Source organism: Oceanisphaera avium (assembly GCF_002157875.1).
Taxonomy (GTDB): domain Bacteria; phylum Pseudomonadota; class Gammaproteobacteria; order Enterobacterales; family Aeromonadaceae; genus Oceanimonas; species Oceanimonas avium.
Window position 1 is genome coordinate 2,697,844 of the sequence record NZ_CP021376.1, and the last position, 57,671, is coordinate 2,755,514.

At 45.5% G+C, this 57,671-nt stretch carries 47 protein-coding genes and 4 tRNA genes (2 of these 51 only partly in view); 27 read left to right on the plus strand and 24 right to left on the minus strand.

Annotated elements, in window-relative coordinates; translation table 11 throughout:
* Positions 1-449, plus strand: the 3' portion of a protein-coding gene (dapA, locus tag CBP12_RS12465) for a 4-hydroxy-tetrahydrodipicolinate synthase (RefSeq protein ID WP_086964888.1). 424 nt of this gene lie to the left of the window's left edge; the window shows 449 of its 873 coding nt (coding positions 425-873); the start codon falls outside the window, past its left edge; its stop codon occupies positions 447-449.
* A 95-nt stretch (positions 450-544) separates the two neighbouring features.
* Here dapA and hfq read toward each other — a convergent pair whose 3' ends face one another.
* A complete protein-coding gene (gene hfq / locus CBP12_RS12470) occupies positions 545-913 on the minus strand; it encodes an RNA chaperone Hfq (RefSeq protein WP_232455079.1) in 369 nt (122 codons plus the stop codon).
* Between the two features lie 114 nt (positions 914-1,027).
* On the opposite strand from hfq, the gene CBP12_RS12475 reads away from it, so the two are divergent.
* Entirely contained in the window at positions 1,028-2,200 is a 1,173-nt protein-coding gene (locus CBP12_RS12475) for a multidrug effflux MFS transporter (RefSeq protein ID WP_086964890.1), read from the plus strand.
* A 159-nt stretch (positions 2,201-2,359) separates the two neighbouring features.
* Here the strand turns inward: CBP12_RS12475 and CBP12_RS12480 are convergent, their stop codons facing one another.
* Positions 2,360-2,569, minus strand: a complete 210-nt coding sequence (locus CBP12_RS12480) for a cold-shock protein (protein ID WP_086964892.1) — start codon at positions 2,567-2,569, stop codon at positions 2,360-2,362.
* 301 nt (positions 2,570-2,870) lie between these two features.
* On the opposite strand from CBP12_RS12480, the gene CBP12_RS12485 reads away from it, so the two are divergent.
* On the plus strand, positions 2,871-3,179 hold the full coding sequence (locus CBP12_RS12485) for a putative quinol monooxygenase (protein ID WP_086964894.1): 309 nt from the start codon (positions 2,871-2,873) through the stop codon (positions 3,177-3,179).
* 31 nt (positions 3,180-3,210) lie between these two features.
* Here CBP12_RS12485 and CBP12_RS12490 read toward each other — a convergent pair whose 3' ends face one another.
* The 10 genes from CBP12_RS12490 to mutY all read right to left on the minus strand — a co-directional run bounded on the left by CBP12_RS12490 (position 3,211) and on the right by mutY (position 10,539).
* Positions 3,211-4,191 carry a hypothetical protein gene (locus CBP12_RS12490; RefSeq protein ID WP_086964896.1) on the minus strand — a complete coding sequence of 327 codons (981 nt, stop codon included), beginning with the start codon at positions 4,189-4,191 and terminating at the stop codon, positions 3,211-3,213.
* A gap of 205 nt (positions 4,192-4,396) precedes the next feature.
* Entirely contained in the window at positions 4,397-5,602 is a 1,206-nt protein-coding gene (locus tag CBP12_RS12495; protein ID WP_086964898.1) for a PqqD family peptide modification chaperone, read from the minus strand.
* Positions 5,602-5,928: a hypothetical protein gene (locus tag CBP12_RS12500; protein ID WP_086964900.1), complete on the minus strand. Its 327-nt coding sequence runs from the start codon at positions 5,926-5,928 to the stop codon at positions 5,602-5,604. The genes CBP12_RS12495 and CBP12_RS12500 overlap by 1 nt, the downstream gene beginning before the upstream one ends.
* 221 nt (positions 5,929-6,149) lie before the next feature.
* The gene (locus CBP12_RS12505; RefSeq protein WP_086964902.1) at positions 6,150-8,057 is read right to left on the minus strand and encodes an acyltransferase family protein; all 1,908 of its coding nucleotides are present in this window, start codon (positions 8,055-8,057) and stop codon (positions 6,150-6,152) included.
* Between the two features lie 684 nt (positions 8,058-8,741).
* Positions 8,742-8,817, minus strand: a tRNA-Thr gene (locus tag CBP12_RS12510).
* Between the two features lie 5 nt (positions 8,818-8,822).
* Positions 8,823-8,898 (minus strand) — tRNA-Phe (locus CBP12_RS12515).
* 30 nt (positions 8,899-8,928) lie between these two features.
* Positions 8,929-9,004 (minus strand) — tRNA-Phe (locus tag CBP12_RS12520).
* Positions 9,005-9,034: 30 nt separating this feature from the next.
* Positions 9,035-9,110: transfer RNA gene (locus CBP12_RS12525), tRNA-Phe, on the minus strand.
* 95 nt (positions 9,111-9,205) lie between these two features.
* Positions 9,206-9,481 (minus strand): oxidative damage protection protein, encoded by a 276-nt coding sequence (locus CBP12_RS12530; RefSeq protein ID WP_086964904.1) that lies wholly within the window; start codon positions 9,479-9,481, stop codon positions 9,206-9,208.
* Entirely contained in the window at positions 9,478-10,539 is a 1,062-nt protein-coding gene (gene mutY / locus CBP12_RS12535; RefSeq protein ID WP_086964906.1) for an A/G-specific adenine glycosylase, read from the minus strand. Before mutY ends, CBP12_RS12530 begins: the two co-directional genes overlap by 4 nt.
* A 371-nt stretch (positions 10,540-10,910) precedes the next feature.
* Between mutY and trmB the strand changes: the two genes are divergently transcribed.
* Together trmB and CBP12_RS12545 are read left to right on the plus strand one after the other, a co-directional pair.
* The gene (trmB, locus tag CBP12_RS12540) at positions 10,911-11,645 is read left to right on the plus strand and encodes a tRNA (guanosine(46)-N7)-methyltransferase TrmB (protein ID WP_086964908.1); all 735 of its coding nucleotides are present in this window, start codon (positions 10,911-10,913) and stop codon (positions 11,643-11,645) included.
* A 144-nt stretch (positions 11,646-11,789) separates the two neighbouring features.
* Positions 11,790-13,100: a M18 family aminopeptidase gene (locus CBP12_RS12545; RefSeq protein ID WP_086964910.1), complete on the plus strand. Its 1,311-nt coding sequence runs from the start codon at positions 11,790-11,792 to the stop codon at positions 13,098-13,100.
* 140 nt (positions 13,101-13,240) lie between these two features.
* On the opposite strand, the gene coaE is transcribed toward CBP12_RS12545, so the two are convergent.
* The 7 genes from coaE to ampD form a co-directional block, all read right to left on the minus strand.
* Positions 13,241-13,843 (minus strand): dephospho-CoA kinase, encoded by a 603-nt coding sequence (coaE, locus tag CBP12_RS12550; RefSeq protein WP_086964912.1) that lies wholly within the window; start codon positions 13,841-13,843, stop codon positions 13,241-13,243.
* Positions 13,840-14,706, minus strand: coding sequence for a prepilin peptidase (locus tag CBP12_RS12555; RefSeq protein WP_086964914.1), 867 nt, complete (start codon positions 14,704-14,706; stop codon positions 13,840-13,842). The genes coaE and CBP12_RS12555 overlap by 4 nt, the downstream gene beginning before the upstream one ends.
* Before the next feature lie 39 nt (positions 14,707-14,745).
* On the minus strand, positions 14,746-15,957 hold the full coding sequence (locus CBP12_RS12560; RefSeq protein ID WP_086964916.1) for a type II secretion system F family protein: 1,212 nt from the start codon (positions 15,955-15,957) through the stop codon (positions 14,746-14,748).
* A 40-nt stretch (positions 15,958-15,997) separates the two neighbouring features.
* Complete coding sequence (gene pilB, locus CBP12_RS12565) at positions 15,998-17,716, minus strand: type IV-A pilus assembly ATPase PilB (RefSeq protein ID WP_086964918.1); 1,719 nt, start codon at positions 17,714-17,716, stop codon at positions 15,998-16,000.
* On the minus strand, positions 17,710-18,174 hold the full coding sequence (locus tag CBP12_RS12570) for a pilin (protein ID WP_086964921.1): 465 nt from the start codon (positions 18,172-18,174) through the stop codon (positions 17,710-17,712). Before CBP12_RS12570 ends, pilB begins: the two co-directional genes overlap by 7 nt.
* Before the next feature lie 129 nt (positions 18,175-18,303).
* Positions 18,304-20,481 carry a hypothetical protein gene (locus CBP12_RS12575; RefSeq protein WP_086964923.1) on the minus strand — a complete coding sequence of 726 codons (2,178 nt, stop codon included), beginning with the start codon at positions 20,479-20,481 and terminating at the stop codon, positions 18,304-18,306.
* Between the two features lie 111 nt (positions 20,482-20,592).
* Positions 20,593-21,135 carry a 1,6-anhydro-N-acetylmuramyl-L-alanine amidase AmpD gene (gene ampD, locus CBP12_RS12580; protein WP_198341812.1) on the minus strand — a complete coding sequence of 181 codons (543 nt, stop codon included), beginning with the start codon at positions 21,133-21,135 and terminating at the stop codon, positions 20,593-20,595.
* A 121-nt stretch (positions 21,136-21,256) separates the two neighbouring features.
* On the opposite strand from ampD, the gene CBP12_RS12585 reads away from it, so the two are divergent.
* From CBP12_RS12585 to CBP12_RS12635, 11 genes are all read left to right on the plus strand, one after another.
* Complete coding sequence (locus tag CBP12_RS12585) at positions 21,257-21,760, plus strand: retropepsin-like aspartic protease family protein (protein WP_198341813.1); 504 nt, start codon at positions 21,257-21,259, stop codon at positions 21,758-21,760.
* Positions 21,761-22,031: 271 nt separating this feature from the next.
* Positions 22,032-22,874, plus strand: coding sequence for a carboxylating nicotinate-nucleotide diphosphorylase (gene nadC, locus CBP12_RS12590; protein WP_086965588.1), 843 nt, complete (start codon positions 22,032-22,034; stop codon positions 22,872-22,874).
* 381 nt (positions 22,875-23,255) lie between these two features.
* Entirely contained in the window at positions 23,256-24,017 is a 762-nt protein-coding gene (gene pdhR / locus CBP12_RS12595) for a pyruvate dehydrogenase complex transcriptional repressor PdhR (protein WP_086964926.1), read from the plus strand.
* A 61-nt stretch (positions 24,018-24,078) separates the two neighbouring features.
* Positions 24,079-26,739 (plus strand): pyruvate dehydrogenase (acetyl-transferring), homodimeric type, encoded by a 2,661-nt coding sequence (gene aceE, locus CBP12_RS12600; RefSeq protein ID WP_086964927.1) that lies wholly within the window; start codon positions 24,079-24,081, stop codon positions 26,737-26,739.
* A gap of 11 nt (positions 26,740-26,750) precedes the next feature.
* On the plus strand, positions 26,751-28,646 hold the full coding sequence (aceF, locus tag CBP12_RS12605) for a pyruvate dehydrogenase complex dihydrolipoyllysine-residue acetyltransferase (protein ID WP_086964929.1): 1,896 nt from the start codon (positions 26,751-26,753) through the stop codon (positions 28,644-28,646).
* A 146-nt stretch (positions 28,647-28,792) separates the two neighbouring features.
* Positions 28,793-30,217 (plus strand): dihydrolipoyl dehydrogenase, encoded by a 1,425-nt coding sequence (gene lpdA, locus CBP12_RS12610; protein ID WP_086964931.1) that lies wholly within the window; start codon positions 28,793-28,795, stop codon positions 30,215-30,217.
* A 236-nt stretch (positions 30,218-30,453) separates the two neighbouring features.
* Positions 30,454-32,325, plus strand: coding sequence for a methyl-accepting chemotaxis protein (locus CBP12_RS12615; protein ID WP_198341814.1), 1,872 nt, complete (start codon positions 30,454-30,456; stop codon positions 32,323-32,325).
* 165 nt (positions 32,326-32,490) lie between these two features.
* The gene (locus tag CBP12_RS12620; RefSeq protein ID WP_086965590.1) at positions 32,491-34,797 is read left to right on the plus strand and encodes a patatin-like phospholipase family protein; all 2,307 of its coding nucleotides are present in this window, start codon (positions 32,491-32,493) and stop codon (positions 34,795-34,797) included.
* 239 nt (positions 34,798-35,036) lie between these two features.
* Entirely contained in the window at positions 35,037-37,634 is a 2,598-nt protein-coding gene (gene acnB, locus CBP12_RS12625) for a bifunctional aconitate hydratase 2/2-methylisocitrate dehydratase (RefSeq protein WP_086964936.1), read from the plus strand.
* 264 nt (positions 37,635-37,898) lie between these two features.
* The gene (locus tag CBP12_RS12630; protein WP_198341815.1) at positions 37,899-40,157 is read left to right on the plus strand and encodes a TonB-dependent receptor; all 2,259 of its coding nucleotides are present in this window, start codon (positions 37,899-37,901) and stop codon (positions 40,155-40,157) included.
* Between the two features lie 123 nt (positions 40,158-40,280).
* Positions 40,281-40,961, plus strand: coding sequence for a Fe2+-dependent dioxygenase (locus CBP12_RS12635; RefSeq protein ID WP_086964940.1), 681 nt, complete (start codon positions 40,281-40,283; stop codon positions 40,959-40,961).
* Between the two features lie 133 nt (positions 40,962-41,094).
* On the opposite strand, the gene CBP12_RS12640 is transcribed toward CBP12_RS12635, so the two are convergent.
* On the minus strand, positions 41,095-42,561 hold the full coding sequence (locus tag CBP12_RS12640) for a uracil-xanthine permease family protein (protein WP_086964942.1): 1,467 nt from the start codon (positions 42,559-42,561) through the stop codon (positions 41,095-41,097).
* Between the two features lie 413 nt (positions 42,562-42,974).
* Between CBP12_RS12640 and CBP12_RS12645 the strand changes: the two genes are divergently transcribed.
* Positions 42,975-43,331 carry a YacL family protein gene (locus CBP12_RS12645; protein ID WP_086964944.1) on the plus strand — a complete coding sequence of 119 codons (357 nt, stop codon included), beginning with the start codon at positions 42,975-42,977 and terminating at the stop codon, positions 43,329-43,331.
* Between the two features lie 214 nt (positions 43,332-43,545).
* Here CBP12_RS12645 and arfB read toward each other — a convergent pair whose 3' ends face one another.
* Entirely contained in the window at positions 43,546-43,962 is a 417-nt protein-coding gene (arfB, locus tag CBP12_RS12650) for an alternative ribosome rescue aminoacyl-tRNA hydrolase ArfB (RefSeq protein WP_086964946.1), read from the minus strand.
* A 315-nt stretch (positions 43,963-44,277) separates the two neighbouring features.
* Here arfB and CBP12_RS12655 point away from each other — a divergent pair, with 315 nt between their 5' ends.
* The 3 genes from CBP12_RS12655 to CBP12_RS12665 are packed head-to-tail and all read left to right on the plus strand — an operon-like array spanning position 44,278 to position 48,008.
* Complete coding sequence (locus tag CBP12_RS12655; RefSeq protein ID WP_086964948.1) at positions 44,278-45,291, plus strand: Fe(3+) ABC transporter substrate-binding protein; 1,014 nt, start codon at positions 44,278-44,280, stop codon at positions 45,289-45,291.
* 33 nt (positions 45,292-45,324) lie between these two features.
* Complete coding sequence (locus CBP12_RS12660) at positions 45,325-46,947, plus strand: ABC transporter permease (protein WP_086964950.1); 1,623 nt, start codon at positions 45,325-45,327, stop codon at positions 46,945-46,947.
* Positions 46,947-48,008, plus strand: coding sequence for an ABC transporter ATP-binding protein (locus tag CBP12_RS12665; protein WP_086964952.1), 1,062 nt, complete (start codon positions 46,947-46,949; stop codon positions 48,006-48,008). Before CBP12_RS12660 ends, CBP12_RS12665 begins: the two co-directional genes overlap by 1 nt.
* Here the strand turns inward: CBP12_RS12665 and argR are convergent.
* A complete protein-coding gene (gene argR, locus CBP12_RS12670) occupies positions 48,005-48,469 on the minus strand; it encodes a transcriptional regulator ArgR (protein WP_086964954.1) in 465 nt (154 codons plus the stop codon). The genes CBP12_RS12665 and argR overlap by 4 nt on opposite strands.
* Positions 48,470-48,635: 166 nt before the next feature.
* Between argR and CBP12_RS12675 the strand changes: the two genes are divergently transcribed.
* The 5 genes from CBP12_RS12675 (at position 48,636) to mdh (ending at position 52,582) form a co-directional block, all read left to right on the plus strand.
* On the plus strand, positions 48,636-49,373 hold the full coding sequence (locus CBP12_RS12675) for an ATP-binding cassette domain-containing protein (RefSeq protein ID WP_086964956.1): 738 nt from the start codon (positions 48,636-48,638) through the stop codon (positions 49,371-49,373).
* A 41-nt stretch (positions 49,374-49,414) separates the two neighbouring features.
* A complete protein-coding gene (locus tag CBP12_RS12680) occupies positions 49,415-50,152 on the plus strand; it encodes a transporter substrate-binding domain-containing protein (RefSeq protein ID WP_086964958.1) in 738 nt (245 codons plus the stop codon).
* 1 nt (position 50,153) lies between these two features.
* The gene (gene artQ / locus CBP12_RS12685) at positions 50,154-50,801 is read left to right on the plus strand and encodes an arginine ABC transporter permease ArtQ (RefSeq protein WP_086964960.1); all 648 of its coding nucleotides are present in this window, start codon (positions 50,154-50,156) and stop codon (positions 50,799-50,801) included.
* Positions 50,794-51,504: an arginine ABC transporter permease ArtM gene (gene artM / locus CBP12_RS12690; protein ID WP_086964962.1), complete on the plus strand. Its 711-nt coding sequence runs from the start codon at positions 50,794-50,796 to the stop codon at positions 51,502-51,504. Before artQ ends, artM begins: the two co-directional genes overlap by 8 nt.
* 142 nt (positions 51,505-51,646) lie before the next feature.
* The gene (gene mdh / locus CBP12_RS12695; RefSeq protein WP_086964964.1) at positions 51,647-52,582 is read left to right on the plus strand and encodes a malate dehydrogenase; all 936 of its coding nucleotides are present in this window, start codon (positions 51,647-51,649) and stop codon (positions 52,580-52,582) included.
* A gap of 234 nt (positions 52,583-52,816) precedes the next feature.
* Here mdh and CBP12_RS12700 read toward each other — a convergent pair whose 3' ends face one another.
* Both CBP12_RS12700 and tenA read right to left on the minus strand, forming a co-directional pair.
* The gene (locus CBP12_RS12700) at positions 52,817-54,277 is read right to left on the minus strand and encodes a carbon starvation CstA family protein (RefSeq protein WP_086964966.1); all 1,461 of its coding nucleotides are present in this window, start codon (positions 54,275-54,277) and stop codon (positions 52,817-52,819) included.
* A gap of 359 nt (positions 54,278-54,636) precedes the next feature.
* Positions 54,637-55,305 carry a thiaminase II gene (tenA, locus tag CBP12_RS12705; protein WP_086964968.1) on the minus strand — a complete coding sequence of 223 codons (669 nt, stop codon included), beginning with the start codon at positions 55,303-55,305 and terminating at the stop codon, positions 54,637-54,639.
* Positions 55,306-55,690: 385 nt separating this feature from the next.
* Between tenA and CBP12_RS12710 the strand changes: the two genes are divergently transcribed.
* Together CBP12_RS12710 and eno are read left to right on the plus strand one after the other, a co-directional pair.
* Entirely contained in the window at positions 55,691-57,328 is a 1,638-nt protein-coding gene (locus CBP12_RS12710; protein ID WP_086964970.1) for a CTP synthase, read from the plus strand.
* An 87-nt stretch (positions 57,329-57,415) separates the two neighbouring features.
* Positions 57,416-57,671: the beginning of a phosphopyruvate hydratase gene (eno, locus tag CBP12_RS12715; RefSeq protein ID WP_086964972.1), read on the plus strand. The gene runs 1,046 nt beyond the window's last position; 256 of the gene's 1,302 nt are visible here — the first part of the coding sequence; it begins with the start codon at positions 57,416-57,418; its stop codon lies beyond the right edge, outside the window.

The following is a 57,671-nucleotide window of genomic DNA, read 5'->3' on the forward strand; positions in this document are numbered from 1 at the left end:
TTAAGCCAGAAACGTTAGCGCGTATGGCAGAATTGCCACGTATTGTGGGCGTTAAAGACGCCACCGGTGATTTATTGCGCCCCTGGGTGGAACGTAAGCACATTAAAAAGCCATTCGCTTGGCTATCTGGCGAAGATGGGACTGCGGTTTCTTATAATATAGGCGGTGGTCAGGGCTGTATTTCGGTGACGGCTAACATTGCACCTCGGTTATGTGCCGAGTTGCAAGAGTTAATGTTAGCAGGAAACTGGGAAGCGGCACGGGTACTGCAAGATAAACTGCTACCGTTGCATCAAGTGCTGTTTTTAGAGCCTAACCCAGCTGGGCCAAAATACGCGTTATCACTATTAGGCTTAGCCAGCGAAGCATGTCGTATTCCTGTGGTGCCATTACAAGAATCAAGTAAAGCTGAAATTCGCCGCGTAATGACAGAGTTAGGCCTAATTTAAGTAAGCGAGTAGCGCTGTTAAACGACAAATATAAAAGGTCAGCAACTGCTGACCTTTTTATTTTGTTTTCTTATTCATTCGATAATAAATAAGTTCTACTCTTCGTTTGGCTCATATTCATCCTGGGGTCGCTGGTAGCTATCATCTCGTGAAGTTGGATGGCTTTCATAACGGGGGCGCCGGGGTTTGCTAATAATAGGGCCGGTGCGTGGTGGCCTACGAGTAGCGGGAGAAATAGTAGAAATTTTAGCTTTGTAAATCAGCTGTTGCTGGCCTCTTGGGTCAGAAAGTAAAATGCTATATTGGTCAAAAGCACTGATCATCCCTTCTAGTTTAATGCCATTAGTAAGGAAAATAGCGCAATGGGTTTGGTTCTTGCGCAGCCAATTCAGTGCCGCATCCTGTCCATTACCCAATGAAAATGCTTGTTGAAGCGATTGGGGATTCGCTGTTTGGCCAGTCATGTAGGCAGTCCTGTCGGTTATTATTTAAAGAGATTGTGCTCAATGAGCCCCTGTGTTGTCAAAGTAAAGCTCACTTTGCACTTAGTCGCAATAGCTCTTCATTAAGGAAAACAGGTGTTATCAAGATTAGCTAATCATAGTCGGCTTATTTTCGCGTGTCTGATTGTCAGTATTGGTCAGCTAAGTGTGGGTTTGTTGTTGCCTGTATTACCTGCGATTAGTAATAGCTTGGCAGAAGATGCTAATCGGGTGCAGTGGCTCATTTCTATCTATTTATGTTCTTTTGGACCGGTACAACTGCTATATGGGCCCTTAAGTGATGCTAAAGGCCGCCGCCCAGTACTGATTGCCGGTTTAGCATTAGCTATAACGGGAGTTGGCGTGTGTTTGTTGCCTAATATTAGTTTTGAATGGTTATTAGTAGGGCGGCTACTACAAGGCTTAGGGGCTGGGTGTGGCGCTGTGGTCTCGCGCGCCATGCTTAGAGATAGCTTTGCTGGACCTTATTTGCGTAATGCGCTTTCTTATGTGGCTATGGCCGCCGCCTTTACGCCCATAGTGGCTCCGGCCGTGGGTGGGATCATTGGTTATCATTTTGGCTGGCACAGTGTGTTTTTAGCCATGTGGCTGTATTTACTAAGTTTATGGCTATTATTATTTTTTCGCTTTGAAGAAACCCACACCCAGCCTAGCAAAAGCTTACAGCTGACAACTATCGTCGCTAACTATCGCTACTTATTAAGTTGCCGCCACTTTTTAGGCCATGGCGGTATGTTATGGGGACAGTTCTCATTAATGATGGTCTCTATCTCAGTCATGCCCTATATCATGCAGCACCATATCGGCATGACTACGGCGCAATATGGCCGCTGGGCATTGTTACCTGCATTAGGCTTATTATTGGGCGGCATGATTAATAATCGAATTCAGCATAAAGTCAGTGCCGAACAGGTTTTGCGCGTTAGCCCTTATTTACAACTAGCTGCTGGCGGTTGGTTATTGTTGGTGCCCACTCAACCCGGTTGGCTTATTGCAGGAATTTTTATCCAAGCACTAGGAAATGGCATGGCTTTTCCTAATGCGATGAGCCGACTGTTGGAGCCCTATAAAGATCTAGCGGGTGCTGCCGCTGCTTTATCTGGAGCTTTACAAATGCTTAGTGCTGCTTTGCTAACCGCGGCGTTAGTTTATTTAGGCGTTAATGATGTGGTGAGTTTAGGCATTTGTATTTTATTAGGTGCTTTAGTATTAAAGCTTTTATCTTGGTGCGCAGTGGGGCGCTGGTGAAGTGAGGCCATGTACGTTAAAGATAAACACAAGGTCTGCGAGTGACGAACATAAGACGTATAGCACCAGACGTACAACTCACCGAGAGTATCAAATTTTAAACAGAAAAAAGCCGCGCCCTAGGGCACGGCTTAGAGATTCTTTCGCTGAGGTAAACTCTTACAGAGCTACAACGTTTTCAGCTTGAGGACCTTTCTGACCTTGAGCTACAGTGAACTCAACAGCCTGGCCTTCAGCTAAGGTTTTGAAACCTTGGCTCTGAATGGCACTGAAGTGTACGAATACATCAGGACCTGACTCTTGCTCAATGAAACCAAAGCCTTTTGACTCATTGAAGAACTTTACTTTACCTTTAACGATATTAGACATACCTAAATCCTGTAATCAAACCTACCAAAATACGAATGCTTGAAAAAATACAGATTTAACTTATGAAATACAGGACGAGGTACTACTAGAACTTCGTAACATTAACATAAATACAACCATACTTTTCGAGCTGCATTCACTCTAACTGGTAACTAGGGGACGGTCAACAGGTATTTTAAGCTAGAGTGACAGAACCATTAGAAATGAGGGATGGCGCACAAAGACGCGACTTTTGAGTAGTGTGAGCAGACATTCACAGGCTTTATCAGAGGCATAGTAAATTATTAGCTAAGGAAGCGAAATGAGTCAGTTATATTGTGTTGCCCGTTTTAAAGCTCAGCCTGGTAAAGCAAAAGCATTGCAAGAGGCATTAACAGCGTTGATTAACAACACTCACCAAGAAGAAGGCTGTCTATTATACCAGCTGAGTGAAGAAATTCCTTATGAAGGCGCCAATGGCGAACCTTGGGATTGTATATTTATAGAGCAATGGGCCAGTCGTGCGACATTTGATAAGCATTGTACCCAACCGTATATCAAAGACTACTTTGAACAAGTTGCGCCTAGTATTGTGGCAGAGGCCGATGTACGTTTATATCGGCCTGTCTAAATAGAATTAGTTATTAAATAAAGGGCGTTGTTTAGCGTCGAAAATTCAGATCTCCTTTAAACATCATCTCGACTCTTAATGTTATCCCTAATTGAGGGTCGTAATCTTCTTCTCGTGGAAAGTGTAACTCTGGAATAAGATCCACAAATAAAATATTTCTATGCAGATTACGACGATAATGAGTGTAAATATAGTAATCATGCAGACGAGGATCGGAAACACTTCGCCCCACAGCGGCTACGGCATAGCGCATTACACTGCGCGAGCCTAATAGCTGATTGATCTCAACGCCTTCTGAATATTCTAAAGTGTCTACTTCTTCTTGCCACTGCACGTTAGTGATAAAGCGCAAATGGTGATTTTCATCTAACGGGCGCCCTAAGTCCCACTTAGTGCGTACAGAGTAGCCCTCTTTATTAAACCAAGAGGCTCTATTATAAGACTCTAATTGCCACGGCGAGTCTAAGTCCCACAGCCGTTCACCGGTAAAACGTACATAAGGGTCTGGTGGCCAACGTACTTTAACCCCAGCGCCCGCTCTTAAATTCCACGCCTCTGTTTTATCTTTTTTACTGAGCTTACTTAATCCTAATATAGTGCTGCCTACGCTATTTTGATCATTACGAATACGATTGGTGCCTTGTTCTGATAAGGTTCCTGCGGTCTCATCTGGATCACTTTCAATAATAAAGCGCAATCTTTCTTTAGAGGTAGGTAAGTCTAAGCGAAAGCGCACCCCAGTTTTAGCATTAAAGCCGTCAGGATCGCTCCAGTCTACCTCTTGGCTAATACGTAAAAAAGAGTCGTTGTCTACTTCCATACTCTCTTCGGTACCAAAAAAACCGTCGATACTGCGAGAGCTATTTGTCACCCATTCTGAGACCGCATCATGCATAGGGGCTATATTTTCAATAGCCCAGTCTGGTAGATCGGTATCGTCTTTAGGATCCAGCTCCGTGGCCAACACTTGCGGCGCTAAGGCCAGTGAAATGGCGAGATAAATTTTTTTCATGGCGATGTCCCTTGGCCTTTTACTTAACGCTATGATTTTCGAGAGTAAAAAACCAATACCATTATTAATAAACGTGACGCGGATAGCGTAAACTGAGTATTTAAGTAGCTAATACTATGGTCATATATTCGTTTAGGCGAGGCGAGTTATTTTTAAACGGCCAAATAAAAAGAGCTCTATTAGTGACCTAGTGGCTAGCACTGGATTAGCACTGAGTGATCAATTCGGCTTGGTTAAGTATGGCTAGTAAGGCGGCGATATCTAAGTTAACCGTAGCTGTTGGCACTTGAAAATGAGTCGCAATAATCTCGCTTAGCTCTACTGCGGTGATGGCCTCTTGTTGCAATAATTGCCAAGCCACTTTGCCGCTAGAGTTAAGACGATGAATGGCACCACTTTCATTATGGATCAGAAATAACTCTTCAGCTAACGGGTAGCTAGTGACACTAGGTGAAGCAGTCCACTTACTATCTGCTTTTTGAACATAAATTTTATCTTGCTCATTAGTGGGTGCTGTAGGTGGTACCTTAATCAAGCTGGCTCGATTCATATTTTGTAAGTGAGGGTGTTTAATGACCTCGGCTAAGTAACGTGCACCGACTAAGGGCTCAGAGTAGCGTAATAGCAAGCAGGGTACACTTTGCATCAAGGGTAATAAGCGCTGTAAAAGTATTGAGGTTTGGGCTTCACGAGCAAAGTTTTGGCAAAGTAATTGTAATAAACCTTCCGCAGGCGGTAGGGTCACGACTTGAGGATGAGTAATGCTGGCATCGCGTTCTAATAAAACAATGGCACCTATTGGACAGCGCTCATCTAAATGGGCTAGGCCACCAGACTTTGGCAGCACAAAGCGATAGCGATCATCTTCAGGACCTGCATAACGGTTCGCATAATCCACAAACTCAGCGGAGAAACTCGCCGGTAAAGGTAAACGCAATCTAGGCGCAACGCCCATGGCAACCCCTTCGCCATTTTCTGTTAGCCCTAATACGTCATCCCCAAATAAACGATAGCCGGCTGCGGCAAAGGCCACGGACAAGGTACTTTTACCCGCTTTGCTACTTTCAGGAAATAGCACTAATCGCTGGTTGATCTCTACACTGGCACAATGTAGCCCTAAGAGCTCAGGTTGAGTTTGTAACCGCTCGCTTAAAAGATCGCCAACTAAGCTACAAGCCGCAGAAGCGGGGGAGGGGAGATGAAATTCATTAGCTTCATGCAAAGAACCTTGCCATAAGCCGGTAGCATCACGATAAATATAGCGCGTTGGCAAGATTGAGCTTGGCGGACTTACCTTGATAGGCCAGCTAGGCATAGCTTGCATTAGAGCCTGTACCACTTCTGGAACGCCATCAACCCGTAAGCAACGCCCCACATAAGGCAGCTCTAAATCGACGATATCTTGGTTCATTAACGGCGCTGAGGTCCTAAAATTGCATCTTCTAAGATACGAATGGGATCTTCTGTATACTCGCGAACGCGTTCTCTAGGGCGGTAATCATAACGGCTAATACGCGAATAACTGGGTCTTGAGTAACTCGGGTAAGAGTAACTGCTGCTCCAACTTCCCGCTTGAACTTGACCTATGCTAAACAGCGTAGGAGCCACATAGGCACCTGCGATGCCTGCGCCGATCATTGTTAATAATCTTCTACGAGTTTGGCGTTTTTGCTCCGTCTCGTTAAGTTTAGCTTGTTCATCTGCCGTTTGATTTTTATCAAGTTTATTATGCGGCATAGATGCCTCCAAATGTTTACTTACTACTAGCGATAATTCCACCATAACACTGGCTAAGCTTTGTCTCTAGCCAATGCGCGCAACCGTCAGACTTAAACTGTCGCTAATTAAGGTTTTCTTTAACTGTTTTGCCAGTAATAGCATAAGCCTGACTCGAATACTCGTTACACAATGCTCCTTATTGGTCTTTTCGGTTAACTGTTTCCTAGTTAATCCTTTCTTTAAGAGGAGCGTTTTTTCTTAAAGTACTTTTTAATGGCTTTATATTCATCTAGCTTTATCATTTTCTCTGATAGTTCTAATGCAGCTATAATAGAGATATGAGCGCCGTCTGCCGAATAAGGGATTTCCCTAGAATTAGCTACCAAGGTATCATTAGTAAATAATTTATCTTTATGAACGTAGATAAATTTATTATTACGTTGCGCAAGTTGAGCAAGTTGTTGTTCAACCTGATCGATGTATTTAGTGTTTTCTTCTTCGGCTATAAAAGATTTATTATCGAGTGCAGGGCCACCTAGTAAATGAGATATGTAATCCTCTCCGATATTTCTTTTATAAATACTAGGACTAGGTAGATATACCATCGCCGTTCCTTGCTCTGTAATATGATTAATCATATTGATGACTTCTTCGGGAGAAGTGTTTTCATAGTTAAGAAATGCGTCCCAGCGCGCAGAGATAAAGATCATATCATAATTTTTTATATTGTTTTCTACATACTCTCGATTAGCCATACATTGGCTATATCCTATGTGACTGGGTTCACCATTAAATTCCTTAGAAAAAGAGGGGTAACAAGAGTTTGTAGTAATGGCATCAATAGCAATGTTTTCGTATTTTCCAATAATATCTAATAGGGGCTCAAAGTGGCCTGCAAAAGAATCACCAAATAATAATACTCGAGACGTTTTTTTAGTTAAGCCGATTTTGCAGTTTAAATAATCATCGTCTGCTACCCCAGCACCTGGTGAGCCAAAGCAGTAACCGCTTTCGCGACTCGCCATATCATAAACCTCTAAGTTCCCTAATGCTTGTTGCTTGTTTTGATAATGACTGAATATTAAACTTCCTGAAGCGCATACTAATATAGCAACATACAGTACTTTAAGTTTAACTAAACTAAATATATTGTTTAAATCAAAATTAAATCTAATGCTTTCTATATATTTAAAGCTTAAATATCCTAACAAAACAGATAAGGGAATAGCTAAATAAGCAAGAGAGCTTTTTAATGAGAAATAATAAATAGCTACTACTAGTGGCCAATGCCATAAATAAATAGAGTAAGACCAGGCCCCTAACTTTTCAAATATAATATTTCCTGTAATTATACTATCGTTGCGCTGTGCTTGGATAATAAAGAAAGCGCCTACTACTGGGAATAATGCGATTAAACCTGGCCAAGGTGTACTTGCAGAGACAAAAAAATATGAGCCCAAAATAAAGGTCAATCCAGTTAGCTCTAACATTTTCTTTTGTCTGGTGGTGGTGCTAAAGGGGTACACATAAGCAAGCCCACCTACCATCATCTCCCACGCTCGACTAGAGAGTAAGTAGTAAGCGGAGCTGGGTGCAGTTGAAGTTAAGTAAATACAATATAAGAAACTAATGGCGCTAGCATAGATAATTATCTTTTTTAATGTTTGCTGACTAGTTAATTTATATAAAGCCAAAAGAACGAGAGGATATATAATGTAGAATTGCCATTCTACTGAAAGTGACCAAGTGTGAAGGAGCCATTTTTCAAGAGAAGAAGCGTCGAAATATCCCGCTTCATTAAGGTAAATAATGTTAGACAGAAAAGCCATACTACCTGTAACGTGCTTACCTAATAACTTATGCTCTAATGGCGTTAAATATAAATAACCAAAGATAAGAAGCGTTAAGCACAGTACGGCCAAAGCGGGGATGATCCTATTTGCTCTAGCTACATAAAATTTTAATAAAGAAAAATTTTCTTTTTCTATTCCTCTAAATATTATCCCAGTCATTAAGAAACCTGAAATAACAAAAAATACGTCTACGCCTGCAAATCCACCTGGTAGCCAAGTGGGATTAAAGTGAAAGATTACCACTGCTATTACTGCCAGTGCTCTTAATCCATTAATATCTTTTCTAAATTTCACAGCTTTATATCCATGATTAAAGTAATTCTAATTTATAAAATTATAATAATTAAAATTTAAATTAGATTCGATGCTACTTAAGAGAAATAGATATAGCAATGCATGTCAATCTAAGATAACTCTAATTTAGAGTTTTTTTAATTGGCTTTAGCTAAAGATAATCAGTGTTATTCAGTTATACTAGAAGAAGTTTTTTGTTCTAGTTAGGAGTTAGCTTTGATTAGTAATTGTTAATTAAGACTAGTCTACGCTAAGCTGTTACACGGCTCACTTAACGCCATAAGCAAGAACATCGATCAAGGAAGCTAAATTTTTAAGTCTATAGTGGCTGCTACTTTAGTATAAGTTAATAAGTTAGATATTAACGCGCTAATAGACGTCAAATAAAAAATAGTGGTTTGCGGCTATTTATGACGCATAAAAATAGGGGGGTTATTGCGACTATATTTGTCAAGTATGAGCATTATCTAGCAACATGTTATAGGTATTTTAATTAACAGGCTGGGCAGAGTTATTTGTTTTAAATGTTCAACTTTATTAAGTTACCAAATAATAGTAAGTCGATATATATTATTAGAAAATAAGAGTCACTATTAAATTATTTAATAGTGATATATGAGACACAAAAAAACCAGTTTGCGATTAAGCGAAACTGGTTTTTTGCACCAACGAAGTTGGTTTGTATGGTGCCGGCACCAAGAGTCGAACTCGGGACCTACTGATTACAAGTCAGTTGCTCTACCAACTGAGCTATGCCGGCTTAAATGGTGCCCGGAGACGGAATCGAACCGCCGACACGAGGATTTTCAATCCTCTGCTCTACCGACTGAGCTATCCGGGCTAAACATGCTGTAACAATGTTATATTAAAATGGTGCCCGGAGACGGAATCGAACCGCCGACACGAGGATTTTCAATCCTCTGCTCTACCGACTGAGCTATCCGGGCTAAACATGCCGTGACATCGTTATATTAAAATGGTGCCCGGAGACGGAATCGAACCGCCGACACGAGGATTTTCAATCCTCTGCTCTACCGACTGAGCTATCCGGGCTAATGGGGCGACATTACATAGGATTGGCTAACCCAAGTCAACCGCTTTTTCAAAGACATAGGCGTGTTTGCCTATGTCTTGAGCAAAGCGTTGCTTTAGTCTGCAGTTGGTGGTGTATAACCATCCACTTTTACTTCAGCGCCTTCAAATAAGTAGGCTATCATTTCTTGCTCTAGTAACTGTCTATGCTCTGTATTCATCATGTTAAGCTTTTTCTCGTTGATCAGCATAGTTTGCTTGTGCTGCCAAGCCGCCCAAGCTTCTTTAGAGATATTGTCATAGATGCGCTTACCCAAATCGCCGGGATAAAGTTGAAAATCTAGACCTTCGGCTTCTTTATTTAAACGCTGGCAAAAAACTGTACGGCTCATAATTCGTTCCTTGTTTGCAGTTCTGAGTAGGCCAGTAGCTTTTTAGTGGCTGCTGCTAAACCAACTGATGCGGGGTGTTCCAAGTTATACCAAAGTCGGTCGCCGGCGGCCATGATCTCATTGGTTATCTGTGGAATTTCTACCAGCCAAGGGCTGATATCTAAATGAAAGTGACTAAAAGTATGGCGAAAACCCGCTAATGGTTGGGGAGAGCTAGCGTAAGGGAAGCGTGTCAGCCACGCTATTAACTCAGACTTGGTGTTAAATTCAGGAAAGCAATAGAGCCCACCCCAGATGCCCTGTGGTGGTCGCTGTACTAACAGTAATTGACTACCTTGCTTGAGTAGTAAAAAATGCGCCTGTTTTATAGGCTGCAGCGTTTTTTTGGGCTTAGGGTTAGGAAAAGTGGTGGGCGTTCCCAGCGCTAGCGCTTGGCAATCTTCACTTACTGGGCATAAGTGGCAGTTGGGTTTAGAGCGAGTGCAAACGGTAGCGCCTAAGTCCATCATGGCTTGGTTATATTCGCTAACGCGTGCCTTGGGCGTGAGTAGAGCCACCTGCTGCCATAGCTCATTTTCCACGGCCTTTTTGCCTGGCCAACCCGCTTGTGCCAGCCAGCGCGCTAATACTCGCTTTACGTTACCATCTAAGATGCCATGATGTTGCCCTAGTGCCAGAGATAAGATGGCTCCCGCCGTTGAAACCCCGATGCCTGGCAGCGCTAGTACTTGTTCAAATTGCTCGGGAAATTCCCCATGATATTCATCGCGAATAATCTTGGCCGCTTTATGTAAATTACGAGCGCGCGCGTAATAGCCAAGGCCAGTCCATAAATGCAGCACCTCATCTTGTCCAGCATTGGCTAACGTCACCACATCTGGAAAGCGTGCCATAAAGGTTTGATAGTATGGAATGACGGTAGCGACTTGTGTTTGTTGTAACATGATCTCTGAGATCCACACCCGATAAGCCGTTTTATTTATTTGCCACGGAAGCGTTTTTCGACCATGTAGTTGGTACCAAGCTAATATGCGTTCGGAAAATGAGACTGTATGCACGATGAAAGCTATCTAAAAAATAATAAGCTGATCAGAGCATAATCACCGAAATTGCGCAAATTTAGCTCGTTTTGCGCCTTGAAAATCATCTTTAGTCTTAGGACCAGCTCACTATCAGCAAAGTGTGGTGGTGATATTTTAATGTGTACTTGGATATTTTTAATGGGGCACTTAAGTTGTGTGACCCCAGCGCAGAAGAATATTAAAAGAATAGGATGAGGGTTAACGCTAGCGCTTTAACTGTTGGCGTAATACGTTAAACTAAAAATAATTCCAGCCGCCATCCTAACGAAAGTTAAGATGGCGGTTTAAATTTTGTGATTGAACATTTAATGAATAAAAAATGGCTATGCATGCCCTGGAGAACAGATATGACAGATGAACAACGCGCCGAGTCGAACTGTGAGGCTGAGCCAGCAGAGACGACATTGCGCAAACGTAAAATTCGCAGCTTTGTATTAAGAGAAGGTCGCTTAACTAAAGGGCAAGAAAAAGCATTAGCAGAGCAGTGGCCAATAATGGGCCTAGACTATCAAGCGCAAGTAATTAATTTAGATGAGGTTTTTAAGCGCCAAGCACCGCGGGTCCTAGAAATTGGTTTTGGTATGGGTGGCTCATTAGTTGAGATGGCAAAAGCCGCTCCTGAGCTTGATTATCTCGGCATAGAAGTTCATACCCCAGGAGTAGGAGCTTGTTTAATGGCGGCGGCTGATGCCAACATTACCAATCTTCGAGTCATGTGCCACGATGCAGTAGAAGTATTTGAACAGATGCTCGCAGAGCAAAGCTTGGATCGAGTGCAGCTATTTTTCCCAGATCCTTGGCACAAAACTCGCCATCACAAGCGCCGTATCGTACAGCCTGCGTTTGTAGAAATGCTACGCAGTAAACTTAAAATCGGCGGTGAGTTTCATATGGCAACAGATTGGCAAAACTACGCCGAGCACATGCTTGAAGTAATGCAAGCCGCTCCGGGTTATGTCAACGCTTCTACTGCGGAAGATTATATGCCTCGCCCAGATTATCGTCCTTTAACTAAATTTGAACAACGAGGGCATCGCTTAGGCCACGGGGTGTGGGATTTGATCTTCACTCGTGTTGACTAACTTGGCCGCAAGGCAGCAATAGGCGATAAGTTAAGCCCCAGATATACTGTTTATATAAGGTTAATCGCGAAAGCGGTGTTTATAAAAGTAGTCTTTTTCTTTTTAGTTGTTAGCTCTTAGCTAGCAGCTTTTTCGAGGTGATAAGTGACTCAGCAAGTAGCATTTAATCAAGGACTGCTGGATTTTTTACAGCACTCCCCAAGCCCAGGCCATGCTGTCGCCAGCATGGTTAAAGAACTGGAAGCGGCAGGCTTTAAAGCCCTTAGCGAAAGTGACGAGTGGCAATTAACTCCCGGACAAGGATATTGGCTGGTACGTGAAGGGCGCTCTATTATTGCTTTTCGCTTAGGTGAGCAGCCAGTGGCAGAAACAGGGGTGCGCATGATGGGCGCTCATACCGACAGCCCTTGCTTAAAAGTTAAACCTAATGCAGAGCTGTTTCATCATGGTTATTTGCAATTAGGCGTAGAAGTCTATGGCGGCATGCTGCAACACCCTTGGTTTGATCGTGACTTATCCCTAGCCGGCCAAGTGCATTTTCAAGACGAAGCAGGAAAGCTGCAGGTGGCACTATTAGCTATAGAAAAGCCGATTGCTGTGATCCCCTCGTTAGCTATTCATCTGGATCGTGAAGCCAATAAAGACTCGACAATTAATGCCCAGCTTCATTTACCGCCTATTTTAGGTATGACTAAAGAAGAGCAAGCCAGTCCAAGTTTTGTGCTGCGAGAATGGCTGGCTCGTCAGTTACGACAAACTGGCCATCAAGTGACTCAAGTTATCGACTACGATTTATGCTTTTATGATACCCAAGCGCCTGCTTTAGTCGGTTTGGAGCAAGAGTTAATTAGCTCGGCGCGCCTAGATAATCTGTTATCCTGTTATACCGGCTTACAAGCGCTACTTTCGACCAGCTCCTCTTTAGCAGTCACCTCCTTGTTAGTGTGTAATGATCATGAAGAAGTCGGTAGTGCTTCTGCTATTGGCGCACAAGGGCCATTTTTAGAAAGTGTGCTGCGCCGCTTAAGCGGCGCCGAGCAAGCTTACCAACGCATGATAGCGCGTTCTTTATTTATCTCTTGTGATAATGCCCATGCGCTGCACCCAAATTTTGCTGATAAACACGATGAAAACCATGGTCCTCTTATTAATGCAGGGCCGGTCATTAAAGTGAATGCTAATCAGCGTTATGCGACTACCGCTGAGACCAGTGCTTTATTTAGTCATTTTTGCGACTTAGCGAAGGTGCCTTATCAGCGCTTTGTGGTGCGCGCCGATATGGGCTGTGGTAGCACCATTGGCCCTATAGCGGGTACTAAGTTAGGCGTGCGAGTAGTGGATGTGGGAGCGCCGCAATGGGCGATGCACTCTATTCGTGAAACGGCAGGTACAAAAGATGCGTGGTATTTAAACCAAGCGCTTCATGCCTTTCTTAACCAATGGCAGGGTGATTAAAGGGAAAGAGTGCTTATTTAGATTAGAAAATTTCCTATAAAGGCACTTAATACGACTCGCCCAACAATGCTGCCCCATTAACAAGGCGCCCATACTTTAAAAGTATGGGCGCCTTGTTAGCTTAGCGGTGGATGCGGTATTTACGCTCCTGCTCGTGCCAAATAGTGTGCATGTAATTGCAATACTTCAGCTTGTAATTGCGCAATGTCACTCTGGTCATTATTAAGCACATCATCTGCTGCCTGAAGGCGTTGTTCACGAGTCGCTTGCGTAGCAATAATGGCTTTTACTTGGGCGACTGAGCTGTTATCCCGAGCTACAGTGCGGGCTATTTGAGTCTGTTCGCTGGCATCTATCACGAGCACGCGGTGGCATAAATCGGTGAGATGATTTTCTACTAATAAGGGCACCACCAATAAGCAGTAAGCGGAGCGGGCATTTTGGCATTCTTTAATCATGCGCTCGCGGATCAAGGGGTGTAATAACGCTTCTAGCCAGTGGCGATGGCCATCACTTTTAAAAATGCGTTCGCGCATTAAGGCGCGATCTAAGCTGCCGTCTTTTTTAATCACTTCATAGCCAAAGTAAGCACCGATTGCATCTAATACCGGCTCACCTGGGGCGACCACTTCTCTGGCAATAATATCGGCATCTATTACCACTATGCCTTGCTCAGCAAATAGCTCGGCTACTGTGCTCTTACCGCAACCTATGCCGCCAGTCACTCCTACAATGTATGTCATAATACTAAACTCCAATAACGCTGTACTAAGGCTTCACCCCACACTAAATATACCCAACCAGCTAGCGCTAAAGCCGGGCCAAAGGGCAGGGTTAGCTCGGTAGTTAACCGTTTACTGGCCATGAGACTTAAGCCGATTATCGCTCCAGTCATTGAAGAGATAAGTAAGATAGGCAAGAGTGATTGCCAACCAAACCAAGCACCTAGTGCGGCTAATAACTTAAAGTCACCATAGCCCATGCCTTCTTTACCCGTCAGTAATTTAAACGCCCAATATAAACACCACAACACACCATAGCCAATGGCGGCGCCTAATACCGCCGAGGGCAAAGAAATAAATAAATCGTGTGTATTAATTAATAATCCTAGCCATAGCAGTGATAGAGTTAAGCTATCAGGCAATAGCAGATGATCCACATCGATCATGGTCATGCAGATCAACAACCAAGTAAATAATAATGCGCCCAGCAGGTGCGGGCTGGCCCCAAAGCGCCACACCAGAACGACGGCTAATACTGCGCTAGTCAGCTCAATAAGCGGATAACGCTTAGCAATGGGCGCCTGACAATAGCGACACCTACCTTTAAGCATAAGCCAACTAAGTAATGGAATATTATCAAGCGCGCTTAAGGCGTGCTGACAATGGCTACAACGAGAGCCAGGCGTACATAAATTAAACGTTACAGCGCTAGGAGAAGGGTGTTGGTGTAAGGTGACACAATCTTGCTGCCATTGCTGTTTTAGCATAATAGGCAAACGATAAATCACTACATTAAGAAAGCTGCCTACTAATAAGCTGATAATGAAGATAATAAAATAAAGCGCTAACATATCGCTAGCGAGCCACTGATAAAGCAGCGCCATGGTAAATCCTTGTTGTAAATAGAAGGGCGAGCGTGATTATTAATGAATAACGCTACCTAAGCTAAAGATGGGTAGATACATAGCAATCACTAACCCTCCCACTAGTACGCCTAGTATTAACATCATTACAGGTTCAATTAAACTGGCGAGTGCTTCAACTGTGCTATCTACTTCGGTTTCATAGATATTGGCTATTTTATGCATCATATCGTCGATGCGACCTGTTTCTTCGCCGATCATAGTGAGTTGGATCATCAACTCAGGAAAGAGCGGACTGGCTGCTAATGCTTGGTGTAAAGCAACGCCTGCAAGTACCTCGCTTCTGATCTGCAAGAGCGTGTGGCGATAAATCGCATTGCCACTGGCACCTGCTGCAAGTGTTAAACCTTCAATTAACGGTAGTCCTGCACTAAAAGTGGCGGCTAATGTACGAGCAAAGCCCATTAACGCCGCTTTGCTAAGGATATTCCCCAGTACAGGAAGCTTGAGTGCAACTAGGTGTTGATAGCGGCGTAATTTTACCGAGCGGCGCCGTATCGTAATAAAGCCGTAGCTGAGGGTGAACAATATTAGCGCCAAATAGACGCCATAATTTTGCAAGGCGCGTGATAAATCAATAATCAATTGGGTGAACCAGGGTAAAGGCGCACCAAAACTATTATACATTTGTGCAAACTGAGGAATTACCCATAGTAATAAAATAGCACTAACTAAGGCCGCCACTATCAGCACTAGTGTGGGATAAAATAAGGCTTTTCTAATTTTTAATCTTAAGCGCTCTGCTTTCTCTGCATAATCGGCTAATTGCTCAAAGGCGATATCTAGAGTACCGGTTTGCTCACCAGCATAAACTAAGTCTCGATATAAAGGAGTAAAGTGTGCAGGATACTTATGTAGCGCTTTTGACAACGCTTGTCCCTGTTCTACCTCGTTACACAGGTATAATAAAATTTGTTTTAAGGGCAGGTTAACCGTGGTGCGCGCAATGAGTTGTAGACTTTGTACTAGGGCAATGCCTGCATTTAGCATAGTTGCGAGCTGGCGCGTCATAACGGCGATATCACTGGGTGTTATGGTTGTTTTACCCAGCTTAAATATTAAGCGCCGTACTGGCTTAACGTGGGTTGCTTGAATGCCTTGGCGTTGCAGTTGGTATCTAACAGCAATTAAGCTGCTTTCCACCATAGTGCCTGATACTGTTTGGCCTTTGCTATTCATGCCTTGCCAGTGGTATCGCTTGTGTTGGCTCATGGGTCACCCAGTAACTAAAGCGTAAAAATAACTACTGCTATCATGATTGAGTAATACGATTAGCCTCGGTAAGACTAATAACGCCTGCTTTAACTTTGTTTAATGCCGCGTTTCGTAAACTAAGCATCCCCGCTTGCTCAGCGGCTTTACTCAACGCTAAGCTGTCGGCACCATTAAGCATCAGTTGTGCCAATTTATTATCCATCACTAATACTTCATAAACTCCAATGCGCCCTTTGTACCCCTCAGTGCACTGCGCGCAGCCTGTTGCTTGATAAAGAGTATCTTGTTGAAGGCTTACCAATTCACTAGCAGCAAGCTGACTTATTAATAACTGAGTATCAGGACAATCTTTAATATTATGGAGCGCCTCTAACGTTATTGGCGCTTTACAATGTGGACAGAGTTGGCGCGCTAGGCGCTGCGCTATAATTAAACTTACCGCTGACACAATATTATAAGTAGCAAGTCCCATATTGGTGAGCCGAGTTAGCGTATCTATGGCGGAGTTGGTATGCAGAGTTGATAATACTAAGTGTCCGGTTTGGGCAGCTTTTAAGGCCATGTCGGCCGTGTCTAAGTCGCGAATTTCTCCCACCATAATGATGTCTGGGTCTTGGCGTAAAAAAGCTCGCAACGCTTGGGCAAAGCCTAGGCCCGCTTTAGGATTAATTTGCAGTTGATTAATGCCCGGCATTACAATTTCTATGGGGTCTTCAGCGCTAGAAATATTGCAGCTGACCGTATTTAAAATATTGAGCCCTGTATATAAGGAGACGGTTTTCCCAGAGCCAGTAGGGCCTGTGACTAAAATCAAGCCTTGCGGTAAGTGCAATGCTGTTAAATAAGCCTCTTTTTGCTGCTCGTTTAGCCCAAGCTGGTGAATATCCAATTTAGTTAGCGCATTATTGAGTAAGCGCAGCACGATTTTTTCTCCGGCTTGAATCGGCATGCTACTGACTCGTAAATCTATGGCTTGATAGCGATTAAGCGACAATTTAATCCGGCCATCTTGGGGGAGTCTGCGCTCAGCAATGTCTAATTTGGCCATCACCTTTAGTCGCGCGGCAAAGCGCTGAGCAAGTAACTTAGGAGGAGAGGCAATATCGTATAGCAGACCATCAATACGAAAGCGGATCCGATAAAAATGCTCATAAGGTTCAAAATGAATATCAGAGGCCCCTTTTCGCACCGCATTTAACAGCACCTGATGGATGTATTGCACCAAAGGCCCGTCATCTTGCTCATGAGGGCTTAACGGTGTGCTTAGATCTTCACTTAATTGCTCGATGGCCGTGTCGTGAGTTAGATCAACTAAGGGCGCGTTATTTGGGTTTTGCAGTTGGGTAAGACGTAGGGCTAATTGCTCCTCTTCCACTAGCTGGAGCTCAGTCACTATATTAAAACGAAAACTAAAATCTTCTTGAGCTTGGATTTGACTGGGATCAGAGGTCGCTAAATACAAGATATTATTCTTAATGTGGGTGGGCAGCACGTGATGACGCTCAATGAGATCTAGGCTGAGATAATGTTTAGGAAGCTCAGGGTAGGACTCATTCGTTAAATCTATTAACGCTAAGCCATAATGTTGGCTGCAAAAATGCGCTAAGTCGTAGCTCGTTATTAATTTATGTTCTATTAACACGCTAATCAGTGGTTGAGCCGCTTGTTGAGCCTGAGTCATAGCCAGCTCTAACTCAGCCGGCTCCAAGATGGCCGCTGCCAGTAAGCTCTGTGCTAAGCCGCTGCTATTCAACATAGATTGGCAGCAATGCAGGTGCTGCTATCATCATTTTTCCAAATTACGCGACCATTCTCCTCAGTGCCTAATAATATAAAGGTCTCATCATTAAGCTCATTAGTGGCCGTGGCGGTTATAAGCCAAGTCCCTGAGCTAGCTCCATCTGCTACTGCTACGCTTGCAACGTAATCAGTGGTGATACCTGAGTCAATTTTTTGAGAGTTAGTAGTCGTATCGTAACCCACGGCGTTATTACCTGCCGCCATACAGTCGGTGCCGTTAATCTGGACGCAAATATCGATGGCCGTTTTAGCCGGTCCCACGGCGGCAATCACTTCTGAAAAACGAGCGCGCTTTATATAACTTTGGTAAGCAGGGAGGGCAATAACCGCTAAAATTGCGACAATCGCTACAACTATCATCAGTTCGATAAGAGTAAAACCGCCATTAAGGCGTGAAGGAGTAGGCTTGGTCATAGAGTCATCCTTGACGATATAGCAACTCATCCTGAGTTGCGGTGTATGTCTTTTAAAAGATAGCTCTAAAAGCGAAAATAACTACCTTCACAATGAGACTGACTCTAATGAATCTTTTTTGTAACGCGACTACTCCAGTTGCAGAACAAAGGGGTGGTTAGTGATCACTAAGGAGACTTCATCTGTGCTACTTAAGTTTTTGATCGCCTCAGCGCCTTGGGTAGGATTATATATTTTTATATTTTCTAAGGATTTTTTAAATTTAATAGTAATGTTAGTGCGACTGCCAGTGAAGTTCTCTCCCCAAACAACGAGCATCATAGTGCCATCACTTTTTTGTAATAATAAGTCGTGTACTGTCTCTTGTTGATTTAATATTGAATACTCTAAATCTTGAGTTTCTAAATGCTCACCATGATCGCTAAGAATCGTTGTTAAGTTATGCAAATAATGAGCGGCCAGTCTAGGAGAATAATCTGCTTTATAAAAGCCAAAGCTTTGATTACCGCCTTCATCACTTCTATCTCTTAGGATATACATAGCAGTATGACTCCAGCCTCTTTTAAATTGCGCTAGATAAGTCGACATGTACATAAGTGCTTGCACTTCTTCAGTAATAGAGCCCGAGAGGTTAATTCCTGTTTCTGTCGTTACCTTAGGTAAGTTTAATAATTGGCTCTCATCATATCCTGAAAAATGCTTAAGCCAAGTATTACCAAAATTACCGTATAAACCATCTACTGGACTATTTGAAGAGGGATCTGCTGCGCGCCAAGTTTGATTATCTTTAATGGCTAAGAAGCTGGGATGGGAAAAATAATTATGACAATTAGCATAATCCGCATATTTAGTGCCGATCGGCATAAGGGTATTAGCGATTTTTGGTATTTCAAGAAATTGTAAGCCACAGTTATCAGTTTGGGCGCCGGTTTCAGTGGTGCTCCAAACGGGATAGTGGCGCAAAACAGGATGGTTTTTAACGGCTAAATATAAGTCTCTATGTAGCTTAGCCACGGGTAGCCAGGAGTGAGATTTTCCGCCTTGTTCGCCATTATACGTCACGTCCCAGTTATTAGGTTCATTACACCCTTCTATGGCTAGCAAAGCGCCAAAGTCTGCAACGGTTGCTGAACCTGAAATAACACCGTTTATATCTGTCCCACCGCTACCTAGACCAAAACTTACTTTTACCTTTGCGTGATCGTAGAGCTTTTTGATTTTGTCTATGGTGCTAGCCGAGTTCGCCGCCCCTGCTACTCTAATCCAACGCGCACCTAAATATTTACAACAGGCAATCGTATTATCGATATCTTCGCCGCGTCTATAGATAGCGCTATTAACGCCAATACTAGCTAAAAATTTATTTGCGGAGAGTGCGCGAGTTTTAGTAAAGTCGATAGGTCCAGGCAAGGGTTTAGGTGGGTTGTCTGGATGAACGCCGTCACTGCATCCGCCTAAATTAGAGAGTTTCATACCGGGTTGATTACCTATTTCTACAGTCTGCTTAGGATAATCAATTATTCCTTTATCAATTAAGTACCTAACATAACACCAACCATAAGGATGCTTTCCTTTACCTGAAATATTGACATGAGGAAGGTTAATTATTTTAACACTGCCGCCAATTTTTTCGATGCTGGCAAGAAAAGTTAATGACTGCCATTTGGTTTTATTTTCAGTGCTAAAACCGTCAACATAGATATTGCCGCCTACTTCTTTTAAGTTTAAAAAACCAAATTCATAAGAACGATCTCGGCCATGGCCTACAGGAAAAGATATTTCAAAGTTACCACCTACGTATTCGAGTGCCATGCCCGATGTTTCATTTAGTATTTGGTGAAAGTTGGTGATGATGAAATCACCGTCTACTCTTTTTATGCCACTAAAAAATAAACGTTTATACCAGCCGTCATTACCAGAAAATGCCATATTGCATCGGTCGAATACAAAATCTCCTTTAATATGCGTCATATTGTCAGGCATAGGATTGCCGTGGCCGTCTTGACCGCGATTAAAGTGATCGGGCCAAGTAATAGCAGGAGCATTGATAAATTTAATACCCCCATTGCAGGTAATATTTTTGAAAAAGGAGCCCACTCCTGTGACCGGGCTTGCCATCTCTTTAGTCAAGTTTAAGAAGGATACGGTACCCTCTACGCTTAATATTCGGTGATATAATTTATCAAATGCACTTTGTGAAACGGCTCCTGTAATAGTGAGGTTGCCAACCGCTTCTTTTTTTCCTGCACCGGCAGCTACAAAATTTTCTATCGCTTGTGAACCATCAAGATAAACGTCTAAGTACATAATTTAGCTCCTTCATATCATTAGGGTTAGCTGGTATACGACTTTGCTAGAACATTTATGACTACCTCACTACAGCCAATAAGCCATAGCGATAAAACTGAGAACGTTAGGCTATTTAACTTGGTTCCAATCAAATCCTACACCAGGATCCGTCTTTCTGCCGGGTGCTATGTCGCTGTGTCCCACTATGTGCTTGGTAGTGATGCGAGGGAAGCGGGTCTGAATAAGTTGAATAAGTTTGTTAAGTGATTGATATTGCTCAGGTGTGAAGCTGTCTGTGTCTGTGCCTTCAAGCTCAATACCAATAGCAAAATCATTGCAGCGCTCGCGACCTTGAAAGTTAGACTGGCCTGCATGCCAAGCACGCTGTAATAAAGAAACGTATTGTACTAACTCGCCGTCTCGTCTGATCAGACAATGAGCTGAAACTTTAAGATGTTGAATACCAGCGAAGTAAGCATCATCACTGGGATCCAGCTGCCCTAAAAAAAGTTGATCGATATAAGGGCCACCATATTTACCTGGCGGTAAGCTAATGCTGTGGATCACTAACAGCGAGATTTCTTGCTCTGGTCTGTCATCAAAGTGGGGAGAGGGGCAGTGGCGTGCTGGCTCTAGCCAGCCATCATCAGTTAACATCAAGGTTGAGGTCATTTTTTTGGGTCTCAATTGAGTTATATAATTAAAAGTTAGCGTATAAACTCGTCCCAAGCGATGCCATTTGGCAATATATTTAAAGCCTTAGCGGCTTAGAGACAAATCAAGGAGTCGCCAAATGAGTCAGCATATGGATACCCAGCGCCGCTTAGGTCGCATTATGTGGCTTATCGCTTGGGGGTTGGCCCTTGCGCTATTAACTTGGTTTTTTCAGCAAAAATTGCAACATGATAACAATCCTAACCAAAGCGTTCGCCAGCTCGATGCACAAACTATTGTCTTAGCACAAAACAAACGCGGCCATTATGTCGCCACGGGTCACATTAATGGTCAAGAAGTGGTGTTCTTGCTAGATACGGGCGCCACCCAAGTTGCTATTCCACAAGGCTTAGCTAAGAAACTGGGGCTTAAAAAGGGACACGAGCTGGGTCTAAATACCGCCGCCGGTGTGGTGGTTGGCCATACCACGCGCGTTAAAAATTTATCTTTTGGACCCTTCACTTTGCACAATTTGAGTGCGGTAATCATGCCCAGTGATAGCGATGAAATATTGCTAGGGATGAATGCACTGCGCCAGTTTGAGCTTATTCAGCGTAATGGTGAGCTGACTATTCGCCGCTGAAAAAGTATCAATCCAAAAGAATAAATAGCAAAACTGTTTTTGCTACAAAGTCTACGTAAAACGCCAAAAAACTTTGATGAGATAAGAGCGACAACTGATTAAAGTAACAGTCAAATCTGGATTAATAGTGAAGAGTGCTTTGGCCTATGCCCTGCACTTTAAAACTGGTTTTCTTAAGCTTTTAAGTGAAGCCAATATAAACAGCTAACTACAGGCTGCCTCTTTAATACCGAAACACCTGATGTTGGAAAAAACTATGTTAGAACAAGCGATGTTAGAAAAAGAAATTCGTTTTAATGTTACCGCCGCCCTCAGCGAAGATTTAGGCGGCACCTTAGATGCCAGTCGTGACATTACTGCCCAGTTGTTACCAGAAACCGAACGTGTCGTTGCTCATCTTATTACGCGAGAAGCAGGGGTGTTTTGTGGCCAAGCTTTTGCACAAGAAACCTTTCGCCAACTTGGTGATGACGTGAAATTAACCTGGCATGTTAAGGACGGCGATGCAGTCAGTGCCAATCAGCGCTTATTAACGCTGACGGGTCCTGCTCGCGCCATTATGACTGGCGAGCGAACGGCCTTGAATTTTATTCAAACCTTATCGGGGGTGGCTACCGTCACGCAACGCTACGTTGAGCGACTTGCTGGAACCCACTGTCGTTTGCTAGATACGCGCAAAACCCTGCCAGGCCTACGTTTAGCGCTAAAATATGCCGTGACCTGCGGCGGTGGGCTAAATCACCGTCTTGGGTTATATGATGCGTATTTAATTAAAGAAAATCATATTTTTGCCTGTGGCGGAATTGATAAAGCAATAAGTGAAGCTCGCCGTTTACAGCCAGCCAGAACGGTAGAGGTGGAAGTAGAATCTCTTAATGAGCTTGAACAGGCACTAGCGGCGGGGGCTGACATTATTATGCTCGATAACTTTAGTGTCCAAGATATGCAAAGCGCCGTTAAATTAAGTGCCGGCAGGGTAAAGCTTGAAGTATCAGGAGATGTAACGCTGGAGACTATTAGTGAGTTTGCTGCCACCGGTGTGGATTTTATCTCAGTGGGTGCGCTCACCAAGCACGTGCAGGCGTTAGATCTGTCATTGCGGGTGGCAGAGTAATTAATAATAGCGCCAAGCATTATGGCTAGTGCTGTGTTGGTTTGATAGTGAAGCCGGCTCTTCGGTGAACTGCACTTAGGGGAGCGGTATACATGTATGTTTTACTTAGCAGTATCGGCCGTTTAAAACAGCCCGTGTTGGGGCTTTATGGTGTTTTAACTGGATACTTGGCGTCGGGCGCTCGGCGCTATTTAACGTCATTATCAATTATTCTGATTTGCCTTTTTCTCAGACTCGGCTAGGTTAAGAGCGCGGTAAAATAAAGTTGACGATTTTTTACGCTATTGTATTCAAATTAGCTTAATTTATTGGACATTTTCGGTGTGTAATGATACCTTTTTTTAACAGTGTAAATTGGTCTTACCAATATAGTCGAGTTAAATGTCGAATCAGCGTATCAAACAACCTAAACTTGCCGACACTATCGCCGCTAAAATTGAGCAAATGATAGTAGAAGGTAGCTTACAGCCCGGACAGCGCTTGCTGCCCGAGCGTGAGCTTGCCGAGCAGTACGCCGTATCTCGGCCGTCGGTAAGAGAGGCCATTCAATTGCTGGAGGCAAGAGGCTTGGTTTCTCGACGTCAAGGTGGCGGTACTTACGTACAGAACGCTTTGACTAAAGGGTTGGCTGATCCTTTGTTTCAGTTGCTAGCGGAACATCCAGAGTCACAATATGACATGCTGGAGTTTCGCCATACCATGGAAGGTATCTCCGCTTTTTATGCCGCCATGCGCGGTAATGAAGCTGACTTCGATGCTATTCGCGACGCACAGTTAGCCATAGTAAAAGCACAAGAACTAGGTGATTTACCTGGTGAGGCTAAGGCCGCCGCCGAATTTTATATTGCGGTAGCGGCAGCGGCGCATAATGTGGTGTTGCTGCATTTGTTACGCGCCATGCAGCCATTGCTTGAGTCTAGTATCTTGCGCAATATCAAAATTTTAAATCGACGTATTGGTATGGTGGAAAAGATCCGAGTGCACCGCGCCAATCTAATCCAAACCATACTGTCACGAGAGCCGGAACAAGCCAGAGATGCATGTCATGATCATCTGGCTTTTATTGAAGAAACTCTGCAAGACATTCAGCGTGAAGAGAGCCGAATTGAACGTTCTCAGCGCCGATATCGACAGCAGGAATAACAATGCCTTCGGCACTGATGAAACCCATGGGCATGAGCCCCAAACGAGATAGGAAACAGCCATGTCTGATATCCTGAATAACGATGTGGATTCAATAGAAACTCAAGAGTGGTTAGACGCTCTGGAGTCGTTGATCCGTCAAGAAGGACCTGAGCGCGCCCAGTATATTTATGAGCGTCTCACCACTAAAGCCATTAAATCCGGTGTAGCAGTGGCCAGAAATGCCCACTCAGACTACGTTAACAGCATTAAGTCTGAAGACGAAACTGAGTACCCGGGTAACTGGGATCTGGAACGTCGTATCCGCGCTATTATCCGCTGGAACTCAGTGATGATCGTGTTACGCGCCTCTAGAAAAGATCTGGATTTGGGTGGCCACATGGCTTCTTACTCATCCAGTGCCACCATGTATGAAGTAGGCTTTAACCACTTCTACCGCGGCCCGAACGAAAAAGACACTGGCGACTTGGTATTCTTCCAAGGCCATATCTCGCCCGGCATCTATGCTCGTGCGTTTGTTGAAGGTCGTTTGACTGCCGCTCAGTTGGATATGTTCCGTCAAGAAGTAGACGGCGTAGGTATTCCTTCTTACCCGCACCCTAAATTGATGCCTACTTTCTGGCAGTTCCCGACCGTTTCTATGGGTCTGGGTCCATTGAACGCGATTTATCAAGCGCGTTTCCAGAAGTACCTGACTAACCGTGGTCTGAAAGACTGTTCTGAGCAGCGCGTTTACGCCTACTTAGGTGACGGTGAAATGGATGAGCCAGAGTCCAAAGGTGTGATCACCATCGCGGCTCGCGAAAAACTGGACAACCTGTGCTTCGTGATTAACTGTAACCTACAGCGCTTAGATGGCCCTGTTATTGGTAACGGTAAGATCATTAACGAGCTAGACGGTATCTTCACCGGTGCTGGCTGGAACGTGGTTAAGGTTATCTGGGGCCGTCGTTGGGACGAGCTGATCGCTAAAGATAAGAGCGGCAAGCTAATCCAATTGATGAACGAAACCCTTGATGGTGACTATCAGACCTTTAAGTCGAAAGACGGCGCTTATGTGCGTGAGCACTTCTTCGGTAAATATCCTGAGACCCTAGAGTTGGTTAAAGATATGACCGACGAAGAGATCTTCTCACTCAACCGTGGTGGTCACGATCCAGCGAAAATGTATGCTGCGTACAAAAATGCTGCCGAGACCAAAGGTAAGCCGACTGTTATCTTGGCCAAAACCGTTAAAGGTTACGGCATGGGTGACGCGGCCGAAGGCAAGAATATTGCCCACCAGGTTAAGAACATGGACATGACGTCCGTTAAACACTTCCGTGACCGCTTCAACCTGGAAGTGAGCGACGAAGACATCCAAGACTTGCCTTACATCGAGCTTAAAGAAGGATCTCGTGAATACGAATACCTGCATGCTCGTCGTAAAGCGCTGAAAGGCTACTTGCCACAGCGTTTAGAGAAGTCTACTCAGCCGTTAACTATTCCTGAACTGTCTGAGTTTGAGTCACTGTTAGGCGAGCAAAAGCGTGAAGTATCCACCACCATGGCCTTCGTGCGTGCGCTAAACATCATGCTAAAGAACAAGTCCATTGGTGAGCGCATCGTGCCCATCTTGGCCGACGAAGCCCGTACCTTTGGTATGGAAGGTCTGTTCCGTCAAATCGGTATCTACAGCCCGAACGGTCAGCAATACACGCCGCAAGACCGTGAGCAAGTTGCTTATTACAAAGAAGACATCAAAGGTCAGGTACTGCAAGAAGGTATCAACGAGCTGGGTGCCACTTCTTCATGGTTAGCCGCTGCCACTTCTTACAGCACCAACGACTTCCCGATGATTCCGTTCTACATCTACTACTCGATGTTCGGTTTCCAACGTGTTGGTGACTTGTGCTGGGCTGCCGGTGACCAACGTGCCCGCGGCTTTATGATTGGCGGTACCTCAGGTCGTACAACCTTGAACGGTGAAGGTTTGCAACACGAAGATGGCCACAGCCATATTCAAGCCGGTGTTATCCCTAGCTGCATTACTTACGATCCAACGTACGTATATGAAGTTGCGGTTATCGTACAAGACGGCTTGCGTCGTATGTACGGTCCTAACCCAGAAGACATCTACTACTACATCACGACCTTGAACGAAAACTACCATCAGCCTGCTATGCCAGAAGGCGTGGAAGAAGGTATTCGCAAGGGTATCTATAAGTTAGATACAGTGGCTGGTAAGAAAGGCAAAGTACAGCTGATGGGCTCAGGTACTATCTTAAACGATGTGCGTGCTGCTGCAGCTATCTTGGCTGACGAGTACGGCATTGGTTCTGACGTATACAGTGTGCCTTCTTTCAACGAATTGACCCGTGATGGTCAAGATGTTGAGCGCTGGAACATGCTGCACCCAACTTCCGATGCCCGCGTACCTTACATCGCACAAGTCATGGGCACTGAGCCTGCGATTGCTGCGACCGACTACATGAAGAACTATGCAGAACAAGTTCGCGCTTTCATGCCGTCTGTAAGCTATAAAGTACTGGGTACCGATGGTTTTGGCCGTTCAGACAGCCGTGAAAACCTGCGTCGCCACTTTGAAGTCAACAAGCATTACATCGTAATTGCTGCACTGACCGAGTTGGCTAAGCAAGGTACGCTGGATAAGAAAGTGGTTGCTGATGCCATCGCGAAATACGGCATTGACGCTGATAAGATCAACCCGCTGTACGCATAAAGGGGCAATACATGTCTAAAGATATTCTGGTGCCAGATATCGGCACAGACGAAGTAGAAGTGACTGAAATCATGGTGGCCGTGGGCGACCGTGTGGAATTAGAGCAGTCTCTACTTACTGTGGAAGGCGATAAAGCCTCTATGGAAATACCGGCCCCAAGTGCGGGTGTGGTTAAAGAAATTAAAATCGCTATCGGTGATTCGGTTAACACTGGATCTTTAATCATGGTTTTTGAAGCAGAAGAGGGCGGCGCTGCCGCCCCAGCTAAGCAAGAGTCTGCACCTGCTGCACAAGCAGCAAGTGCCGCCCCTGCCGCTGCTTCGCGTCAAGACATCGCCGTTCCTGATATTGGTGACGACGAAGTTGAAGTCACCGAAATCAACGTGGCCGTGGGCGATACCGTCACCGAAGAGCAGACGCTGATCGGCGTAGAAGGCGATAAGGCTTCTATGGAAATCCCGTCTCCTGCAGCCGGTAAAGTGGTTGAAATCTTGGTTGCCGTTGGCGACACAGTGAAAACTGGCTCACAAATCATGGTCTTTGAAGTTGCCGGTGGCGCCGCTCCTGCAGCAGAAGCTCCCGCGGCATCGACAGCAGCACCAGCAACCGCGAGCGCACCGCAAGCTAAAGACGTGAACGTACCAGACATTGGCGGTGATGAAGTTGAAGTCACTGAAGTCATGGTTGCGGTAGGTGACACCGTTGAAGCTGAACAGTCGATTCTCAACGTAGAAGGCGATAAAGCTTCTATGGAAGTACCGGCCCCGTTTGGTGGTGTAGTTAAAGAAATCAAGATTGCGGTGGGCGATAAGGTTAACACCGGTTCTTTGGTGATGGTCTTTGAAGTGGCAGGTGAAGCACCAAAAGCTGAAGCGCCAAAAGCGGCTCCTGCTCAAGCAGCTGCCCCTGCTCCTGCGGCACAAAAAGCGGCACCTGCTGCAAGTGCGCCTGCTGCTAAAGCTGAGTTTGTTGAGAACAACGCGTATGTACACGCCACGCCTGTGGTTCGTCGCTTAGCTCGTGAGTTTGGTGTTGACCTATCTAAGGTTGCTGCCACCGGTCCTAAGAGCCGTATTCTAAAAGAAGACGTGCAAGGCTACGTGAAAGGCATCATCAAGCAAGTTGCTGGTCAACCTGCCGGTGTTGCAGTTGCGGGCGGCGGTATGTCGGTATTGGCATGGCCTAAAGTAGATTTCGCTAAGTTTGGTGAAATCGAAGAAGTGGCGATGACACGCATTCAGAAGATTTCGGGTCCTAACTTGCATCGTAACTGGGTGAAAATCCCCCACGTAACGCAGTTTGACGAAACCGACATCACTGAACTGGAGGCATTCCGTAAAACTGAAAACGCCATCGCCGAAAAGCAAAAGCTGGGTTATAAGATTTCCCCGCTGATCTTTATCATGAAGGCAGCTGCTAAAGCGTTGGAAGCGTATCCGAAGTTCTGCTCTTCATTATCACAAGACGAACAGTCTTTAATTATGAAGAAATACATCCACATCGGTGTGGCGGTTGATACGCCAAACGGATTGGTTGTGCCTGTGGTACGTGACGTGAATAAGAAAGGCATTCGCGAACTGGCCATTGAGCTGGGTGAAATCTCTAAGAAAGCCCGTGAAGGCAAGCTAACCGGCGCCGACATGCAAGGTGGTTGCTTCACTATTTCGTCTTTAGGCGGCATAGGTGGCACTCAATTCACGCCTATCGTGAATGCACCTGAAGTGGCTATTCTTGGCGTATCTAAATCAGGCATGAAGCCGGTTTGGAACGGTAAAGAGTTTGAGCCTCGTTTGATGCAGCCACTGGCTCTGTCTTATGACCACCGTGTGATTGACGGCGCCGATGGTGCTCGTTTTATTACCATGCTAAGTGGTGTGTTAAGCGACCTTCGTCGTTTAGCCCTTTAATGTGACAAGGTGGGCAATAGCCCGCCTTTTTACTTTCTTTTCTAAGATAGAACAGTAAACTTTGCCCCGTTAAGCGCTGTGGTCGTATTGAGCTTAAGGCTTTATCACCTGCCTAGACGGGACAAAAAATCATAATAGAGGTCACCATGAGTCAAGAAGTTAAAACTCAGGTTGTGGTATTAGGCTCGGGCCCTGCAGGTTATTCTGCGGCATTCCGTGCAGCCGACTTAGGGTTAGAAACGGTATTAGTTGAGCGTTATTCAACGCTGGGCGGCGTTTGTCTGAACGTAGGTTGTATTCCTTCTAAAGCTTTATTGCACATTGCTAAAGTGATGGAAGAAGCCAAGATGATGAGCAGCCATGGCGTAACATTTTCCGCACCGCAAGTCGATCTCGACCAGATCCGCAGCCATAAAGAAAAAGTGATTGGCCAGTTAACCCAAGGTTTGGGTGGCATGGCGAAAATGCGTAAAGTTAAGGTGGTTAACGGCTACGGTAAATTTACCGGTGCTAACACCTTAGTGGTAGAAGGCGAGGGTGGTAACACCACCATCAACTTCGACAACGCCATTATTGCAGCGGGTTCTCGTCCTATTCAGTTGCCGTTTATCCCCCACGAAGATCCTCGTGTCTGGGATTCAACCGGTGCATTGGAACTGCGTGAAGTTCCAGAGAAACTGTTGGTGATGGGTGGCGGTATTATCGGCCTAGAAATGGGTACCGTTTATTACTCGCTCGGCTCTAAGATTGACGTGGTTGAGATGTTCGACCAAGTTATTCCGGCCGCTGATAAAGACTTAATTAAGATTTACACCAAGCAAGTTAAAGATAAGTTCAACCTGAAATTGGAAACCAAGGTGACTGCCGTTGAAGCAAAAGATGACGGTATTCATGTCACCATGGAAGACAAAAAAGGTGCGAGCGAAACTACAGTTTACGATGCGGTATTAGTGGCCATTGGTCGCGTACCTAACGGTAAGTTGCTAGACGCTGAAAAAGCCGGTGTTAATGTGGATGAGCGTGGCTTTATCCGTGTTGATAAACAGCTGCGTACTAACGTTGATCATATCTTTGCTATCGGTGATATCGTTGGCCAACCTATGCTCGCCCACAAAGGCGTGCACGAAGGTCACGTGGCGGCCGAGGTTATCTCTGGTCTTAAGCATTACTTCGATCCTAAGGTTATCCCATCGATTGCTTACACAGAGCCAGAAGTGGCCTGGGTTGGGGTAACTGAGAAAGAAGCCAAAGAGCAAGGCTTGAACGTTGAAGTGGCTAACTTCCCATGGGCGGCTTCCGGTCGTGCTATCGCGTCTGACTCAGCTTACGGTATGACTAAGCTGATTTTTGATAAAGAAACCCATCGCGTACTGGGTGGTGCCACTATTGGTACTAACGCCGGTGAGCTGTTGGGCGAAATTGGTTTAGCTATTGAAATGGGTGCCGATGCTGAAGACATCGCCTTGACCATACATGCTCACCCGACTCTGCATGAGTCTGTGGGGATGGCGGCTGAGGTGTTTGAAGGCTCAATCACCGATATGCCAAACGCTAAGGCAAAGAAGAAATAAACTTCTAGCTCGATCACTAAATTAGAAAAAACGCCCAGCCTTTGCTGGGCGTTTTGTTTGCTGCTGCTAATATGGACTCAATAGTAAACATTCTTCCTCGCTCAATTTCCCTTTAAGTTGTTAGTTTTTGGTTAATAAAAATATCGTCTTTTTACTAAATGATGTTTTATGTTTGTGGTTGGCTGCCGATAACCCTAGTTAAGGAAGCAACATCAACTGCCAAAAAGGATAATTATATGCTCTCAAAATTCTCTCACTTAAGTGTGAAAGCTAAGCTAACGCTGGGCTTTGGCTTGATGCTGCTGGCTATTTTAATTACTGCGGTGGTCAGCTTTTCTTCACTCAGTGATGTATTGCAGCGCTCCGATAAACTAGAAAAAGCTGAAGCGATTGATTTGTTGGTGAGTAAAGCGCGCTTTTTTCAAAAAAACTATATGTTGATTAATGATAAAGGACAATTAGAGCAAGCAAGAAGTCATGTTGACGAAGCCAGAGTGCTAGCAGAACAACTAAAAAGTATGATTACTAAGCCTAAAGACATTGCAATTATTGATGAAATATTGAACGGCACGCGATTTTATGAAACCGAGCTGGCTAATATGGTGCAATATAACGAAAGTTTACTTGGCGCATTAGTAGAGCTCAATAAAGTAGGAAATGCAGCGCAACAGCAAGCACATCAGTTATTAGGTGAAGAAGACGCGGCCAGTAGCTGGTTACAACAATTAGTTAGCATTCGCCTAAATCAAAAAGACTTTGCCCTAGGTCGCCAAGATAACGTAGCAACGCGGGTGGCTACCGATCTCACCAGTTTAATTAACTCCCTAGATAGACGCTTAGCCATTCTTAATGACGGGGCGGTTCGCGGCCTGCAAGATGACATTAAGCAATTTGAACAGCGTCAAACCCAAGTTACTGAGCTAGTCGCTAATTTAGCCAGTACCGATCACCGTATTACCGAACATGCCATTAATATTGCAAAAAAATCTGAAGAATTAGTAACTATCCAGCAACAACAGATGCGAGGCGAAAGTACAGACGCTAAGTTTATTATCGTTGTCGTGTCGTTAATCGCCTTAGTGGTCGGCATAGTGTTTGCGATTATTATTATCCGCGGCATCGTTAACCCGCTTACTCTGCTTATTCAACAATCACAACGCATCGCCGACGGTGATCTAAGCCAAGATATGCAGCACGACCGAGGGGATGAGCTCGGCTTGTTAATGGATAAAATGCAGTTTATGACGGTGAATTTACGCCAACTGGTGAGTGATTTAAGTAACAGCGCCGGTCATATTGCCGCCTCTGCCGAAGAGTTATCGGCAGTGTCGGAGCAAAGCCGTACTGGCGTTAGCCAGCAACGCACTGAGCTTGAGCAAGTCTCGACCGCCATGAATGAGATGGCCGCTACCGTCCAAGAAGTGGCGCGTAATGCAGAAACCGCCTTTGACTCAGCGCGCTCTGCTGATGGCCAAGCTACGGAAGGCGATCGCCAAGTGGCACGTATGATTGAGCAAATTGGTAAATTATCTGCAGATATTGGCGACTCGCTCACTACCATTAACCAATTAGAAGCTGAGAGCAATAATATCGGTAGCATCTTGGATGTGATCAAAGGCGTGGCCGAGCAGACTAATTTATTAGCATTAAACGCGGCCATTGAAGCGGCGCGTGCTGGAGAGCAAGGTCGAGGCTTTGCGGTAGTCGCCGATGAAGTGCGCGCCTTGGCTCAGCGTACTCAAGAAGCGACGACTGAGATTGGTACTCTGATTGTTGGCTTACAAAAGAAAGCCCAAGAGTCGGTGGTGATGATGGAAGAAAGCTCCACCATGGCCGATGATACGGTAGTGATTGCCAATGAAGCAGGGGAGTCAATCCATCAGATTGCCGACTCGGTTTCTCATATTCAGCAAATGAATAATCAAATCGCTACTGCGGCTGAACAGCAAAGCACGGTTGCTGAAGAGATTAACCGCTCTATCTTTAGTATTCGTGAAGTCTCAGATCACTCAGCGGCCGCCACCGAGCAAACGGCGTCAAGTAGTACCGACTTAGCGCGCCAAAGCACAGACTTACAGCGCTTAATTGCCCGCTTTCGCCTGCCATAAACTAAAAAAAGCGTTAATTCCAACACCGGCTAAGGCCGGTGTTGTGCTTTAAAGGGCGTATAAGTGGTGCTTCTGACAGCTTACGGCTGAGAGTGTTGTTTAAATACTGAAGTTTTTATGTTGGCTGCTTACAATATGGCCCCTGCAGTTTTTGAGACTTATTATATGCGCGCCATAATAACGCTTTCTTTATGCTGGCTATGGGTGGCAGTGGCACAGGCGAAACCTACCCATGTGTTAAATGAAGGTGGCGACGTTATTAAGCTTGCCTCGGTTGCGCAGACGACGCGCCCGCGTATTGCCTTAGTGCTGAGTGGCGGTGGCGCTAAGGGAGCGGCGCACGTAGGCGTGATAAAAGCTTTAGAAGCGCTGCGCATTCCTATTGATATTATTACCGGTACTAGCATGGGTGCCTATGTGGGCGGCATGTATGCCCTTGGCTTAGATGCTAAGGAGCTAGAGCAGCAGATGCTCAGCATAGATTGGAACCAAGGCTATCAAGATAAAGTCGGGCGCGATGAATTATCCCTGCGACGTAAGCGCCAACATGATGAATACTTATTGCGCACCGATATCGGGATTAGCGAAGACTGGCAATTAAGCTTGCCCGGCGGCTTTTTTCAAGGCCAAGGCATGGGTGCCTTATTGCGCAATAGCACTTTAAATTTATCGGGCTTACAAAGCTTTGATGACTTACCTATTCCTTATCGCGCGTTGGCAACGGATATGGAAACCGTGACTCCAGTGGTGCTAAAAGAAGGCCATTTGGCCACTGTTATGCAAGCATCTATGTCGATCCCGGGGGTTTTACAACCCGTTGAAATTGACGGCCAACTATTAGCCGATGGAGGAGTCGTCAATAATATGCCGGTAGATGTCGCTCGCCAAATGGGGGCTGATGTCATTATTGCGGTCGACATCGGGGATGTCATGCTGGCACGCGAGCAACTAGATGGGGCGCTGGCCATGGTTAGCCAGTTAACCAATTACCTTACCCGCTCTAGTACAGAGCGCCAAGTTTCATTATTAACCTCCGATGATATTTTATTAAGCCCTAATATTGTGGGTATTGGCGTAACCGACTTTGCACTGATGCCAGAGGCCATCACTCGCGGAGAGCGGGCCACGCTCGCCATGCAATCCCAGCTACACGCCTTAGCTCTGAGTGAGCAAGATTACTTTGCGTATCAGTCGCAAAAGCTCGATAAGCGCGCCCAATTACAACGTACCGACGCGGTATATGTAGATAAAGTGAAAGTTGAAAACAATTCACACCTGAGTGAAACCAGTATCCGTGAAGTACTCGGCTTAGTACCTGGGCAATTTCACCAGTCAAAAGACTTAGAAGCGGGCGTGCGCAGACTGTATGCCTTGGATGCGTTTGAACGCGTAAGTTATCGCATTGAAGAACAAGCAGGCGAGCAAGTATTAACGGTACAAACCAGTGAAAAAAACTGGGGGCCGGGCTTTGTGGACTTAAAATTTGCCCTAGAAGATGATTTTTCCCAACAAGCTAATTATGAAATAGGCGCCCAGTTTAGGCGCACTAATATCAATACCTTAGGCGGGGAATGGTTAGTAGAAAGCACCTTTGGCAGTAATAAGTTATTAGCCAGCGAGTTTTATACGCCGATTGTCAGTGATTATGATGCCTTTTGGAAAGTTAGAGCGGAATATGAAAAAAAATCGCGCCAGTTTTACTTTGATGGGGAACAGGCGCAGTTTGAATTGTTTAGCCCGCTCACTCGCTTAGATACCGATTATTCCACTTGGGGGCTGAGTACTGAGTTAGGTTATAACCTTAAACCTTGGCGAGAGTTGGCATTAGGTATACAAGGAGTAGTAGGCACCATAGAAACACGCAACCTTGATAATAAATTGAAAGTAGACTCCTATGGGCCTTATGTGCGGTTAAGTCATGACACCCTAGATAATGTGTTTTTCCCCACTCACGGGACGGCTCTCGAAGTTAAACTGGGTTATTTTCATAATAATCTCATCATAGATAATCAGCACCAAGGTACGGCCGGTCTGGATTACGAATTAGAGTGGCTTAATCCTTATCAATTTAATCGCCACACCTTAATTAGCAAGCTGGCGCTTGGCGGCTCGACGGTTGAACAAGAGCTACCGGTATTTGCCCGCAGCCTAGGCGGATTGTTTAATTTATCTGGTTATCAACGCGATCAGCTCAGTGGCCGCTACAGTGGCTTTGCCGGTTTGCTTTATCACTACCGCTGGTTTGATAACGACTTTGGTGCTTTTCGCTCACCGGTTTATTTAGGTGGCTCACTAGAGCGAGGCGGGGTGTGGAATAAAGGCACGGATGTAAGTTGGGAGTCAGCATTAACTGCAGGCAGTGTCTTCATTGGCGTAGATACCAATTGGGGGCCCTTATATTTGGCCTATGGCCAAGGCGAGCGTAATAAAAGCAGCCTTTATCTTTATTTTGGTAATCTCTTTAGCTTCTAGGCGCCCTTTATAGGCTAAGAAAAACGAACTGCGCTTTTAATATCTTCAACTAGCATATCCGAGTAATAGCACTAGTACTTTGGTGTAACACTGCTGTGGGTGAGATTTTAATTTAGCGTTAAAACTTATATACTGGCGCCACGTCCGCGTGGGGTTAGCGCTCGGTCTAATCACTACAAGCTAAGCGCCCAACAAGGATAATACCGCCAAGATGGCGAATATAATAAGAGGAAACAGTCGTGCTTGAAGCCTATCGTAACCACGTCGCAGAACGTGCCCTTGAGGGTGTGGTCCCCCAACCCCTGAATGCTGAGCAAGTTGCCGCTTTGGTTGAGTTGCTTAAAAATCCTCCCGCTGGCGAAGAATCTTTTCTCTATGAATTATTGTCTACCCGTATTCCACCGGGAGTGGATGAAGCGGCATACGTTAAAGCGGGTTTTTTAGCCGCTGTGGCTAAAGGTGAAGTGAGCTCAACCGTGGTCTCTCCTGCTCAAGCCACCGAGCTGTTAGGTACCATGCAAGGCGGTTACAATATTGCGCCGTTAGTAGACCTGCTAGATGCGCCCGTATTAGCACCCTTAGCGGCTAAGGCCTTAAGCCATACTTTGTTGATGTTTGATGCCTTTCACGATGTGGAAGAAAAAGCCCAAGCCGGTAACGCCTTTGCCAAGCAAGTGATGCAATCTTGGGCCGATGCCGAGTGGTTTTTAGAGCGCGCCCCTTTGGCTGAAAAAATCAGCATGCGCGTCTTTAAAGTGCCGGGCGAAACTAACACCGATGACTTATCTCCGGCGCAAGATGCTTGGTCACGCCCTGATATTCCGCTGCACGCCCTAGCTATGTTGAAAAATGCTCGTCAAGATATAGTGCCTGATCAAGATGGTGTTATTGGTCCTATTAAAGAGCTAGAAGCGCTAAAAACCCAAGGCTTTCCGCTGGCCTATGTAGGTGATGTCGTAGGTACCGGCTCTAGCCGTAAGTCGGCGACAAACTCAGTGCTATGGCACATGGGTGATGATATTCCCTTTGTGCCTAATAAACGTGCCGGTGGCGTGTGTATTGGTAATAAAATTGCGCCTATTTTCTTTAATACCATGGAAGATGCCGGTGCACTGCCCATTGAGTGTGATGTTGATAAGCTCAATACCGGCGATGTCATCGATATTTACCCTTATGCCGGTAAGATTTGCGCTCATAATAGCGATGAAGTGTTGAGTACTTTTAGCCTAAAAACCGATGTGTTGCTTGATGAAGTGCGCGCCGGTGGCCGAATTCCGCTGATTATTGGCCGTGGTTTAACTGATAAAGCCCGCGCCTCACTGGGACTTGAAACCTCAACTGTGTTTAAGCGACCAGCCGTGGTGGTAGAAACCGATAAAGGCTTTACCTTAGCGCAGAAGATGGTCGGCAAGGCCTGCGGCGTAAAAGGCATTCGTCCTAACCAGTATTGCGAGCCAAGAATGACCACAGTCGGCTCACAAGACACCACAGGCCCCATGACCCGTGATGAGCTAAAAGACTTAGCTTGTTTAGGTTTTTCTGCCGACTTAACCATGCAGTCTTTTTGTCATACCTCGGCCTACCCAAAGCCGATTGATGTGACCACTCACCACACATTGCCAGATTTTATTATGAATCGCGGTGGTGTGTCACTGCGCCCTGGGGATGGGGTTATTCACTCTTGGCTAAACCGTATGCTGTTGCCCGATACCGTTGGTACCGGTGGCGACTCTCATACTCGCTTCCCGATTGGTATTTCCTTTCCTGCCGGTTCCGGTTTAGTAGCCTTTGCTGCCGCCACCGGCGTGATGCCGCTGGATATGCCAGAGTCAATTTTGGTGCGCTTTAAAGGCGAAATGCAGCCCGGCATTACCTTGCGTGATTTGGTGCATGCTATTCCGTATTTTGGCATTCAAAACGGCCTGTTAACCGTTGATAAATCTAACAAAATCAATGAGTTTTCCGGTCGCATCGTTGAGATTGAAGGCTTGCCCGAGCTAAAAGTTGAGCAAGCTTTTGAGCTAGCCGATGCCACGGCCGAACGCTCTGCCGCCGGTTGTACTATCAAGCTGGATAAAGAGCCGATTGCCGAGTACTTAAACTCTAATATTGTGATGCTTAAGTGGATGATTGCCGAAGGTTATGGCGATCGTCGTACCATAGAGCGCCGTATTAAAGGCATGGAAGAGTGGCTAGCTAATCCCGAATTGCTGCAAGCGGATGCCGATGCCGAGTACGCCCATGTGCTAGAAATTGATATGAGCACTATTAAAGAGCCTATTTTATGTGCACCTAATGATCCCGATGATGCGCGTTTGTTATCTGAGGTGACAGGCGAGGTAATCGAAGAGGTCTTTATTGGCTCTTGCATGACCAACATTGGTCATTTCCGCGCCGCCGGTAAGCTATTAGATAAATATGCCGGTCAGCTGCCCACGCGGCTGTGGGTTGCACCACCGACCAAGATGGACCGTGATCAGCTAACTGATGAAGGCTACTACGGCATTTTCGGCCGCGTCGGTGCACGTATTGAAACTCCGGGTTGTTCTTTGTGTATGGGTAACCAAGCGCGCGTAGCAGACAACAGCACGGTAGTGTCTACTTCCACGCGTAACTTCCCGAACCGCTTAGGTAAGGGTGCAAATGTTTATTTAGCCTCTGCTGAGCTGGCCGCGGTAGCCGCCATTCATGGCAAACTGCCCACCGTTGCCGAATACATGAGTTATGCACAGCAGCTAAATGCTACCGCCGCCGATACTTATCGTTATTTAAACTTTGATCAGTTAGACAGTTATGTAGAAAAAGCCGACACGGTGATTTTTCAGCAAGTTGTGTAACCGCTATCTTTAGTTGATTACCTGCTATAAGCCAGCCCTTAGGGGCTGGCTTTTTTTATGGCTAACATTTTATAGCTAACAAGAGCAGAGTGTTATGCAGAAGCTAATGTGACGGTTGGCGTCGTTTTATTTCTAATTTAGCGGAACTTTTTGGAAAAGCATTTAAATAGCTTGATATGAATCATACTTTAAATGAGAATGACTCGCCTTTAGTTTATGGCTTTATTTTCTTCCTCAAAAGTGGTTTTTATCAAGGAGCTGGTAGTGCAAACCTTTATTAAGTCGTCTTCTCGTCCACCTAAAAAAATGGTGTCTTCAGCAGTTGGATTAGCCGTGGCTTCCTTGGCCATGACTGCACAGGCCCAAGCGCAAAGCGTCACGCAATTAGACACAGTGACAGTGCAAGAATCTCGCGAGCAAGGCTACAAGGCGAATAACTCCGCTTCTAGTAAATACGTTAAGCCCTTATTGGACACCCCGCAAACCGTGACCGTAGTGCCACAAGAGATCATTAAAGAGCAGAAAGCACTGAGCTTGCGCCAAGTATTATCTAACGTCTCAGGCATTACCTTTGACGCGGGCGAGGGCGGTGGCGGCTCGGGTGATAAAATTAACATCCGTGGCTTTAGCGCTAACTCTAATATGCAAATTGATGGTCTGCGCGATAGCAGCCAAAATAACCGCACCGACACCTTTAATATTGAACAAGTAGAAGTATTAAAAGGTCCTAACTCAGTATTTGGTGGTGCTGGCACTACCGGTGGCGCTATTAACCAAGTCAGTAAGGCGCCTAAACAACGCGACTTTGTTGAGGTAGGTGCGGGTTTGGGGACCGATCAATATCGCCGCTTAACCTTAGATGCTAACCAAACCTTAGAAGATGTGGGCGTAGACAGTGCTTTTCGCTTTAATATCATGGCTCATGAAAACAATGTGCCTGGTCGCAACGACATCGACCGTGAACGCTACGGCATAGCGCCATCACTCACTATTGGCCTAAGTGAAGACACCCGCGCCACCTTAAGCTACTTCTACCAAACCGATGATAATCTTCCTGACTACGGCTTGCCGGCACAAGATGGCAAAGTATTACCAGGAATAGATAGCGAGTCTTACTTTGGCTGGCGCAATTTGGATGAAGAAAAAATTCAATCTCACGCGCTTACCCTTAAGCTGGAACATGAGCTAAATGATACGACGCGTATCGAAAACCAAACCCGCTATAGTCAAGTACATAAAGATACAACTGTGTCTGCGTCGCATATTAGCCGTTTTAAAAGAAAAGCAGATCCAAAGAATCCAGGCAAATATATTGTTGATAAGGGTAATTTCCTACCAGATGGGCAATATTTACCTGCAGGGCCTCAAGCCTATCGCCGTGATGCTAAAAATGAGTTATTGATTAACCAGCTGGGTATTAGCACAGAGTTTAATACTGGCTCGTTTGAACATGATGTACTAGTAGGCGGCGAAATTGCTCGTGAAACTTATGATCTTACTTCTGGTAGTTATAACTTAGGTCAAGGTAATAGTAAGTATCCTGATAATGGTTATGATCTTTATAATCCGCCAGGTCAGTGGAATGGACCTACCAACTATGCCAACAGTGGCGGTACCGATGCCGTATTAAATACTAAGGCATTGTACGTGTTTGATACTATTGGCTTAGCGCCAAAATGGGATTTAAGCTTAGGCTTGCGCCATGATTGGGTATCTGGTGAAACCTCAAGTAAAGATAAAGATGGCGTTACCACGACTAGTGATAAAATGTTTAGTGGTCGTGCCGGTGTGGTTTATAAACCTGCCGATAATGGCCGTGTTTATTTAGCCTACGGTACTTCTTTTAATCCCTCAGCTGAAGCGCTTGCTACCTCAGGAAGCTTACCGCTTAGAGGTAATGCAGGTGTAGAGAACTTAAAATCAGAAAAAAATGACACTTGGGAGCTGGGCACCAAGTGGGAGCTAATGGATGGCCGCTTAGGCATTGATGGCGCCTTGTTCCGCGTTGATAAGACTAACGCTAAAGAAAAAGATGCCGCTGATAATATGTATACTGCGGGTGAGCAGCGTGTACAAGGTGTTGAGCTAGGCATCACTGGTGAAATTACTGAACAATGGCGCGTATTTGCTAACTATACTTTCTTAGATAGCGAGACCAAAAACTCTGTCACGGCACCAGAAACTATTGGTAACCAATTAGGCAATACGCCGCGTAACAGCGCAAACCTGTGGACTACTTATGAAGTGGCACCCGGCTTAGAGCTAGGTTATGGCGCTCAGTACATTGGTTCACGTGCCGTCGCGACCGATGTACCTGAGAAAGTAGATAGCTATGTGGTTCACAATGCCATGGCTTCTTATAAAGTTACTGATGCCTTTGATTTGCAGCTAAACGTCAATAACTTATTTGATAAAGAATATGCCGAACGTGTCCGTGGCCGTGCCGGTGACGATGCTCGTGGCTCAGCATTAGAGCTAGGTGATGGTCGCTCGGCGGTATTATCGGCTAACTACCGTTTCTAAGTAACGCTGTACGTTTAGCGCCTTACGCCGTACGTTTAAGCAGATAAACATTATCTTTTTTTCGTACAGCGTATAACGAATAAAGCCCCTCGCGGGGCTTTATTGTTTGAGGAGTGATTTTTTATGATGTTGCACATTCCCAACATATTAACGCCAGAGCAAGTGGCCGAGTGCCGTAAGCTGTTACTTGCTGCAGACTGGCAAGATGGTAAGAGTACCGCCGGTTTTCAATCTATGATGGCTAAAGACAATTTACAGCTGCCAGAAGACTGCGATACCGCGCGCTACATAGGTGACATGATCACTAGCGCCCTTGCTAAGCACCCGCTATTTATTGCTGCTGCTTTGCCGGCTAAAGTTTTTCCACCGTTATTTAATTGCTACCAAGGCGGGCAGTCATTTGGTATCCACGTGGATAATTCGGTGCGCTTTAATAACGCCACCGGAGAGTCGATTCGTACCGATTTATCGGCAACGTTATTTTTTTGTGAGCCAGAGGAATATGAAGGCGGCGAGTTAGTCGTCGAAGATAATTACGGCGCGCACAGCGTTAAGCTACCGGCTGGAGATTTAATTTTATACCCGTCCACCAGCTTGCATCAGGTAACGGCAGTGACCCAAGGCGCGCGCATTAGCTCATTTTTTTGGATCCAGAGCATGGTGCGTGATGATGGCCAACGGACGTTATTATTTGATTTAGACTCCAGCATTCAGCAAGTAAATCAACAATTAGGTACCGATAGCGAGACCAGCATTCAGCTAACCGGTGTCTATCATAATTTGTTGCGCCGCTGGGCCTTGTAGCTTAGGTGGGGGAAGTGAATAGTGAGGTGAGCCCTTTTGCCTGCCATTTCTCTCCTTACGCCTTACATGAATTAAAATAAAAAAGCCGACCGCATTTAAAATGCGCTCGGCTTTATCTTACAAACTAATTTAATTAAGAATTAGCCATGGCCTTTTTTTGAGCCTTGTCTGCTTTTTCTTGCAAACGATAGGCTAAGTCTTCGGCTTGAGCTTCATCTTCTAAGGCTTTAGCTTCTGGGCTAAGCGGCATCACTAAGTTCAAAATAATGGCTACTATACCGCCGGCAGCCATGCCAGAGGAGAAGACGTTCTTCACCAAGCTTGGCATAAACTGCAAGATATCCGGTACCTGAGACACACCTAAACCAACACCAAATGAAATTGCCATAATAAACAGAGCACGTCTGTCTAAGCGCTCGCGAGATAAAATACGCACGCCCGCTGCGGCAATAGAGCCAAACATCACCAGGGTTGCCCCACCTAATACTGGCTCAGGGATGCGCTGCACTAAGGTACTAATGGCTGGGAACAAACCCATTAATACCAAGATGCCTGCCACGAAGAAACCCACGTAGCGACTGGCTACACCGGTCATTTGGATAACACCGTTATTTTGGCTAAAAGTAGAAACAGGGAAGGTATTAAATATTGAGGCCAAGGAGGAGTTAACACCATCACCCATGACACAGCCTTTAATACGTTTCATATAAATAGGACCTGATACCGGCTCACCGGATACTTCAGAAGTGGCTGTGGTATCACCAATGCCCTCGAGTGCAGTAATTAAAAACACCAATACGAGGGGAATAAAGAGCGAAGCATCAAAACCTAGCCCGTATTTCATCGGAATAGGTAAAGCGATGGCTGCTGTGTCAGTCACTACCGCCGGTGGTACCTTACCCATATACATGGCAAGTAGGGTGCCGGCAACCATGGCGACTAAAATGGAAGATAAGCGCACATAGGGGTTAGGTATGCAGTTCATGATAATAATGATCAGCAATACGGTACCGGCTAGTGCTAAATTTTCTAAAGAGCCAAAGCTGCCATCGGCCATGGCGCCAAAACCGCCACCAATAGAGGTTAAGCCAATTTGAATGAGCGTTAAACCAATAAGAGTCACGATAATGCCACTCACTAGCGGTGAGATTATGCGACGAGCTAGGTGTAAAAAGCGCGATAAAATAATCTCGGTGGGCGCAGCTAACAGTGCAGTACCAAAAATGGCAGCCAGCATAGCTTCGGTGGTGACGCCCCCGTCTTTCATCGCTAAACCACTGGCGATAATGGGGCCTAAGAAGTTAAAGCTAGTCCCTTGAATCGACAGTAAGCCAGTCCCAATCGGACCAAAGCGTTTCATCTGAATGAAAGAAGCGATACCGGTAATAAACAACGACATACTAATAATATGTGCCGTGTCTTGAGCCGGAATGCCCAATGTTTGGCAAATAATTAAGGGGGGCGTAATAACCGCCACAAACAAGGCTAACAAATGCTGGATTGCAGCAAATAACGCCTGCATCACTGGCGGTTTGTCGTGTAGCTTGTATACCAGTTCACTTTGGCTGAGCTGGGCTTGAGTGGGTGCTGATTGGCTCATGATTTGTGCATTCCAAAAGTAAGTAGCAAGAAGGTAACGGCTTAGTGCCCCTGAATGCTTTTGCATCCGAAGCTATGTTTTCACATAAAGACTATTGCTGCAACAATGTTAATTTGTTGTATGTTGCTTGTTGTTATTTTACTTACTAGGCCTGCTCTGATGACGAGCGCGCATAGAGTAAGTGAGAAGACAGATTTAGACCAACTCAAAGCATGCATGTTTTACATCTTAATATGCCTTTTATTAATAGTTGTTGCGTTTGAGTCTCTGGCTTTGTGCTGAATCAATGCCTTAGCTGACCTAGACTTTATTAACTTAAGGTGAGGTTTCTTTAGTTAGGCTAATAAGAGTAAACTCGCTCTTTTGATGCCGCTTTTAAAAGACTGGCACGAGATGGTAAAAGGATCGATGCAGTGGAATTTGAATTTTTTCGTGACTTAAATGGCCAGCATAGAGCCCGTTTTTCCATGGGCCATGAAGTCATGGGCGCTTGGCTTACCGATGAAGTGACTGTGGTCGAGGCCAGCGAGTTATTGAGCGTAATTAAGCAGCTGGAAACTGGTGAACAGCAAGAAGTTAAAAGATCTTATGGTGAGTGCAGCTTGCTGTTAACTCCTGAAGAAGCTGAATTTAGCGCTCATGCCTTATCTTTTGACAGTGAGCTAGAAGAGGGCATGGTGTATTACGATGATGAGCTTTATGCCGGCTGCGGCTTGGATGACTTAGCTCGAGTGTTAGTGCAGTGGCGAGATTTTTGTACGAATAAGTAAGACACTGCGCCAAACTAAAGAAAGAGCGGAGTTGGTCTTTATGCTGTCATCCTGACGTACGTTAGGATCTCGCTTTAAACCTTAGTAACTAAATCCCCTGTGCTACGCAAGACACGGAAAAGTGAAGTAAAAATAGTGATCTTAACGTAAGCACTAAGCGCCCAGCACCAAGCTCAACAAAAGACGGTAGTAGTCTTTCAGCTTGGCGCTTAAATTAAAACTCTACCTTTCCTCTGGCGCTTTTTATTTTACCGCGATAAGTTTTGCTATCGGTTCGCTTGCGCCTCGCGTTCTTACTGGGCTGAGTGGGGCGGCGTACTTTTACGGGCTTGCCTGCTAATTGCAATAAATTGACCAAGGCTTGCTTAGCAAAGTCTTTATTCATTAATTGGCTGCGCTGATTTTCTGAGCGGATCATAATCCAGCCCGACTCCAATACCCGATTATCCTTCATTTTCGCTAAAGCTAACTTATAGGTTGCTGGCAGGCTTGGACTGTTGGCGTAATTAAAGCGCAGCTGCACGGCAGAGTCGGTTTTATTAACGTGTTGTCCGCCTGGGCCGCTAGCGCGCATGGTGATAAATTCTAATTCATGCTCGGGAATAATGACGCGAGCAGAGATAGTGAGCATTTAAGTTCCTTGTGGCTAAATAACAGACTGTATTTGTAGGTTTAGCCTGTTTATTACACTAGTGAAGGTAGGGCTATTTAAGCGCGTACCTTCTCTATGTTAACACATTCGTGTTCTTGTGAATTGCCGCGATTTTTTTAGGCGTAAGTAAGGTGAGGAATGATCTGGCGCAAGGTTTGGCGCGCTATTGTTGGCACACTAGCAAACACGGTTGCGCATGAAACTCTTTATCATTTCGATGTGGATTGCTTCTTTAGGGCGCCCGAGTATACTCCTGAACATTAATTATTCTCACTCAACAAATGGATGTTAAGCATGTCTACTAAGTTAGCGTTATCTGCCGCCGCCTTGCTAGTGGCCAGTGTGGCCGGCCAAGTGGTTGCCGAAGAAGTTAATGTGTATTCAAACCGTCAAGATTTTCTAATCAAGCCCATTATCGATACCTTCACTGAAGAAACGGGGATTGATGTTAATGTGGTGTTTTTAAAAGATGGCATGGCTGAACGTTTAGAGCGAGAAGGTCGTCTTTCACCTGCGGACTTATTACTTACTGTTGATATCAGCCGCTTAATGGAAGTGGTAGATAAAGACTTAACTCAGCCCGTTGATAGCGAAATTTTAGAAAAGAGTGTGCCTGCTCAATACCGTGATGCAGATGGCCAGTGGTTTGCACTGACTACCCGCGCGCGCGCTATTTATACTGCCAAAGACCGAGTGGGTAAGCGTGATGACATTACCTATGAAGAGCTAGCTGATCCTAAGTACAAAGGAAAGATTTGTACTCGCAGCGGCAAACACCCTTATAATGTGGCGCTGATTTCCTCCATGATCGATGAACATGGCGAAGCCGAGACCAAGACCTGGTTACAAGGCGTAAAAGCTAATTTAGCACAAAAACCTCAAGGCGGTGACCGTGACCAGATCAAAGCGGTTAACGATGGGGTATGCGATTATGCACTGGGTAATAGCTATTACTATGGCGTGATGCTCAGTGATGAAGCGCAGCGCGAAACAGCAGAAGGTGTATATATTAACTTCCCTAACCAAGCAGATCGCGGGACTCACGTTAACATTTCTGCGGTTGCCTTGGCTAAACATGCTAAAAATAAAGACGCCGCGGTGAAGTTAATGGAGTTTTTGGTCAGTGATGAAGCGCAGCATCTTTATGCTTCTGCTAATCATGAATACCCTGTTAAAGACGGCGTTGAACCTTCTGAATTAGTTAAAGGTTGGGGTGATTTCGCTGCCGATAAACGCCCATTGGTTGATATAGCAACTCATGCTAAAACCGCAGTGCAATTGGTAGACGACGTTAAATTCGATCTATAAAAAGACGGGGCAAGGCCCCGTTTTGAGTGTGCAATGAAACGTACGAGTTGGACCGTCAGTAGCTGGGTGTTAGCCTTGCTGCTGACTTTGCCTATTATGGCGCTTATTTATGAGGCACTGTTGCCTACCGAAGATGTGTTTCGCCATCTCTGGGGATCTGTGCTGCCTACCTATATTAGCAATACCTTTAGGCTAGTAGTGGGCGTGATGCTGTTTAGCTTTCTTGCCGGCGTCCCCGCCGCTTGGCTAATGGCAATGTGTGAATTACCGAGCAAGCGCTATCTACAATGGGCATTAATCTTGCCGCTCGCTATGCCCTCTTATATTGTCGCCTTCGTTTATACCGACTTATTAGATTTTTCAGGCCCTGTGCAAAGCACACTGCGGCACTGGTTTGGTTGGCAATCGGCAAGTGATTATTACTTTCCTGCAATTCGCACCCTTGGGGGGGCCGCTTTAGTGCTGGGCTTAGTGTTATTCCCCTATGTCTATTTATTAGCGCGCACCGCCTTTATGGAGCAATCGTTAAGCTTAGTCCAATCAAGTCGATTATTAGGTTGTAGCCCGTGGCAGAGCTTTAAACGTATTAGCTTGCCGCTAGCACGCCCGGCCATAGTGGTTGGCTTATCATTGGTGGCCATGGAAACACTGGCCGAATTTGGCACCGTGAATTTTTTTGCCGTTAACACTTTAACCACCGCCGTGTATGACACTTGGCTTGGTTATGGCAGCTTAAATGCAGCAGCCAAAATTTCCGCCATTATGCTGCTGGTGGTCATGCTGTTGCTTAGCCTAGAGCGTATGAGCCGTAAGCGCCAACAAGTGTTTCAAAAAAGCTTAGGCCAAGAGCAACATAGCGGTTATGTATTAACGGGGTTAACCAAGTGGTGTGCCCTAGTTTTTTGTTGGAGCCTAGTCCTTTTAGGGTTTTTATTGCCCTTTGTTATCTTGTGTTATCACGCCATTCGCTACTTCGACAAAGCATGGAATAGCCGCTTCTTCGAATACAGTCTCAATAGCTTGCTGCTCTCTAGCGTAGTGGCAGGCTTGGCTTTAATGGTGGCATTAGTGCTGGCCATGAGCCATCGCTTAACCGGCAAAACCTATACTCAAATTCCTAAGCGCTTGGCTTCCATGGGCTATGCCTTACCCGGAGCTGTGCTGGCGATTGGGGTATTAGTGCCACTAACCAGCTTAGATTTTGCTATTAATGATGCAGCACTTTGGCTTGGGCTCGCTGAGCCTGGACTAGTGTTTACCGGCACCATGGCCGCCATTGCTTTTGGTTATTTGGTACGTTTTGGCGCCATGGCCATTGGCTCGGTGGAAAGTAGTTTAGGTAAAGTTTCACCCTCGCTTGATATGGTGAGTCAAACCATGGGTTATCGTCCCAGTGCCATTATGATGAAGGTGCATGTGCCGCTGATCCGAAAAGGTATTTTAGCAGGGGTATTGTTAGTCTTTATCGAATGCATGAAAGAATTGCCGGCGGCTTTATTGTTACGCCCTTTTAATTTTCAAACGCTCGCTACGTATGTCTATCAATTTGTGTCTGACGAACAGCTGGAGTTAGGGGCCTTACCGGCCATCGTTATTGTGCTGGTAGGTTTAATTCCGCTTATTTTCTTAAACCGATCATTGGAGCAAACTCACTAATGGCGGCACTCGAAGTTAGCGGCTTAAGCTGCAATTATCACGGCACGGCCGTATTAAACAATTTATCTTTGCAGGTACAAGAAAACGAAATTATGTGCCTACTGGGCGCCAGTGGCTGTGGGAAAACCACGCTATTAAAAGCCATTGCCGGTTTGCTGCCGATCAGTCAGGGTGAAATTGCCATTCATCAGCAGGTGATGAATGCACACCATGTGGCCGTGGTGCCAGAAAAGCGCAATATCGGAATGATTTTCCAAGATTATGCGCTGTTTCCGCATTTAAACGTGGCGCAAAACATCGCCTTTGCGATTCAAAATAAAGAGCCGAATAAGCGCCATGTCCAAGAGCGAGTTGAAGAGATGCTGGCGCTAGTCAATTTGTCAGACTTAGGTGATCGCCATCCCCATCAGCTGTCCGGTGGACAACAACAGCGAGTCGCGATTGCAAGAGCCATGATCGCTAAGCCGCAACTGATGCTACTTGATGAGCCGTTTTCAAATATTGATACCCAAGTACGCATGCGCTTGATCACCGAGATCCGCGAGCTCTTAAAAAGCCAAGGCATTAGCGCAATATTTGTGACTCATAGTAAAGAAGAAGCCTTTGCCTTTTCCGATCGCTTAGCGCTGTTTCGTGCCGGCCATATCGAGCAAGTAGGGCGACCACAAACTCTGTATCAACATCCGCAAAGTCGGTTTGTGGCAGATTTTTTAGGTTTAGCCAATTATGTGCCCGCAACTGTGATTGATGCCTACACGGTATTAACTGCGATGGGCACGGTGCGCAGCCAAGCCGCCTTGAATGCGCAAGTAGGCGCAAGTGGTCAGTTAATGTTACGACCGCGTCAAATTCAACTTTCTCTAACTGAGCAAGGTAATGGCAAGGTGGTAGAGCAGCAATTCTTAGGTACTCATAGCCGCTGTGCCGTAGAGTGCCAAGGCTTGCGCTTAGAAGTGAGTACGAATGAGCTATTACCCGCAGTAAGCCAAGTGCATGTTAGTATTTTACCTCATGCACTCACTTTTTTTGCAGATAGCCAAGGACAGCGCGCCGTTGCTTAAACATATTGTTCAAATAAAGTGAGCACGCTTTGGTGCAAACTGGCGATGGGCGTGTCGTGGGTGGGAGTGATAAAGATGGTATCGTCACCGGCAATGGTACCAAGAATACCTTCAGCTTTGCCCAGTGAGTCTAGCATGCGGGCAATGAGCTGAGCCGCACCGGGGCTGGTATGAATAACAATTAACGCGCTGTTATGCCCCACATCTAACACTAAGTTTTTAAGCTGGCTGCTAGAAGTGGGCACGCCTAATTCTACGGGTAAACAATACACCATTTCCATTTTGGCGTTGCGAGTACGAACCGCGCCAAACTTGCTCAGCATACGAGATACTTTAGACTGGTTAATATTTTCAAAGCCTGCGTCTTGCAATGCCGCTACTATCTCGGCCTGAGAACCAAAACGTTCCTCATTGAGTAAGGCCTTAAAGACTTTAATAAGGTGTTCTTGTTTTTCGTTCATAGTGTGTAGCCAAATGAGCGGAGAATGAGCCGTATTGTCTATCTCTGCTCGCTAATTATCAAGGATTAGTCATTTACACTGCATAATAATGCAAAATTAGCTTGCAATGTGGGTGTCGCAAAATAAAATTACTCATCTATTCTGACATTAAGCGTGGACATAGCACATGGGCATAGAATTCAATCATATTTGTAAGTCCTGGGCTGGTCAGGAAATATTAAGTCAGGTTTCGCTTAGCTGTCCGCCGGGCGAGATTTTAGTGCTACTGGGGCCCAGTGGTGCCGGAAAAAGCTCGCTATTGCGGCTAATGAATTTATTAGATATTCCCGACTCGGGGCAATTGACCATTGCTGAGCAACACTTTAGCTTTCCAGATAACCACCTTGGGCGCTTAAGTAAGCGCGCACAATTACTGCGCGCTAAAGTGGGGATGGTATTTCAACAATATCATTTATGGCCCCACCTCACGGTTGAGCAAAATTTATTAGAAGCGCCGATTAAAGTACTAGGCATGAGCAAAAGTGCGGCGCAAGATAAGGCTCGCCAATTATTAGCACAATTAAAGCTAAGCGATAAAAGTGGCGCTTGGCCTAATGCGCTTTCTGGCGGACAGCAACAAAGAGTCGCTATAGCACGCGCCTTAATGATGACCCCCAAAGTCTTGTTATTTGATGAGCCCACGGCAGCCTTAGATCCCGAGATCACTAAAGAAGTGGCCGAGATTATTTTGCAACTAAGAAAAACCGGTATTACGCAAGTGGTGGTTACCCACGAAGTGGGCTTTGCGCGGCGAGTGGCCAGTAAAATAGCCTATCTTGAACAAGGGCGCTTAATTGAATATGGCGATGCCAGTTTATTGGATAGTCCAAAAACCCAGCGCTTTGCCGAGTTTTTAAAGCATTAAAGGCCCTTAGGGCGTGATAATCATAAAAAGGATAGCAACCGATGAAGAAGACAGTATTAGCCGTGGCACTGTGTGCCACCAGCCTAGGTGCGGCACAGGCCGAAGAGGTAAAGTTTGTTACCAATGCTGCTTATGCGCCCTTTGAATTTGTTGATGAAAACAATGAAATGCAAGGCTTTGATATTGACTTGGCGAAAGCCATTTGTGAAGTGCAAGAATTAAATTGCAGCTTTCATAACCAGGCTTTTGATAGTTTGATCCCAAGCCTTAAGTTCCGTCGCTATAACGCCGCCATTGCTGCTATGGACATTACACCAGAGCGAGCCAAGCAAGTGGACTTTAGTGATATTTATTATGAAAACTCCGCGGTGTTTGTCGCACCGGAAAATAAGTTTGAGCAATTAGACGAGCTACAACAAGAAACGGTTGGCGTACAAAACGGCACCTCTCACCAAAAATATATTCAAGATAAATTAGAAGCCAAAGGCATGACAGCGCGCCCTTACCAAAGCGTACAAGATGCCTTACTCGATATGAGTAATGGTCGTATTAATGCAGTATTTGCGGATACGGCGGTGGTGGGTGATTGGCTGGCGAGCAATTCGGGATATGCGGTATTAGGAGAGCGCATTACCGATGATGGGTACTTCGGTACTGGCTTTGGTATCGCCGTCACTAAAGGCAATCAGGTGTTGTTAGAGCAAATTAACCAAGGGCTAAGCAAGCTTAAAGAGAACGGTACTTACGATAATCTCTATCAACAGTACTTCCCTAAGTAAGATGCTGTCTCACTTAATGAATGCCAGCCTAATGACCTTAGGGCTGGCATTAACCTCTTTGGTGCTCGGGCTGATACTGGCAATTATGCTGTGTGGCGCCGAGATGAGCCGGTTTACCCTGCTGCGCTGGCCGGCCACACTGCTGGCTACTGTATTGCGCGGCTTACCGGAAATCTTAGTGGTATTTTTTATCTACTTTGGCTCCACTCAAGTACTTTTCTTAATCACCGACCAATATATAGAGTTCAGCCCTTTTTGGTGCGGGGTGACGGCCTTGTCGCTGTTATTTGCCGCCTATGGTGCCCAAACGCTACGCGGAGCCTTGAATGCGGTGCATCAAGGGCAGCGCCAAGCCGCCCAGGCACTGGGTCTACCGCCTTTATATACCTTTATTAATATTACTTTGCCGCAAACTTGGCGCCATGCGTTGCCGGGTTTAGGAAATCAGTGGTTGGTGCTGCTTAAAGACACAGCACTGGTGTCTTTAATCGGGGTACACGATCTGATGTTTCAAGCCAAAGCAGTGGCTTCTCGCACGTATGAGCCCTTTACTTGGTATGGCATCGCGGCCTTGATTTATTTAGCAATCACCTTAGTTAGCCAACAAGGCCTGCAAAGACTACGAAGACAGGTAACGCGTTATGACTGATTGGGTTAGCTCATGGATAAATAGCGGGCCTAACTGGTTAAGTTATATTCCAGCTTTATTAGAAGGCGTCAATATTACGCTGCAAATCACCGCAGCAGGCTTAGCCTTAGGTTTATGCATCGCCCTCAGTTTAACCTGGATACTAGAGCGTAAAGTGCCAGTGCTTGCTCAGCTCACTGAGGGCTATATTTTATTAATTACCGGCACGCCGTTATTGGTACAAATTTTTTTAATTTATTATGGCCCCGCTCAATTTACTTGGATAAAAGAGAGCTGGGCGTGGCACTACCTTAAAGAGCCCATGTTTTGTGCCATCCTCGCCTTGGGCATGAATGCTGGCGCTTATACTTGTCGACTTTTTAAAGGTGCGCTGGATGCCGTGCCTAAAGGGGAAACGCTGGCGTGCCAAGCGCTGGGTATGTCGCACTGGCAAATGCTCAGTGTTAAGTTACGCCATGCGATGCGCCGGGTGATCCCCGCTTATTCTAATGAAGTGGTATTAGTGCTTAAAGGCAGCTCCTTGGCTAGTACTATCTCTATTATGGAGATTATGGGCTTAGCGCAACGTATTAATGGTCAAACTTACGATACCTTAGCGGTCTTTGGTTTAGCGGGAGCTATTTATTTAATTCTTAATGGTTTGCTAACTTGGCTCTTTCATCGTTTAGAAAAGCGAGCACTGCAATTTCAACGCGCTCATTAACCGCCAACTTGCCGTTAACCGCTTAGCTGCTCACAAACAATAGCTTCACATCCTCTTAACTATTGTGTTTTTATAGGTCATTAGCTATGTTGCTAATGACCTAGGAAACGTCTTAGAACTCAAATAATAACGGAGATCAGCTATGAAAGTTGCCGTACTTGGAGCCGCCGGTGGTATCGGCCAAGCTCTGGCCCTGCTGCTAAAAACGAAATTGCCTGCCGGTTCTGAATTAAGCCTGTACGATATTGCACCCGTTACCCCAGGTGTTGCTGCGGATCTTAGCCATATCCCAAGTGACGTAAAAATAGTAGGCTTTGCTGGGGAAGACCCTACTGAGGCACTGCAAGGGGCTGATATTGTGCTGATCTCTGCAGGCGTAGCGCGCAAGCCCGGCATGGACCGTGCCGACTTATTTAATGTAAACGCCGGTATTGTTAAAAATTTAATAGAAAAAGTAGCCACTGCTTGCCCTAAGGCCTGCATTGGTATCATTACCAACCCAGTTAACACCACAGTGGCTATCGCGGCCCAAGTGTTGAAAAAAGCCGGGGTGTACGATAAAAATAAATTATTTGGTGTCACTACTTTAGATGTAATCCGCAGTGAGACCTTTGTTTCTGAAATGAAAGGGCTTTTGCTAAAAGAGGTAAAAGTACCTGTGATTGGCGGCCACAGTGGGACCACCATCTTACCGCTATTATCACAAGTAACCGGCGCTTCCTTTAGCGAGCAAGAAGTGGAGCAACTGACCCACCGCATTCAAAATGCCGGTACCGAAGTGGTAGAAGCCAAAGCGGGCGGGGGGTCTGCGACCTTATCCATGGGCTATGCCGGTTGCCGTTTTGCGCTGTCCTTGGTAGATGCGTTATCTGGTAAGTCCGATGTGGTTGATTATGCCTATGTTGAAGGCGGCAGTGAGCATGCTCAATTCTTTGCTCAGCCACTACTCCTTGGCAAGAACGGCGTAGAAAAAGTATTGCCCTATGGCGAGCTAAGTGCGTTTGAACAAAAGGCCATGGAAGAAATGCTAGAGACGCTAAAAGGCGATATCAAAAAAGGCATTGAATTCGTTAGCTAACAGTCGCGAATAAACGTTATATCAAAGGGAGCTTAGGCTCCCTTTTTGCTGGCTGGCTCTTAACTGGGCATTGAGAAATATGAATCGTGAAGGAGTAAAGCTGAGTGAAGAGTAAATCGTAAAGAGTGAGGCGGGGGTGAGTTATAAACTAAAAAAGGTAGCGCTGGGCGCTACCTTTTTTGTTTGCGAGTTAATAATAGCGGGCAAGTTTGTGCTATTTATTCCTCACCCTGGTTAAGCAATAGTAGGGCGCTTTTTATGTTGAAAGACGAGCGCAATAAAGCACACTGCTGCCGTTACTGCACCAATAATCTGGCTGTAATCGGGGGATAAGTTAAAGCCAATGGGATTGGTGGTGATATAGGATACCGTAATCGCCGTACCCACTACCGCCGGAATACTGGCCACCCAATGGCAAGTACCGCGATCAAATAGGTACTTAGTGGCTAACCACAGCACGCTGGTGGAGAGCAGCATGTTGGAGAAGGCAAAGTAGCGCCAAATTAATGCGAAGTCTAAAAACGTCATTAAGTAGGCAATGCCGAGTAAAGGGACGGATAGTAATAAGCGATTGCGCACCGTTTGCGATACTTTAAAGGCATCCATTATCGTTAAACGCAGTGAGCGAAACGCGGTGTCACCTGAGGTAATTGGGAAGATAGCCACCGCTAAAATCGCCATGACGCCACCTACCACGCCTAAATAACCGGTGGCAATATGATTGACCACTAATCCCGGCCCGCCTTGGGCGAGCATGGCTTTTAATTCTAAATAGCCACCTGGGAAGGCAGCAATTCCCGCCATTGCCCACACACAAGCAACGATGCCTTCGCACATCATGGCGCCATAAAACACGGGTCGTGCATATTTTTCATTGGTTAAACAGCGAGCAATCATAGGCGATTGGGTCGAGTGAAAGCCACTAATAGCACCACAAGTAATGGTTAAAAATAGTAATGGCCACACCGGCGCACCATCGGGATTAGGCGCTAATAAGTCCGCATGGTCGTGGGGGTGAAAATAGGAAAATATATCGCCGACCTGGGGTAAGTGCGGTGCTTCTAATAATAAAGCACCGGCAATTAAGGTGGTCATGACTATCATCAAGAAGCCAAATAATGGGTAAAGCTTAGTAATGATCTTATCGATAGGCAGCAAGGTGGCTAGAAAGTAGTAACCTAAAATCAGTAATACCCAAAAGCTATTTCCCGCTAAGAAGGTGCCTTCAAAGTAAGATAAGTTACTGAGTAAGCCGGCGGGACTCATAATAAACACCACGCCCACAAAGAACAGCAACATAGCAGTGAAGATGAGCATGATGCCTTTAAAGACCACATTGTAATAATGGCCAGCAATTTCAGGAAGACTTTTACCGTCTTCTTTTAGGCTCATTACCCCCGAGAAGTAATCGTGTATTGCGCCGCCTAACACGTTACCTATTACTATCCATACCAGCGCAATTGGGCCATAAATGGCACCTAAGATAGGACCAAAAATAGGGCCTACACCGGCGATATTTAAAAATTGGATTAAAAAGGCTTTGGCAGGGCTAATCGCCACATAATCTACACCATCTTCTAAACGCTGCTGAGGGGTGGCGATAGTGGGATCAATACCGGCTTGTTTTTCAACAAAGGGACCATAAAATTTATAGCCAAGAATAAGTATGGCTATGCTGACCAAGAAAATAAGCATAGAAAAATTTCCTTATTATTTTAGGGGCTTACTTTTAAATATGTTCAGCAAGGTAGCATGTCAGCAAATGACTGAGTATCAAATTATGCCCGCCTCACTATCTAATTAAGCACAATGAGATCTAGGTTAAATAAACGCACTATTCAGTCATAATTTTGCGTCGTTTATCACGCGCTATTACATCGAAAATTTATTGTTAGCGCTTAAAGTTCGTCGAAAAAAGCACCTAGTTTGAGAAGGTAAACCTTTAATCAAAGGCATTAGTGGCTTAATAGAGGAGAGGGTAAGGGGGCGGGATTTAAATATTTTTAAACGCCCTGCCACATCAAGGTGTCGTGGCAGGGCGCGAGTAACAAGCATTACATCTGCTGATTGAGTCCCATCTCCCAAAAGTCGATTTCTAAGCGGGTCGCATCGTTAAAGATTCGACTGAGCTGTTTAAAGCGGGCCGGCGTAATATCGGCTAAACGCTCATCTAGCCAGGCGCGTTCTGCTTGAGCGGCGGCTTGAAACTCGGCACTTTCATACATAGCGAGCCACGCTTCATAAGGGTTATTGTCACCGCGTACCGTAGTAGGCTGCTCAATTAAAAAGCGCGCCACCTCAGCATAGCCGACCAAACAAGGCGCTAATGCGACATGCATATCTAATAAATCACCGCGATTGCCGGTGTCTAATACATAGCGGGTATAAGCCAGAGTCGCGCGCGCTTCGGGTAGCTCGCTTAAGTCTTGCTCGCTAATGCCCCATTGCTGGCAATAATCAATGTGTAAACCGAGCTCTAAGTCGATAATGGCATCAAAGCCAGCTTTAGCGTGGCGCAAGTCGGCTAAGGTAGGGCTTTTATAAGCGGCGAGGGCAAAGGCGCGGCCAAACTGAATTAAGAATAAATAATCTTGTTTCAAATAGTGGCGAAATGCTTGGGGCGCTAGCGTGCCGGCGCCGAGCTGGCGAACAAAGTCATGTTCAATATACGCGGTCCAAGGTTGAAGGTTTTCTTTTTTTAAGTCATCGAAAGTAAAGCTCATTTCCTGTCCTTTTGTGAATGTGCCTAAGGTAAGTGACGTCATTTTATCGTTTAATAATGGGGGCTCGCGCCCAAAACGCCTCTATATTGGACAAAATTCACTCAAAATCAAGATATTAACGACAAAGCTAACCTGTCACTCGCGCCGACCTTATATTGTTAGGTAAAAGTTAACAAGATGTTATAGAGAGTGCGCCTAACCCTGATGGCTACACGCTTAGCCAAAGGGTTTTCTCTAGGGAAATGTGAGTTTTAGGATGTGTACCTAGTGTTGTTGCGCTTAGGGGCTGTTAGGTTTTCGTTGTTGTGATTGTCGTTATTGCGTATACTTTCACCCCGTCTTGAATTCCTTATTTCATCCGTTCCTTAGCTTCTTCAGGTTCTACATGACAACTAAATATATTTTTGTTACTGGTGGGGTTGTGTCGTCCCTGGGTAAAGGCATTGCAGCCGCTTCCCTGGCGGCTATCCTCGAGGCTCGTGGTCTTAATGTGACCATTATGAAGTTGGATCCTTATATTAACGTGGATCCCGGTACCATGAGCCCGACTCAGCACGGTGAAGTGTTTGTCACAGATGATGGCGCTGAAACCGACTTAGACCTCGGTCATTATGAGCGTTTTATTCGCACTAAAATGACTCGTCGCAATAACTTTACCTCAGGTCGTGTCTATGCCGACGTGCTGCGCAAGGAACGACGCGGCGATTATTTAGGCGCCACCATTCAGGTGATCCCCCATATTACTAATGCCATCAAAGACCGTGTGATTGCCGGTGCTGAAGGCCATGATGTGGCGATCGTAGAAGTGGGCGGCACAGTCGGCGATATTGAGTCTTTGCCGTTTTTAGAAGCGCTGCGCCAACTTGCAGTACAAGTAGGACGCGAAAATACGCTGTTTATGCACTTAACCTTAGTGCCATATTTAGCTGCCGCCGGTGAAGTAAAAACCAAACCGACTCAGCACTCAGTAAAAGAGCTGCTGTCTATCGGTATTCAGCCAGATATTTTGATTTGTCGTAGTGACCGTGTGATCCCTGCGAATGAGCGCGCCAAGATAGCCCTATTTTGTAACGTGTTAGAAAAAGCCGTTATCTCGTTAAAAGACGTGGACTCTATCTATAAAATCCCCGCGCTGCTGCGCTCGCAGGGTTTAGATGAATTAGTGGTTAAGCGTTTTAATTTAACGTGCCCACCGTCAGACTTATCTGAGTGGGAGCAAGTTATCTATGAAGAAGCCAATCCTACCGGTGAAGTGACCATAGGGATGGTCGGTAAATACATAGAGCTGCCGGATGCTTATAAGTCGGTCAATGAAGCCCTTAAACATGGTGGCTTAAAAAATCGCTTAACGGTTAATATTAAATATATTGACTCTCAAGACCTAGAAACCAAAGGTGAAAGCCTGCTAGAGGGCTTAGATGCGATTTTAGTACCCGGTGGCTTTGGCCCGCGCGGCATTGAAGGTAAAATTATGGCCGCCCGCTATGCGCGTGAGCACCGTGTGCCTTACTTGGGCATTTGTTTAGGCATGCAAGTGGCACTGATTGAATATGCGCGTAATGTGGTCGGGCTTGAGGGCGCACATTCTTCAGAGTTTGATGCCGACAGCCCTTATCCGGTGGTAGGCTTAATCACCGAATGGTTAGACGAAGAGGGCGTGGTTGAAGTGCGCGATGAGTTATCTGACTTAGGCGGCACCATGCGCTTAGGCGCTCAGTTGTGCCATTTAGAGCCAGGTTCTAAAGTACATGGACTCTATGGCTCAGACACCATTTATGAGCGCCACCGTCATCGCTATGAAGTTAATAATCACTTGCTGCCTAAAATTGAGGCGGCAGGCATGAAAGTTACCGGACGTTCGGCCGATAAGAAATTGGTCGAAATTATTGAAAACCCCGATCATCCTTGGTTTGTGGCAGCGCAATTCCATCCGGAATTCACTTCTACTCCTAGGGACGGACATGGCCTATTTACCGGCTTTATTAAAGCCGCGGGCCAATATCAGCAGGGAGAGCTGGAATAACCTAATATCACGGCTGAGCATGAAGCTCGGCCGTATTTTTTAGTGCTTTATCCCGTTTTTACCTTTCAACTAAGAGGAAGTTAGAGAATGGCTAAGATCGTTAAAGTGATCGGTCGTGAAGTGATAGATTCACGTGGCAACCCTACCGTAGAAGCCGATGTTTTTTTGGAAGGTGGCTTCATGGGTCGCGCTATTGCGCCATCCGGTGCGTCTACCGGCTCTCGTGAAGCGTTAGAGCTTCGCGATGGTGATAAAACCCGTTATTTAGGTAAGGGCGTACAAGTTGCCGTTATCAATATTAATAAGCCGATTGCTCAAGCTTTGATTGGCAAAGATGCAACTA

What these genes read in the sequence shown, in the direction of transcription:
- artQ (WP_086964960.1), top strand. Translation starts at nt 50,154, where the DNA reads ATGCTGTCTCACTTAATGAATGCCAGCCTAATGACCTTAGGGCTGGCA.
- CBP12_RS12615 (WP_198341814.1), top strand. Translation starts at nt 30,454, where the DNA reads ATGCTCTCAAAATTCTCTCACTTAAGTGTGAAAGCTAAGCTAACGCTG.
- CBP12_RS12530 (WP_086964904.1), bottom strand. Translation starts at nt 9,481, where the DNA reads ATGAGCCGTACAGTTTTTTGCCAGCGTTTAAATAAAGAAGCCGAAGGT.
- lpdA (WP_086964931.1), top strand. Translation starts at nt 28,793, where the DNA reads ATGAGTCAAGAAGTTAAAACTCAGGTTGTGGTATTAGGCTCGGGCCCT.
- CBP12_RS12665 (WP_086964952.1), top strand. Translation starts at nt 46,947, where the DNA reads ATGGCGGCACTCGAAGTTAGCGGCTTAAGCTGCAATTATCACGGCACG.
- CBP12_RS12500 (WP_086964900.1), bottom strand. Translation starts at nt 5,928, where the DNA reads ATGCCGCATAATAAACTTGATAAAAATCAAACGGCAGATGAACAAGCT.
- argR (WP_086964954.1), bottom strand. Translation starts at nt 48,469, where the DNA reads ATGAACGAAAAACAAGAACACCTTATTAAAGTCTTTAAGGCCTTACTC.
- CBP12_RS12490 (WP_086964896.1), bottom strand. Translation starts at nt 4,191, where the DNA reads ATGAAAAAAATTTATCTCGCCATTTCACTGGCCTTAGCGCCGCAAGTG.
- CBP12_RS12585 (WP_198341813.1), top strand. Translation starts at nt 21,257, where the DNA reads ATGAGTCAGCATATGGATACCCAGCGCCGCTTAGGTCGCATTATGTGG.
- pilB (WP_086964918.1), bottom strand. Translation starts at nt 17,716, where the DNA reads ATGTTGAATAGCAGCGGCTTAGCACAGAGCTTACTGGCAGCGGCCATC.
- CBP12_RS12575 (WP_086964923.1), bottom strand. Translation starts at nt 20,481, where the DNA reads ATGTACTTAGACGTTTATCTTGATGGTTCACAAGCGATAGAAAATTTT.
- trmB (WP_086964908.1), top strand. Translation starts at nt 10,911, where the DNA reads ATGACAGATGAACAACGCGCCGAGTCGAACTGTGAGGCTGAGCCAGCA.
- CBP12_RS12480 (WP_086964892.1), bottom strand. Translation starts at nt 2,569, where the DNA reads ATGTCTAATATCGTTAAAGGTAAAGTAAAGTTCTTCAATGAGTCAAAA.
- mdh (WP_086964964.1), top strand. Translation starts at nt 51,647, where the DNA reads ATGAAAGTTGCCGTACTTGGAGCCGCCGGTGGTATCGGCCAAGCTCTG.
- CBP12_RS12635 (WP_086964940.1), top strand. Translation starts at nt 40,281, where the DNA reads ATGATGTTGCACATTCCCAACATATTAACGCCAGAGCAAGTGGCCGAG.
- arfB (WP_086964946.1), bottom strand. Translation starts at nt 43,962, where the DNA reads ATGCTCACTATCTCTGCTCGCGTCATTATTCCCGAGCATGAATTAGAA.
- nadC (WP_086965588.1), top strand. Translation starts at nt 22,032, where the DNA reads ATGTTAGAAAAAGAAATTCGTTTTAATGTTACCGCCGCCCTCAGCGAA.
- ampD (WP_198341812.1), bottom strand. Translation starts at nt 21,135, where the DNA reads ATGACCTCAACCTTGATGTTAACTGATGATGGCTGGCTAGAGCCAGCA.
- CBP12_RS12640 (WP_086964942.1), bottom strand. Translation starts at nt 42,561, where the DNA reads ATGAGCCAATCAGCACCCACTCAAGCCCAGCTCAGCCAAAGTGAACTG.
- CBP12_RS12620 (WP_086965590.1), top strand. Translation starts at nt 32,491, where the DNA reads ATGCGCGCCATAATAACGCTTTCTTTATGCTGGCTATGGGTGGCAGTG.
- tenA (WP_086964968.1), bottom strand. Translation starts at nt 55,305, where the DNA reads ATGAGCTTTACTTTCGATGACTTAAAAAAAGAAAACCTTCAACCTTGG.
- CBP12_RS12710 (WP_086964970.1), top strand. Translation starts at nt 55,691, where the DNA reads ATGACAACTAAATATATTTTTGTTACTGGTGGGGTTGTGTCGTCCCTG.
- CBP12_RS12700 (WP_086964966.1), bottom strand. Translation starts at nt 54,277, where the DNA reads ATGCTTATTTTCTTGGTCAGCATAGCCATACTTATTCTTGGCTATAAA.
- CBP12_RS12495 (WP_086964898.1), bottom strand. Translation starts at nt 5,602, where the DNA reads ATGAACCAAGATATCGTCGATTTAGAGCTGCCTTATGTGGGGCGTTGC.
- artM (WP_086964962.1), top strand. Translation starts at nt 50,794, where the DNA reads ATGACTGATTGGGTTAGCTCATGGATAAATAGCGGGCCTAACTGGTTA.
- CBP12_RS12555 (WP_086964914.1), bottom strand. Translation starts at nt 14,706, where the DNA reads ATGGCGCTGCTTTATCAGTGGCTCGCTAGCGATATGTTAGCGCTTTAT.
- CBP12_RS12675 (WP_086964956.1), top strand. Translation starts at nt 48,636, where the DNA reads ATGGGCATAGAATTCAATCATATTTGTAAGTCCTGGGCTGGTCAGGAA.
- CBP12_RS12560 (WP_086964916.1), bottom strand. Translation starts at nt 15,957, where the DNA reads ATGAGCCAACACAAGCGATACCACTGGCAAGGCATGAATAGCAAAGGC.
- CBP12_RS12655 (WP_086964948.1), top strand. Translation starts at nt 44,278, where the DNA reads ATGTCTACTAAGTTAGCGTTATCTGCCGCCGCCTTGCTAGTGGCCAGT.
- aceE (WP_086964927.1), top strand. Translation starts at nt 24,079, where the DNA reads ATGTCTGATATCCTGAATAACGATGTGGATTCAATAGAAACTCAAGAG.
- hfq (WP_232455079.1), bottom strand. Translation starts at nt 913, where the DNA reads ATGACTGGCCAAACAGCGAATCCCCAATCGCTTCAACAAGCATTTTCA.
- pdhR (WP_086964926.1), top strand. Translation starts at nt 23,256, where the DNA reads ATGTCGAATCAGCGTATCAAACAACCTAAACTTGCCGACACTATCGCC.
- CBP12_RS12660 (WP_086964950.1), top strand. Translation starts at nt 45,325, where the DNA reads ATGAAACGTACGAGTTGGACCGTCAGTAGCTGGGTGTTAGCCTTGCTG.
- CBP12_RS12680 (WP_086964958.1), top strand. Translation starts at nt 49,415, where the DNA reads ATGAAGAAGACAGTATTAGCCGTGGCACTGTGTGCCACCAGCCTAGGT.
- CBP12_RS12485 (WP_086964894.1), top strand. Translation starts at nt 2,871, where the DNA reads ATGAGTCAGTTATATTGTGTTGCCCGTTTTAAAGCTCAGCCTGGTAAA.
- CBP12_RS12570 (WP_086964921.1), bottom strand. Translation starts at nt 18,174, where the DNA reads ATGACCAAGCCTACTCCTTCACGCCTTAATGGCGGTTTTACTCTTATC.
- aceF (WP_086964929.1), top strand. Translation starts at nt 26,751, where the DNA reads ATGTCTAAAGATATTCTGGTGCCAGATATCGGCACAGACGAAGTAGAA.
- coaE (WP_086964912.1), bottom strand. Translation starts at nt 13,843, where the DNA reads ATGACATACATTGTAGGAGTGACTGGCGGCATAGGTTGCGGTAAGAGC.